Raw genomic sequence first — 57,671 nt, forward strand, 5'->3', positions numbered from 1 at the left:
GTTAACGTACCTGCAGAGTTTGTAGGTGTAGCCGCATAGGTAAAACCTGTAGAGTAAAACAATTCAAAAACACCTGAGGCATTTCTAGTCACTCTTATATTCAGACCAGCATTTAAAGCATTTCCATTATAATTAGGACTTGATGGAAAAGCACCGACTTTAGTTCCTGTACCTGCTCCAGTTTTCTTCCACAATTCTATTGGATCAGGAGAAGTATTCCCTATTTTTAAAAAATATCCATTCCAAGATGTTGAAGTTATGTTTCCTGAAACCGCAACACTTGACATCAATATTACACCAAAATAATTAGTAGTAGAAGGAGAAAAATCTCCTGTCCCTAATGAAAATTTCCATTCATTTACTTCTGTAGAAGGGGTAGTCAATGTGATATTTCCAACCGTAGCACTAGAGGCCAAATAAGAACCATCCGTTGAGGCTCCTCCACTCACATAAGGACTGGCAGTTTCAATAGAAAAATTTGTAGTATTACCAGACCAAACAGGATTTGCAGTGAAATTTCCATCGGTAAAATCATCAGTCTGTCCCCATCCTGCAACAGCAATCAAGAGAAAAAAGAAACTTAGTAAGGTGGTTTTCAAAGAAAATACAGGTGTTTTCATAAGGTAAGGTTTATCAGCAATAAATAATGTCTAAAATTACACATTTTTACGTATCAAATGTGTAAAATATTTTAAATATGATTCAAAATCTTACCGCTATTTCGCAAATCTCCTATGCGTATTGTAGAAGTTTGTGCATGAGTACTTTATCATCTTCAATTTTTCTTGGTAAGGGTTCTTTCTGCTTCTTTTTGTAGAAATGCCACAAGTATAGGGTGGCGCAAGCGCTAATTTCATTGCCGCAAAAGAGGGGTTCAGTGGTGGTTCGGTTCAATTTTAGTGCAGTACCGCAGTGCCAAAAAAAAGCACGCCTGCTGTTGGGTCAAAGCAGGCGTGCCATCGGGCAAAACCACACGTGCTTTGGTAGCAAAGCACGCCTGGTTTTTTTTTACGGCACCTATTTCTTCTTAAAGGTGGCCGTAAGAAGAGAATTGCTGATGCGTTTGCCGGGGCGGTAATTCACCTTTGCAGATTTGATGTCCGCCACGGTGAAGTCATTCGCATTCGCCACTCCATTACTAGAAAGCGAGGGGTAAAAACTCCCCAATTTGTCGAGCCGGATGATTTTTCCGTTCGTGAGTTCCTCATAAATCACATTTTCCAGGGCGATAATCACCCCGCGGATATCTGCCTCGGAGAGGGCAGAAAATTTCTCAATTTTGTTCGTGAGATCATCTACAGTGAGCTCTCCGTCAGTAACAATCGTGGCATACCATTTTTTGGTTCCACCGCCGGCAACTCCGGGTTGCCCTTTTTCGATGAGTTTGTACTTGATAGACATGATTAAAATACTTTGTGTTTTCTGCAGTATTGCATTAGACTAAAATTAAGAAATAATTGAATATAAAACGCAAATGGTAGGGAAATTTTTCGCTTCATTACCGTCATTGCAAGCGAAACGGAGTGTAACGAAGTGCAGCGCGGCAATCCCTCCTTACACAGATCATTGCGAGCGAAACGAAGTGCAACGGAGTGCAGCGCGGCAATCCCTCCTTACACAAGTCATTGCGAGCGAAACGAAGTGCAACGGAGTGCAGCGTGGCAATCCCATGAAGGTGCACAAGTCATTGCGAGCGAAACAGAGTGTAACGAAGTGCAGCGTGGCAATCCCATGAATGCGCGCAGTAAGCCGTACTTTGGGATTGCTTCGTCGTCGTTCCTCCCTCCTCGCAATGACGGTTTCTAAAAGGGATTCATGATATCTTGAATGCTATCATATAAATCAATCCAATCCGGATTGAAGGAATTAATCAACTCAATTTTCTTCTGCCGAGAACCTGCTTTCAATTGCTTCTCTCTACCAATTGCATCTCCGATTTCTTGAAAGGCTTCCCAATAAACGAGCTTATCTAAATTGTATTTTTCACTGAAACTGTTTTTGAATCTTTTTTCACGATGTTGCAGAATTCTTTCGGGTAGATTAGAGGTGACGCCCACATAGAGTGTGGTGTTGTTTTTATTAGTGATGATATAAATGAAGCCGGGTTTCATTGTATAAAGGTAATCATTTTTTTAGGTTTGTTAAAGTCATTGCGAGCGGAACGGAGTGCAACGAAGTGCAGCGCGGCAATCCCATGAAGGTGCACAAGAACCGTACTTTGGGATTGCTTCGTCGTCGTGCCTCCTCCTCGCAATGACCGGGCAAGGAGGGCATGCAAAAAGGAGTTCCGATGAAAATCGAAACTCCTTTTGGTAATGGGTTTGGTAAGGACCACGCAAGGATGAATAGGTTACTTCATCACTTTCTTGGTTGAGACCTTACCGCCCTGATTAATTTTTAAAATATAAACACCATTGGTCATATGCCCTGCCGGAATGACCACTCGGGTATTATTGGGCTGTATTTTCAGCAGCAATCTGCCACTGGAATCCACCATTTCGAGGGCGGTGATTTTTTTGGCGGCGGCTTTCACCACCAGATCGGTGCCTTCTTTGTAGACCACCAATTCTTCTTTTTGGGTGGCATCGGTCACCAAATAAATTTCCGGCAGGTAGACCAGCTCAAATCTGCCCGAGCTTTCGCCTGCAGTGGCAGCAAAGGTGTAATTGCCTTGACTTAAATTGGTAACGGTACTGGTTTGCTTATCTCGTAAATAGATGTTTTGACCCTCGGCAAAGAGGCCTTCTTTAGCACCCAACGCGATGGTATAATTGCCGGCCGCAAAATGCTGACTGCCCAAGGCAATCACATCGGTATTTACAAAACTGCTGCGCCCATTGATGGCGACTTTCTCGCCTTCAACGATACTGTAGACGGCATCTGATCCGCCCATCACGCGGCTGTCATCGGCAGTGAAACCATTGTTCCCCTCTGCAAAATAGACCACGGCGATTTGCGCGGCAATATTTTCTGGCGTAATCATATTCAGCCAGTAGCGGTCGGTCGGGGTCTCGCCTTCTACCGTATTTTTACCAAAGAAACTCGTGGCTCCACTTTGATAGGTTCGCATGGTGTTGTTGAAGGTAATGGCTGCAGCAGCCACTTTGGATTTCACCATAAAGGCCTGCCCTGTTTTCACATAGCGGGTGGGCGTCTTGGTGAGCGCGATATCGCCGGTACCGGCAGTACCAGCTCCGCTAACCAAATTGAGGATGCCATAGGATTGTCCGCCATAGGCATCGCCGTATTGTATGGTTTTGTTATTGGCTTTGTTATCCCAGAAATAGGCGGTAGAAAATAGGTTTCCACTGGCACCACCATTAACGGTATAAAAGGTAAGCATATCAATATTCGACGGATACGGATTGCCGACCAGGTTGTAGCCCCGGTTGGTATCGGTGGGATTGGAATTGACCACATTGTACGTGAAGGCTCCATTGGTTGGTTTCCCCGTAAAGGTGGTGTTCAAAGTCGTCGGTACGAAGGCGGTGGTTGGTTCTTTTACGGCCAGACCACGCCCTTTGATGTAGGCACCAGAAGAAGCACTGAAACGGTTAGAGGTTTCATTGTGATAGAGCACCACTGGGGCAACTGCGCCGGCAGCGGTATAAATGTCTTTCAAAGTTTGACCTTCCAGCGGGGAAATCAGGTAATTATACTCCAGTCTTCCCGTGGAAAGATTCAGGGTTCGTTTCGCGGTCACCGATCCGGTGTTGATATTCACGCCCTCATTCACTTGGATAAGGTTGCCATCGGATTCCACGACAACATCTGCTGCAGGGACGTTATTGATGATTGCATCGGTCACCGTTAATGAACCAAAAATATTTAATTTACCACCAGTTGTGATGGTGATATTTTTGGCAAGACCATGGGATCCAGGGTTAATGATTACTGGCTTCTTGATGATAACACATTTATTTGCATCAGGAACGATATTGTCGGGCTTCCACGAGGGTGCATTGGCCCAATCGGTCGCTAAGGTGGTGTCCCATACTTTTAAATCATTGGCAATAGTTAGTGTTCCTACGGCAGGGCAACCATTGCTAAAAGATGCGGAAGCGGTGATCACAAATTGCCCATTATCTTCAAATTGGGTAGGAGAAGGTTTTACACAGACAGTAGCTGCTTTGTTTGTTCCTAGCGGTGTAGTACAATTGCTTTCGAAAAGAATACCACTTACGGATGAGGACCAATTAAATTGTGAACTCTCATCTTTAATCCCAGAAATTTTGACATTATCGAGTGCAGCGATGGATTCTTTAAATAATGTAGGGCTTCCTTTCCCATAAGCATAAGATGAAAACCGAACTTTCACATTGGTTCTATTGAGTACCGCTGCAGGTAAGTCGATCGATAGCTTTCTCCAAATATTAGGATTTCCCTGATTGGTGGTCATGGTTTGTAGATTGACCCACGTAGGAGTTGCTACTGAACCATCTAAAGTATAATCCACTGAGAAATAATTAATCAGATTGGGATCGGGATCGGTATCCGCTGTAATCAGTGTAAAATAATACAAATCAAATTCTAACTTTAAATTATCAAAATTTTGGGTATTAAGACTGCCGGAGGTCAATCGATTGAGTACAGAAGTTGTTCTCGCAAAATCGGTATTCGACATTACAAAATCCCCACCTGTGTAGCCCGAAGACAGCGCAGGCGCCAAACCTTCATAAGGTGGCATTGGCGGGATATATGGACTTGACCTTGAAATCCAATTCGTATTTGGTATATTAGTGTAACCCGTTTCTGAACTTTGGGTAAAAGTCCCTAAGCCGCCATTGAATTGTTCATTTAACAAAACATCTAAACGCTTTCCATTTTCCGCCGAAATCAATTGCCCGGAAGTCGTAGGTGCACAAAAAGCAGGCGTAGCGGTAAAGTGAACATCGGGGCCTGGATTGGCAATTGCGGTGACTGGGATTCTAAAAACAGACTCGCATCCGCCGTTGTAGGCCACCACGTAATACGTTGTTCTCGTATTTTCAGTAATTACAGGGGTCACAAAATTTTCCCCATCAAATACTGGTGTTCCGCCCGTGGCAGTGGTATACCATCTTACTCCTGTTCCCGGTCCTGTTTCTACGCTGGTGGCGCTTAGGGTAACCGTGCCGGTACCGCAACGTGCAACATCTGATAAACCTACAGTGTTCACCTTGGCAGAACAATTCGCAATGACTTCAAATATATAATCCTCTGTTTCACCGCGGCTTAAATTGGTGCAAGAATCAAAAGAGTTAGTATTCCCGACTCTTATTCGGAATCTATACATTCCAACTGGCGTAGTTGGCGGAATTACAAATCCAAAAGTAAGAGATTCTGTTGTATAGGCCATTAAACGATATACTTCTTCGCCCGCATCTGCAAAATCACCATCACGATTATAATCAACCCAGGCTTTCCAATAACCTGGTGTTGGCGAAAGATCAGCTTTAATAGCTTTTGCAACAATATTTAATACTGAACCTTGTGGTTGTCTAACAATATGTGCTAAACCGGTAAAATTAGAATACCCTGAAGTACCCGCGCCCGAAAGATTTGGACCGCCAGCATCATTTAATGTTCCCACAAATTGGAAACTATTAATAAACAAATCGGTTGGTGTTGTAATGGTTGGCGTACAGGTAACTGTTGCTGTACAAGGTGTTGCAGCCGTTGTAAATGACCAGGCACTTGGTGTCCCTGAGGTCGGGCCACAGGCATTCCGAGGAACAATGCGCCACCAGTAGATGGTATTTGCTGCCAAAGTCCCGGTGCTGTAGGAATTGGTGGTTACATTTGCAGTCAGAGTGACGGGGATTGCACCCGCACCGAAATAGACATCATAAGAAGTAGCTCCCGGCACAGCGTTCCACCTGATGCTGTTCACCGAATTGAACCCTTGATAACAAACGCCGGTGGCACTGTTAGCCGGAATGGGAGTTGTCGCAATTGCTGGCAAACCAGCGCTTACTGATACTACAAGACTTCCAGAGTCTGTACTCCAACAGCCCGCGGTATTTCTAGCGCGGATATAATAGGTTCCTGAAGTGGTCGCGAGGAATGTTGCTGTATTGTTGGTTGTAGATGTTCCTGCCGCGGTGGTTTGCCAATACCAATCTACCCCTGCCGGAGGAGTTCCAGCTCTGGTGAGGGTCACGCCGGGTGGGTTACACTGTGGCGAATTGCTGGTCGGATTACCGGGCGTTGCCGGTGCAGCATTGACAGTGATACTGTGTCCGTTATTTCTTCTGCCATTATTAACGATATTGACGACGCCAGAAGTTGTTCCTGCCGCTACCACCGCGGTGATGCTTGTTGCGCTTACCTCGGTTACACTTGTACAGGCAACGCCATTGATGGTCACCGTAGTCGTACCTGAAGTAGAGAAATTAGTTCCTGTAATGGTAATGGTGCTTCCTACACAAACCGGGTTGGGTGTTATGCCAGTGACGGTAATATAATCAAAAAAGACTCGGCCAGCAGCACCAGCGCCACCTGCATAATTGGACGAGCTAAACCAACCATTATATCTTTCTCCCCCGCCACCACCGGCACCAGGTGCATTGCCAGGATTACCAACGCTATTTGAACTACCAGCACCTCCTGCTCCAAAAATCGTAAAGGCTGTACCGGAATTCCCACCGTTACCGCCTGGATTGCCATTACTGGTACCTACAAGACCGTTAGAAAGAATAGCACCTACAGAACCCGTAGCAATCCCACCACCACTATTGGTAGGGGTGTTTATGGCAGCGCTATTTCCTAGTCCACCAGTTCCTGGTCCGCCCGATAAAACTATTGCTGGTGTTATAGGAGTTACTGAATTTATCGTAGAAATGACACCATCTGCACCGGTACGGCCAGCAGCTTCACCACCCGCACCACCAATGCCTACCGCATAGGTAAAGGTGTTGCCTGGCACAACGCTGATCAGATTATAGGAGGCTGCGCCACCGCCACCGCCACCATTTCCGCCACTACCACTGGAACTGGAACCGCCACCGCCGCCGCCCCAGGCCGCTGCGTTAATGTGCGTAACGTTGGCAGGCACTGTAAAAGTTCCGGTGCCAGTCTTATAAGTGGTTTGCCCCAAAACATGGGAAAATCCTAAAAACAGAAAGAGCAGGCCGAGCACGAAATGCAGGCTGGTTTTGAAGGGAAACAAGGTACGCGCATGGTTTGTAGCGCGTTTTGTAAAGGAGTACATATTTTTCATGGCATGAAGTTTTTTTTAATAAGATCGAAAAGGTTTACCTCTTAAATGAACAAATTGGCGCAAAGGATGCGTGCAGAAACCGTATTTGTTCCTAAAGTAATGGGCGGTCCTTGCCTGTAAAAATGAGCGGAAAAGTTGCTTGTATCAAAGCAACGCTGGCTTTTTTTGAGAAGCTGGCTTTCGCTGAATCGGGTGAAACACAGAGACGACCATACGTTCGGTGTTCCTGTAGGGAGGTGATTATTCATATAAATATTGTGTTTATTTACATTTTTAATCATCATTGTGTTAAGAATCGTTAAAGATATATATTTTCCGATATTTTTAGCTCAAAAAATTCTATTTATTGCATATGATGTTGAAATAATAGCAAATGAAGTGCTTAAACAATTGATTATTAATTCTATAACAAGTGCAGCTGATCGTAGAATATTGGGTAAAAAGTCAAAAATTGGAGTCAAAAAGTTAAAAAAACAGGAAATTTTGGTGAGCTAAAGTCTTAAAAAAGCACAATAAGGAAGTTAATTAGGCAAAAAACGGAGCCTTATCGCTAAAAATCAAGGGCTTAACGCTTCCATTTTGTATTTTAGGAAGGGCAGGTTTTGGTTTATTAATTTATTTTTGTTTTAGAACCAGCTTATGTTTATATTGAACCGGAAATTTTGGGGACTGATGAGGGTGTTATTTTTCGCAGAGATTTGCAGCGATTTTTCAAACCACAAAAAGTACAAAGGTTTTCTGGGAAAATCAAAATAAGGAAAACATAAGAGCAAAAAAGATAAACAGAACAATCCGTGTAAATCTGTGAAACGTCAGTTCGAAGGAGTCAAATCTATGGGAGAAGTCTTTCCGCATAAAATGAAAAATATGAAAAAAGAAACGAATTTTAAAACGCTGTATATTTCATTAATCATCATTACATTTTTGATGATTGTTGCAATGCTCATCTTTCAAAACAGATATCAATGAAGAATTTAGATTGGGCAGTTCTGGTTTTCGTCTTATTGTTTATCGTGGTTTATGGAATTTATAAATCGCGGAAAATAAAAACTTCCGACTCATTTTTAGGTGGAAAAACCAATCCGTGGTGGATGGTTGGTTTGAGCATTATGGCGACACAAGCGAGTGCCATTACGTTTCTTTCAACTCCGGGACAAGCATTTCACGATGGTTTGGGATTTGTGCAATTTTATTTTGGACTGCCAATTGCGATGGTCATCTTATGCGTTTGGGTGCTTCCCAAGTTCTTCAAAATGAACGTTCTCACTGCGTACGAATATTTGGAAAAACGTTTCGGGCTTTCTACCAGAATTCTGACGGCCATCTTATTTTTAATCCAAAGAGGTTTGGCAGCCGGTATTACGATTTTCGCTCCGGCGATTATTTTGTCCACGATTTTAGGATGGAATTTGATGTTGACGAACATCGTCATTGGAACTTTGGTAACGATTTATACTTTGGTTGGCGGAACCGAAGCAGTGAGTCAAACGCAGAAACAACAGATGATTGTGATTTTTATCGGGATGTTCTTGGCATTTTTTCTGATTCTGGAAAATTTACCTTTAGATCTGAATGATGCGTTGCTGTATTCTGGAGCGATGGGAAAAATAAATCCCGTAAGTTTTGAGTTTGATGTGAACAATCGCTACAATATTTGGTCGGCGTTTTTGGGTGGAACTTTTCTGTTTTTGAGTTATTTCGGGACCGATCAAAGTCAGGTTCAACGTTATTTGACAGGGAAAAGTTTGAAGGAAGCGAGATTGGGATTGCTTTTTAATGGACTTTTTAAAATCCCGATGCAGTTTTTCATTCTGTTTATTGGAGTGATGGTTTTTGTGTTCTTTCAGTTTGAAAAAACGCCTTTAAACTTTAATCCGCTTTCAGAAAATTTAAAAACAAATGCGCAATATCAAAAATTTAATACCGAATTTGACCAAGTTCATTTAGACAAAAAAGAAAAAATTGCGGAGTGGAAAGAAGGTCATTCAGAAACCGTGATGGCGGAATTGAAAGTGCTTCAAGCAAAAGAAGTGACGATTCGGGCAGATGTAAAAAAATTAATCAATGAAAAAGCGCCAGAAATTGAATCGAATGATAAAGATTATGTTTTCATTTATTATATTTTAAATTATTTGCCGACAGGAATTGTAGGATTATTGATCGCTGTAATTCTTTCTGCTGCGATGAGTTCCACTTCTTCGGAATTAAATGCTTTGGCGACCACAACGGTCGTAGATATTTACAAGCGAAATTTCGCACCCGATATTTCGGAGAAAAAATATTTGAACGCGTCGCGACTTTTTACGTTAATGTGGGGAATGATCGCCATATTTTTTGCAGTGAATGCGAGTTTGTTTGAAAATTTAATTCAAGCCGTGAATATTATTGGTTCCTTATTTTATGGAACTATTTTAGGCGTTTTTGCAATTGCATTTCTCTTTCCAAAAATTGGTGGAAAAGCAACGATGTGGAGTATTTTAATTGTAGAACCGATTATAATTTTGCTTTATTTCTTGGAAGTAAAAGAAGTGATTAAATTAGAATTTTTGTGGTTGAACCCGATTGGTTGTTTGTTGATGATTGCTTCTGCGAGTTTGTTGCAGCCGATGTTTGGGAAAGAAAAAGCATAAAAAATGGATGCCGTTTTTGGTATCCATTTCTAATTTAAAGTAATCGTATAAAAATTACTTACTCCACTTTGCAATGTTATCATTATTGATTTTCACGTAATCATCACTATTTGCTTTCTTAGAAAGTTCTAAAGATTTCTTTGCTGTGGCGATTGCTTCTTTCTTCAGGCCATTTGCGGCTTCAATTTCAGCTTGCAATTTGAGCATATAATATAAATCTGGTTGCAATTGGTTTGCTTTTCTTATGTATTCAAGGGCTTTTTTCAAATCCATTCCGTTTTCAAAATAGTAGTTTGCCGCTTGATGATAATCGGAACCTTTTGCAGTTTTTGATGCTAAAGTAGTATTGATGGATTCTAAAACCTCTTTTTGGGAGTCGATGAAAATAGGAACTTTCACCAACGTATTTTCCCAAGTAAGGATCAAATTGGCTTTATCATTTTTCAGATCCTGAAACCCGATTTGAAAGGTCTCCTGAAACATTGGATTTTTTTCAGTTTTTACTTTCACTTTTGCCACCACCAAATCCTCTTTCAATTCTTTTGGAGCGCCCCATTGTTCGGTATCTTTGTAAAGAATCAGCTCCCAATCGTTTTGGGAAGGAATCGAATACAGTGCATATTTTCCGGCTGGAACTTTAACGCCACCAAAAAGGGTTTCATTGGCAAAAGTAATATCTGAGGAGCCATTGGCGCCCGTTCTCCAAACTTGATTCATCGGAACTAAATTTCCGAAAACTTTACGGTTTTTCGCGGAAGGTCGGGAATATTCTACGGTCACTTCAGAAAGTCCAATGGTTTGTTTCACGGTTGCGGAAGGACTTGGCTGCGGTGCTTTTACTTGGGCATTTGCGAGTGTTAGGGTCCCAACTAAAATAAGAGATAAAAGAATTTTTTTCATTTTATTGATTTTTGAATTTATTTTTTAGAATGTTGAAATTTACTCCAATTAAAAATGAATTACAAATCCCTCAGAAAATTTCGATCTTTTTATTAAGTGATTAGATGCTTTTTCTAAATTACTGTATGTCGCTTTTTATCTCTCTTGCCAATACAATGCAGCATACGAATATTGAATTCTATGGTGTAATCACAATTTTTTCATTCTAGTAGAACCTCTTTATTTAGTTAGCGAACCATTCAAAATAAACAAAGAGCACCCTTACGATACTCTTTGTTTTTAAATAAATAAACACAAATTAATTTTTAATAAATTTACTGGTGGTGACTTCATTTTTTAAATTGGTGATACGAATCAGATAAACTCCGGTTTTCAATTTAGAGGTATTGATTTGCATTCCTTTTCCTTGTAAAACTTTTTGACCCAAAGAATTGAAAACTTGAACTTCTTTGATATTGATGCTGCTTTTAATATTCAGCACCTCCCTTACTGGATTTGGGTAGATAGAAGCGATTGCATCTTTCCCAACATTTTCAGCGGTTGCTAAAGTGGTATTATTGGAATACAAATTGGCAATCTCTGCATCTGTCAATACATAATTGTAGATTTTCAAATCATCATAAGCATGCGTAGATGATGATAATTGACCGAATCTAAAAGAATTGGTTGCAAGCACAGTGTTTAGTGTATAAGCTTTACTTCCGACTAATGCTCCATTGATATACATTTTCACCAAAACACCATCATAAGTAATTGCTGCATGTCGCCAAGTTGACGCTGGATATATTCCACCAAAATCATGATCATTCGCATGAGCATAAAATACTGGACTTCCTTTTGAACTCAAATAAAGACCAAAAGTTTGAGAATTGACATTTTTACCGTAAGAAAAAATCTCAGGATAATTTGCATTCGTACTTGTTTTATACCAAATAGAGATGGTACGATCGCTTGATCCTGAAGGTAATAAATTAGAAGGAATAGTCGCACTGGAACCAGTGGTGCTCATTGCACTTGCCGCTACAGAATTACGATCATCTACAAATGTTCCTGAATTAAAAGGATTAGATCCTGCCGTATTATTGTAAGTTCCATTGAAATTATATTCCGTAGATACCGGATTGGATGTCGTAAAATCCTGAATTGTCCCAACTGTGGATCCTTCTGAATTGGTAGCTTCTACCCTATAAAAGTATTGCGTATTGGCCAATAAGCCAGAAATTGTTACGTCACCAGAAACATCCGCGTCGCCTGTAGCGGTAAAGCCAGTTATTTGGCTCGTTAAAGCACTACTCGTTAATCCATACTTTATGATCGATGTTGTATTCGCATTATTGGCATTCAAAGTATATACTATTTTAGAACTTAAAGCCGTTGGAACAGCACTAACATTGGTAATCGACGGAGCGGCATAGTTGAGTGCTTGTGTTGCCCAAAAATCATCTAAAGTCAATTTGTAGTTGTTATCATATTGGGCGTACTCCACGCTTATTTTCACATTAGATCCAGCGGGTACCGCACTTGCTGGGATCACCACTTGCGCTTGATTACCGCAAAATTGACTAAATCCACCATTGGCATTATAAACATTGATAAGTGGTCCATCATTCACAGAGATATCTACCCGATGATTTGCTTGCGGATTATTACCAGTTGCAGTCTTTTTCATTTTGTATTTGTGCTTAAAAATGATCTGGTTTCCATTAGAAACATAATTTCTAGTGGTTACTCTTCCGGTAGAACCAGTCGCCACAAAATCCTTTACCAAAGATTTGGTCCCAGAACAGGGCTCTGTATTGTTTACAAGAAAGCCAGTATAAACCCAACCCGTTAGATCTGGAGAAGCAGAATCAAAATCTTCAAAGAAATTAACTTGTGCATTCACAAGCGTTGTAACCGATAATAAGAGTAAAAGTAGTTTTGTTTTCATTTTATTGATTTAAATTCAAACATACTTTAATCTATTCAGAAATTTTACAACCAGTTGGCGAAACCCTATTTTCAGTTCACCAACAATGCGTTTGAGTTAATGTAAAAAAAACAACTGAGAGGAAATAATGAAGAGACTTTTAAGAACTTATTGGTTTTAAAGAGGGTTTCGTTAATTATAAACAGGGTTTCATTAACTCAGATGACAAGAATGAATACTTCTCTTTATATTTGTTCAAAAGTATACAGTTCTGAAAAAGTTGATTTTTATATTATTAATGAATACTGGATTCTTGTTTGCGCAGAATCCGTATTACATTTCCATTGACAATACGTCGGGTTTACCTTCTAATAGTATTTATGATATTTTTCAGGATAGTAAAGGGTTTATGTGGTTTGCTTCCGGTGAGGGATTATGCCAGTACGATGGAAACTTTACCAAAACTTATACGGCTGATTTTCAAACTTCTAAATCAGGATCGTGCATTCAAGAAGATCAATACGGACGAATTTGGTACGAAAACTTTGACGGTTTTCTTTATTATGTTGAAAATGATGAGCTAAAAGCGTTAAAACAATCTAAACCAATAGGATACTACCGATACGGAATTACACGCAAACATCTAATGATATTGGAATCTGATGGAGTCGTTTTCTATGATTTGAAAACACTAAAACCAATCAGAAAAATAAAGATAAAGTTTGAATATTTGCAATATGTTTATGGAACCAGTGATAAGCTATATGTTCTTGATGATCGGCTGTATGAAATTGACGACGATGGAAGCGTAAATAGCTACCCTTATCCGAAGGGTTTTCGAGAAGAACTTCATGCTCCGATTGTTCAAAAGACAGAAACTGGAATTGCAATCATTTCTAAATTAGGCAATAATTATTGCTATTTTGAAAATGGAAAATTCATAAAAAACCAGTTTAAATTCCCGGTCTTTTTCAATCAAAATTTAGCCACCACAAAAAACACACTTTGGCTTTGTACAACAGAAGGACTGATCCAGTACAACTCCAAAACTCACGAATCTAAAAATTATTTTACAGACAAAAATATTTCATTTATTTATTTGGACAAACAGAATAATTATTGGATTTCTACCCTTAATGAAGGGGTTTATTTCATCGAGAACTTCGATACAAAAATTATCGAACTTCCGTCTAAGCCCACCCTTTTATCAAGAACAAAAACCGATCTTTTGGTGGGTGTTGAGCGAGATGCTTTGTTCAAAATAGACCCGAATAATTACAGTTACAAAAGAGACTACAAAGGTAAACTCAATCACGGTGTCACTCAATTATTTCATGATGACCCCTCAGGAATTACCTACTTAACTTCGTCCAGTTTCAAACAAATTAACGGGCAAAAAACAAAAGAATTAAAAGTTGGCGCTGTGAAATCAATCGCAAAAATCGATGAGAAGTATTTTGCATTTGCGGCAAGTAGTATTTCTGGAGTATTTACGATCAATAATCAATTAAATAGCAGTTGGGATGTTGTATTTGATAATTATCCTAGCACAACGAACGACCATTTCTCAAAAACAAATTTAGTTCCCTATCGCAACGGAAAATCAACCCTATTTAATCCGAAGAATCAAACCATATACTACGCAACAAATAACGGTTTAATTGCCTTTTCTAAGAAGAAAGAAGAAGAAATAAAATATAATAATAAAACAATTTACTTAACCAGCATTGCTCAGTACAACGGAATTCTTTATGGTTTTTCAAGCAATTCAAAAATTTATACGGTAAGTCCATCAAATCAAGTTGATTTATCTAAATTCCTTAACAATCGTATTCCCGATCAAATTGAAAAGATAAAAATCCAAGATCAATTTTTATTTGTTTTTACGAGTAACGATATTTATGAAATTAATCTTGACAATAATAAAATAAAAAGAATAATAACTTTAACAAAAGACATCACCATTTCCGATGTCGAAATTCTGAATTCCAAGTACTATTTTGCTTCTTCAAAAGGAATCATCGTAAAAGCGACTACTAAAGATAAAACGAATCCTGCGCCTCAATTATTCATCAACAAAATAACGGTTAATGATGAAAGAGAACTATTAGATGATTACACCGAATTGTCCTACACAGAAAATAATATTAAGATTAATTTCACCGTCCTTTCACATATCCCGAACGAAAAATTCAAGGTATTATATACTATAAACAATTCTAAATGGAACCCATTAGATGCAGAAAATAGAAATTTAATATTGTCTTCATTATCGCCCAATGGCTATAATATTAAGCTCAAAATTGATGATAAGAAAATTACAACAATTAAATTCACTATTAAAAAGCCATTTTGGTTAAGTAGCATATTTCTACTGGTAATGGCTTTGCTAGGTATTTTGGCTCTATATAGCATTTATAAATATAAAATTTCTAATTTGAAAAAGAAAAATAAAATAGAGTTTGATAAAATCAATTTAGAAAAAAATGTAAATCAATCAAAATTAAGAGCAATAAAATCTCAGATGAATCCACATTTCTTTTATAATGCTCTGAATACCTTGCAATCTTATATACTTTCCAACGAAAAAAAACAAGCGGTAGAATATCTATCAAAATTTTCCAATCTTACCCGAACGATCTTAGAAATGACAGAGAAAGATTTAATTGCAATGAGCGATGAGATTATAACTTTAAAATTATATTTAGATCTTGAAAAAGCGCGTTTTGAAGAGGATTTTGATTACAAAATTACAAGCAATTGCACGTCGGAGAATGAGCACATTAAGATTCCAACCATGTTATTACAACCTTACCTGGAAAATGCGATTAAACATGGATTACTACATAAGAAAGGAAAAAAAGAATTGATCATCAATTTTGAAAAAACAAAAGACATCTTGAAAATAATTATAGATGATAATGGGATCGGTAGGAAAAAAAGTGCTGAACTAAATGCTATAAAAAATAAAAACCACATCTCGTTCGCAACAGAGGCAACTAAAAACAGAATAGACCTGCTGAATCAATATACCCATCGAGTGATCTCGGTTGAGATTATAGACAAGACAAATCTATTAGAACAATCAGCGGGCACAACTGTTATATTTAAAATTCCCGTATCGTATTAAAATGGATTTACCTTAAAGAATATTATTAAAAACACCTGGAAATGAAAGCTATTATAATTGATGATGAAAAAAGAGCAAGAGTGACCTTAAAATTACTTTTGAATGAATACTGTCCTGATATAGAAATAGTAGCTGAATGCGAAAATCTGCCCACAGGAGTAAAAGCGATAAGAAAACACAATCCAGATTTGGTATTGTTGGATATAGAAATGCCGGGACATAGCGGATTAGAATTATTAGATTTCTTCGACGAAGATGATGTTCGCTTTTCGATAATTTTTACAACTGCATATAACGAATATGCGATTCAAGCTTTTAAATTTTCTGCAATTGATTACTTATTGAAACCTATTAATCCAGATCAATTAGTAGCAGCGATCAAAAGATTACAAAAGCAACATCAGAAAAACGTAAATTTGAAAATCTTAAAAGAAAATATCAATCAAAAAACAATCGGAAAAATAGCAGTTCCTTCAGGAAATTCCCTAATATTTTTAGAAACCTCCAAAATACTTTATATCAAGGGAGAAGGATCTTATTCTGAAGTACATTGTGTTACAGGCGCTAAAAACTTAGTGAGCCGCAATCTAAAAAATTTCGAAGATATTCTCTGTCCGAATAATGGCTTTTTAAGAGTTCATAAATCCTATATTGTAAATTTAGAAAACGTGGTTGCACTTAATAAGTCAGATGGTGGTAGTTTAGAATTAAATTCTGGTGATCAAATCCCTGTATCATCAGACAAAATACAATATATTCTAGACGAGATTCAGATCATTAAAAGATAAAAATAGTGAGTATTCATCATTAAAAATAGTATAATAGATTTTGAACTAAACTGCATTTTCATAAACTACTCTATTGGAAGTCCATCGTCTATTATCGATTTGTCTTTCTTATCTTAGACTCTGCTCTCTTGGTCTAAAATTCTTAGTATCTTGGTCATTTCCGTTGCATTTACAGCATAAAAAAACCTCAAACAATTAGATGTTTGAGGTTTAAAAAAAGACTGGCGGCGACCTACTCTCCCGCGTTAGCAGTACCATCGGCGCTAGAGGGCTTAACTTCTGTGTTCGGAATGGGAACAGGTGAGCCCCTCTGCTAAAACCACCCTAAAGGCTGTTTTATTAGATAGGAGATTTAAAGATGATAGATTTGAGATTTTATGGTCTCGTGTCTTATGTCTATAAATCTAATGTCTATTTATAAAAAATCGATAAAAACGTTCACAAAGAGACAACCGTAGTTGCACTGTCGAGTGCCTTAATTAGGCAATAAATCTACGGGTAATTAGTACTACTCGGCTATGACATTGCTGCCTTTACACCTATAGCCTATCAACGTTGTCATCTCCAACGACCCTTAAAAGATGTCTCATCTTGAGGCAGGTTTCGCACTTATATGCTTTCAGTGCTTATCCTTTCCAAACGTAGCTACTCAGCGGTGCTCCTGGCGGAACAACTGATACACCAGAGGTTTGTTCAAATCGGTCCTCTCGTACTAGATTCAAGCCCTCTCAAACATCTAACGCCCGCAATAGATAGAGACCGAACTGTCTCACGACGTTCTGAACCCAGCTCGCGTGCCACTTTAATGGGCGAACAGCCCAACCCTTGGGACCTTCTCCAGCCCCAGGATGTGACGAGCCGACATCGAGGTGCCGAACCTCCCCGTCGATATGAGCTCTTGGGGGAGACTAGCCTGTTATCCCCGGAGTACCTTTTATCCTATGAGCGATGGCCCTTCCATACGGAACCACCGGATCACTATGTCCTGCTTTCGCACCTGATCGACTTGTAGGTCTCACAGTCAAGCACCCTTATGCCATTACACTCTACGCACGGTTACCAAGCGTGCTGAGGGTACCTTTGAAAGCCTCCGTTACTCTTTTGGAGGCGACCACCCCAGTCAAACTACCCACCACGCAATGTCTCTCGTTCAAGACGAGATTAGGCTCCAAATAAACAAAGGGTGGTATTTCAACGTTGGCTCCACCGACACTAGCGTGCCAGCTTCAAAGCCTCCCACCTATCCTACACATTGTTTATTCAAAGTCAATACGAAGTTATAGTAAAGGTTCACAGGGTCTTTTCGTCCCATTGCGGGTACTCGGCATCTTCACCGAGACTACAATTTCACAGAGCTCATGGTTGAGACAGTGCCCAGATCGTTACACCATTCGTGCAGGTCGGAACTTACCCGACAAGGAATTTCGCTACCTTAGGACCGTTATAGTTACGGCCGCCGTTTACTGGGGCTTCAGTTAATTGCTTCGGTTACCCTAACAACCTTCCTTAACCTTCCAGCACCGGGCAGGTGTCAGACCCTATACATTATCTTTCGATTTAGCAGAGTCCTGTGTTTTTGATAAACAGTCGCCTGGGCCTCTTTACTGAGGCCAATATTGCTATTGGCGTCCCTTCTTCCGAAGTTACGAGACTATTTTGCCTAGTTCCTTAACCATGATTCACTCTAGCACCTTAGGATTCTCTCCTCGAATACCTGTGTCGGTTTTGGTACGAGTTGCTTCACTTCGGCTTTTCTTGGAAGCACTTTCCCTACAACAACTTCGCCCGAAGGCTAGGTCTTGACTATTCCGTCAGTCTCCAGTAAGTACGGCACTCCGTCCCCTTTTTAGTGTGAGCAAGTATGGGAATATTAACCCATTGTCCATCCACTTCCCCTTTCGGGTTCGCGTTAGGTCCCGACTAACCCTCAGCTGATTAGCATGGCTGAGGAAACCTTATTCTTTCGGTGAGGGGGTTTCTCGCCCCCTTTATCGTTACTTATGCCTACATTTTCTTTTCTGTCCGCTCCACGGAACCTCACGATTCCGCTTCTGTGCAAACAGAATGCTCCCCTACCAGATATAATTCAAAAATTATAAATCCATAGCTTCGGTACTATACTTATGCCCGATTATTATCCATGCCGAACCGCTCGACTAGTGAGCTGTTACGCACTCTTTAAATGAATGGCTGCTTCCAAGCCAACATCCTAGCTGTCAATGCAGTTCAACCGCGTTATTTCAACTTAGTATAGATTTGGGGACCTTAGCTGTTGGTCCGGGTTCTTTCCCTCTCGGACATGGACCTTAGCACCCATGCCCTCACTGCTGCGAAACATTTATTAGCATTCGGAGTTTGTCAGGAATTGGTAGGATTTGACTCCCCCGCATCCAATCAGTAGCTCTACCTCTAATAAACTTGTCGCAACGCTGCACCTAAATGCATTTCGGGGAGTACGAGCTATCTCCCAGTTTGATTGGCCTTTCACCCCTACCCACAAGTCATCCGAAGACTTTTCAACGTCAACCGGTTCGGTCCTCCACTTTGTGTTACCAAAGCTTCAACCTGCCCATGGGTAGATCACAAGGTTTCGCGTCTAATACTACTAACTAAGCGCCCTATTCAGACTCGCTTTCGCTCCGCCTCCGTACCTGAAGTACTTAAGCTCGCTAGTAAAATTAACTCGTAGGCTCATTATGCAAAAGGCACGCCGTCACCCAACTTGTGGGCTCCGACCGCTTGTAGGCGCACGGTTTCAGGTTCTCTTTCACCCTTCTATTCGAAGTGCTTTTCACCTTTCCTTCACAGTACTTGTTCACTATCGGTCTTTCAGGAGTATTTAGCCTTGGAGGATGGTCCCCCCATATTCAAACAGGATTTCACGTGTCCCGCCCTACTCATTTATCATCTATGTATGCCTTTTAAATACCGGGCTATCACCGTCTATGGCTGTTCTTTCCAGAACATTCTTCTAAACATATAAAGACTTTTGGGCTAATCCGCGTTCGCTCGCCACTACTTACGGAATCTCTTCGATTTCTTTTCCTCCGGGTACTTAGATGTTTCAGTTCTCCGGGTTTGCTTCTCAATGTAAACATCAAGATGACTGGTCTTCAACCAGCCGGGTTGCCCCATTCGGACATCTGCGGATCAATTCGTGTGTGCCGATCCCCGCAGCTTTTCGCAGCTTACCACGTCCTTCTTCGCCTCTGAAAGCCTAGGCATCCGCCATACGCCCTTAACGATTTCTTTCCTAATAATATATTAGTTCAGTTTTTTGTCTAACATTGCTGTTAAACTAGTTTTATTTAAACTCGGCACTCGAAAGTGCGCGGTTTTCTCTTTGTGATGTTTTTATCGTTTATGTCAATGATCTTATCTCTTATTATTCCTTTAATGAACAGAAATTGTTTTTGGCTCTTTCCGTAACTTTTAAATTAAAGTCGCAATACTGTGAATATATAGGTCCCGAGCCTATCAAACTTACTAATCGCTTAGTCAGCCTCGCCTCATTTAGGCATCATTCTCTCTTTTGTAATGTAAATATCTTCTATGCTTGCTTCCTTTCAGAAGCTTTTCGCTACATTGCTGTAACTATTTGTTTAATCCTCTCGGACTATCCTGTACATTGTACCTTATATTTAAATAATGGGTACAAGTGTGGAGAATAAGGGAGTCGAACCCTTGACCTCCTGCGTGCAAGGCAGGCGCTCTAGCCAACTGAGCTAATTCCCCGCTAGTGTAGACTTAGAGATTGTTAGATTTGAGACATGAGACTTATTAATAGTCTATTATCTCTTATCTATCTGTCTCCCGTCTTATTAATTAGTAGTCTCGGGCAGGCTCGAACTGCCGACCTCTACATTATCAGTGTAGCGCTCTAACCAGCTGAGCTACGAGACTCTGTTAGATTAGAGATTTTTAGATAATAGGATTGGAGACTTTCATCTCTTAATCTCATATCTCATAATCTCATGTCTCTCTGTTCCCTTGATACTAATCCTAGTGGGTATATGTTTAAATAAGCAACCGTGAAAATAAGAAAAAATTAAAGCTAACTCTGAGCAAGTGCTCTGGTACATAAAGTACCGTGTTGTTTGTTTATACTCTCCTAACGAAGAGTCTCAAAAATGAGATGTTCCAGCCGCACCTTCCGGTACGGCTACCTTGTTACGACTTAGCCCTAGTTACCAGTTTTACCCTAGGCAGCTCCTGTTACGGTCACCGACTTCAGGTACCCCCAGCTTCCATGGCTTGACGGGCGGTGTGTACAAGGCCCGGGAACGTATTCACCGCGCCATGGCTGATGCGCGATTACTAGCGATTCCAGCTTCATAGAGTCGAGTTGCAGACTCCAATCCGAACTGAGACCGGCTTTCGAGATTTGCATCACATCGCTGTGTAGCTGCCCTCTGTACCGGCCATTGTATTACGTGTGTGGCCCAAGACGTAAGGGCCGTGATGATTTGACGTCATCCCCACCTTCCTCTCTACTTGCGTAGGCAGTCTCACTAGAGTCCTCAACTGAATGTTAGCAACTAGTGACAGGGGTTGCGCTCGTTGCAGGACTTAACCTAACACCTCACGGCACGAGCTGACGACAACCATGCAGCACCTTGAAAAATGTCCGAAGAAGGATCTATTTCTAAACCTGTCATTTCCCATTTAAGTCTTGGTAAGGTTCCTCGCGTATCATCGAATTAAACCACATAATCCACCGCTTGTGCGGGCCCCCGTCAATTCCTTTGAGTTTCATTCTTGCGAACGTACTCCCCAGGTGGCTAACTTATCACTTTCGCTTGGTCTCTGAAGCGTAAAGCCCCAAAAACGAGTTAGCATCGTTTACGGCGTGGACTACCAGGGTATCTAATCCTGTTCGCTCCCCACGCTTTCGTCCCTCAGCGTCAGTTAAATCATGGTAACCTGCCTTCGCAATTGGTGTTCTAAGTAATATCTATGCATTTCACCGCTACACTACTTATTCCAGCTACCTCTAATTTACTCAAGACCGACAGTATCAATGGCAGTTTCATAGTTAAGCTACGAGATTTCACCACTGACTTATCGGCCCGCCTGCGGACCCTTTAAACCCAATAAATCCGGATAACGCTTGCACCCTCCGTATTACCGCGGCTGCTGGCACGGAGTTAGCCGGTGCTTATTCGTATAGTACCTTCAGCTCTCTACACGTAGAGAGGTTTATCCCTATACAAAAGAAGTTTACAATCCGTAGGACCGTCATCCTTCACGCGGGATGGCTGGATCAGGCTCTCACCCATTGTCCAATATTCCTCACTGCTGCCTCCCGTAGGAGTCTGGTCCGTGTCTCAGTACCAGTGTGGGGGATCTCCCTCTCAGGACCCCTAAAGATCATCGACTTGGTGAGCCGTTACCTCACCAACTATCTAATCTTGCGCGTGCCCATCTCTATCCACCGGAGTTTTCAATATCAAATGATGCCATCTAATATATTATGGAGTATTAATCTTCCTTTCGAAAGGCTATTCCCCTGATAAAGGTAGGTTGCACACGTGTTACGCACCCGTACGCCGCTCTCTCCTGAATAAATCCAGAATACCGCTCGGCTTGCATGTGTTAGGCCTCCCGCTAGCGTTCATCCTGAGCCAGGATCAAACTCTCCATTGTATGTTTGTCTGACTCACTCAAAGTTATTGACGCTCTAATTTTTCCTTACTTTTTTGGTTGTTATTTGTATGTCAATGATCTCTATTCTTCTCGCAGTACTCCGGAAACTCTTTCTGTCGTTTGTCCCGAATTGCGAGTGCAAAAATATAAACTTTTTTCTTAATGACCAAATGTTTGTTGATGAAATTTAAAAGTTTTTTTAGTAACCAATAAACCCTAACCATAAACATTATCCTAAAAGCCCTACTTCGCTGCCCAATCTCTCGATTTGGGATTGCAAAGATAAGAAGTTTATTCTAATCCGCAAGCTTTATGTAAATAAAATAATAAAATTAATCCTTTACAATATTACTTACTGATCTCCTGCGCTACTCCCTTTTAGAGTGATGCAAATGTAATTCTACTTATCTTTTCTCACAAATTATTTTACTAATTATTGCTAAATAAATACAAACTAAAAATTAAACTACTGAAACACAGNTTTTCATCTTCCGAAAGGCTCATTAAAACAAAAATGTCCCACTCTAGCGAATGGGACACTGTGTATGCTATTAAATTTTATTGATTTAATTGATTGTTCAAGTTAACTGCATCTTGGTAAGCTGGATTCAACATCACTGATTTGCTGACATAATCTTTCGCTTTGGCAGGGTTTTTATCTTTTGACAAATATGCTACTGCAAAATAGGCATAGGACAAAACTTCTTTATTAGTCTCTACTTCTTCTGGTTTCAGCGTATCAATATATTTCTCATAAGCGATTATGGCCAATTCATTGTTCCCAGCTTGTTGGTATGCATATCCTTGACTGTAATAAGCAGGTGCCCATGTTGGCAACAATCCGCTCATTTTTTGCCAAGAAAGAATGGCTCCATTCCAGTTTTTAACTTCTTGATAGGCATTCGCCAATTTAAAAAGGGTATTTGTATCTTGTGGGTTTTTTGCAACCAACGCTTTTAAGGCTTCAATTTCTGGACTTGTTGCGCCGGCGTCAACCGATGCTTGGTTAACACCGCCACCGCCTTTTATTTTAATCAACTCGTCATCCCATTTCATGGTTTCATCTTTAGCTGCTTTTGCAATCGCAATTTTTTGCTGCGATTCGGTAAGCAAGGCTGCTTTTTTAACCGGATCCTTTTCATCTTTTGCTAAGCCTGCTGCGATAAGTCCTTTCAATCCTTGGTCGGATGCGAGTACTCTAGACTTTTCTGCTTTTGCCAAGAAAGAGTCCATACTATTTTTTGCGCCAGTATAATCACCATCAGCGTAAAGTAGATATGCTCTAAGTTTATATTTGATTGGATCATCAACTTTGTCGAACACTTTATCTAAATACATTTTAGAGTTTGCGTAATCTTCATTGGTAAAGAATAGTTTAGAAATTTCTAACTGCGTGTAGGGATCTTCATCTGCATATTTAGCATAGTTAATCAAATCTTGTGTTGCAAGAGCATTCTGCTGATATCTGATATCATAACCAGCCTTCGCTTTATAGGCAGGCGCGTAGGTTGGGTCGGATAGAATTGCTTTATCAATATTTTCTTTCGCAAATTGCCATTTTTGAGCTTGCATCCAAAGGGTACCGATTCTGGTAAAAACAGAAGCTTTATTTTTTGCACTTGGAAGTGCTTTTTCGTAGGCGGTCATCGCTGCGCCAGCTACTTGCGGACTGTTTGTTAACTTTAAACGATAAGCATCACCCAGGGTGTAATAATAATGAGCAGGTGTACCATTCTTTGCAGATTTTTCTACGGCTTTATTTAGAAACTCAATTGCCAAGTCAGCATTTGCGGCTCCACCGAATAAGGTTAGTGCTTCTGCTGCTCTATAAAGAACTTCGGCATCTTTCTCTCTCGAATCTTTAACAATCTCTTTAATTTCTGCAATTGCAGATTTATCATCTTTTCCCAATTTAACAGATGCTAAACCAATTTTGTTAAGGTAGCTTTTTTTGTCTGCTTCCAAACCTTTATTGAAATTTTCCTGTGCTTTATCAAAACTTGGTTCAAATTGCGTTAAATACGAGTTTCCTAAATAAAAATAATTTTCTGCTGTTGCAGATTTTGCAATCATTTCTGTAAACACTTGTCTTGCGTGCGCGTATTTATGACTATCGGCACTATTAATTCCTTCTTGCAAAGTTTGACCAAAAGCAAAATTAGACAAAAAACCTACTGAAACCCCGAAGGCAATCTTCTTGGTTAAATTCATTATATCTTTCATTTTAAATTGTTTAAATTTTTTATAATCACTGTCAATTCTATAACACCCAATTTTTATACCAAAAATAACTGGTGATTCTAACCTGCGTATAATTTAATAAAAATTAACGCATTTGAACTTCTCTTTTGAAAATGTAGTACGGTTGTAAACCTTCTTTTGATACTACGATCTGCCCTAACTGTGTACAGGAGAACCGAATAAACCCATTTCCTAAACCAAAATACCTTTCATTGGTAAGAAAGTACAATACTCGTGAAAATGGATACGACATATTCGCTAAATTATCTAAACGAGGTTCGTACGATTTGTTGTCTTTAATGACTTTTAAAATCTTAACCGAATTTCGTAATGTTTCAGATTCTGGATCATAGGGTCTGCTTATGGTATTTAAGCTGATTGCCCCAATTTTTGCTGGAAACTTGTCCAGCTGTTCGATTAAATTTTTATTTCCATTAATGATGGAAAATTGTAATTTATCCGGAGTTGTACTTAATTTTTGTGCTACGAAATTTAGGTTGCTCGAATTGGTTCCATCAAAAATAATATTTTTTTGGTCATTCCCAAGTTCCTGCTTAATTTCTTCCATGGTGATGGTTTCTCGTGTAGAATTTTTCGGCACAATAAATACCACTGCATCTGCAGCAAATCTTGCGGGCAACCAATCTAGGTTTGTTTCTCTTTCGTAGGCTTTCTTTTCGTCTTCGCTTAATTCCCTGGACATTACTATTACCCGTGTTTTTCCTTCTAAGAGATTTAGAAAGGCGAAATCCTCTTTCTTAATTTCTAAATTGATCTTGGTATTTGGATAATGCGCCATATAGCGTTCCGTCAGGGCTTGGGAAACACTGGCGAAGGATTCATCAACTTGCATTGATATTTCACCTTGTTGTGGGCTATCAACTACACGACCCGCTTTCTTTTTGCATGATAACAATAGTACAAAAAGACTTAGCATTAAAATTAGATTACTTTTCATTTCGCTGTTCTCTGATTCTATAGATTGAACGTACGATTCTGAAGGCGCCATACAGAATGAACAAGCCACCTAAAGCATACGCAACATTAGGTTCTAAAAAAATGACGAAAAATTTGTAAATAATTACGACTATCCCTAACAAGAGATAGAACAACCCAGCAACGATGGAAAGCCAATTAAATATCATATTCCACAAAACTACAAAAAAAATAAAAAAGAGAAGCTTTCACTTCTCTTTTCTCTACATTTAATTAAAAATATTATTCAAACTGCATGGTTAGCGGTAATCTGTAGCGATAACGTACAGGTTTACCATCAATTTTTGCAGGAGACCATTTATTTTTAACGGATTTTACTGTTCTGATTGCTTCAGCGTTGAATGTTTTATTAGAACCATCTGCTTTAACATCAGTAATTGAACCGTCTCGCTCCACGACGAAAGTAATCGTTGTTTTCACAGTACCTTCGTCTCCATCCATTACTCCAGTATCAAAGTTATTTCCAACACTCGCTCTAAATTTGTTGATTCCTCCAGGGAATTCAGCTAACTGCTCCACTTCTGTATAAACCTGAGTTTCTGAAACTTGTGGTTTTACTTCTACCGTTTGCACTTTACCAGTTGAAGGTGGTGGCGGTGGTGGTTGATAAGCTGGAGCTTTCACTCCTTCCTGAGCCACAACTCCAGTTGTTGTCTTCAACTGTTCTGAAATTGGCGGCGGTGGTGTTTCAATTTTCGGAGCCTTCACTGGTTCCGGAACCACGTTTTGAATGACCTCAATTTTCGGTTCTTCTTTTGGTGGTGGCGGTGGTGGAGGTGGTTCATCTTTTGGTTGTTCAATAATCTGTTCTTGCTCCGGAAGAATGTCAATTAAATTGGCATTTACTTCCGTTGTTTCTTTTGCCTGCATTTGTTTAATTTTCATTATCACAAATGGGGTAATTGCAGCAATACAGAATAAAAGGGTACCAAGGATGAAAGCTTTGGTAAGCATTGATCTATAATTGGTTCTTAGATCGTAGGCTCCATACGCTTTATTTCTATTTTCAAATACAATCTCATCCAAAGTTGGAGTCGTGTTGTAAGTGTTTTCTTCTGCCATTATTCTTTCTTTTAAATATTAAAAGTATTATTCTAGTTGGTTGCCGGTTCAGGAGTCGCGGCTGCTTCACCTACCTTTTTCTTATAAATCGCTTCTTCCCAAGATTTGACATCGGTAATACCGTAAATCTCATTTTTGGTAATCGCCATTTCATCTAGAATATCTACGAAATTTTTATATACTGCATCATCGGATGGCTTAATAATCACAGTGAATTTCGCTGGATCTTTTGCTCTCGCTTTTGCTTGCTCGATTACTTTTGTAATCCCTTCTCTATCAAAAGTAGTTTCTTGTAGATTTGCTTCTGTAAGCTCTTCTTTTGATAATTGATGATAGAAAATTCTATTGTTTTTCCCTATAATTAAAGAAATAGAGTTTGTTAAATCAATTTCAGTATCTGGTGGTTTTGGTTGGTCTACTTTCGGTTTTGCCGGAAGTCCTAAATCCATCACATTCGGTTTGTTAAAAGTCGTCACTAACATAAAGAATGTAATCAATAGGAAAGCCAAATCCACCATTGGGGTTAAATCTACGTGGGGTACCGATTTTTTCGATCGAACCTTTCCGCCTTTCCCGCTGTTGTCTTTTACTTGTACGTCTGCCATTTCTTTATATTATTTTACAGTTTCTTGACTTGTTATTAACCAGAACTTCAAGAAGTCTATATCTCTCAATCCCTCAAATAAAGCTTTAACTTTAGGGTATTCTGTTTGCACGTCTCCTTTGATTGCTAATTTGTAATCAGGATTTACGGCTAAACTTTGTTGTACCCAATCTGTTAATTGTTTATTTGTACTATCCATTGGGATTCCCGTTTTGCTTTTGTAAGCTTTACGTTCATCATCCGGCAGGTCCAAGAATCCTTTTAATTGATTCATCGGAACTCCAATTGACTGCACATTAGAAAAAGCAACTTTTTCTGCGTCAGTAAATTTCATACCATACTTCTCACCCATTTTATCCAAGAGCGCAATTCGCTCGGTTCCGTTTTCCACGGGTGTAAAATAGAATCTTCCGTCTGTGGTCGTTAGAATAGTCATAAGACTGGCGTCCGGAAGAAGCTTTTCAGATATAGAAGATGGCGTGGTTATCGTCTCGATGTCAGGTTTTGCAAACTGAGCCGTGAGGATAAAAAACGTAAGGAGTAGAAAGGAAACGTCGGTCATCGCCGTCATATCTACTCGTATATTATGTCTTTTTGGTTTGACTCTCGCCATTGTAAATTATTTTTTATTAAACTTCTGCATTTTGAGATCTTGCGTAATTTTCAAGAGCTCCAATCGTAAGCGAATTCTTAGTGGAATTCTGCGAACGACTGCTGGATTGACATTGCGATTTCGTCGATTTTGAACGTTAATCCGTCAATTTTAGAAGTAAAATAGTTGTAGAAAATAATCGCAACTGCAGAAGTACCAATACCTAAAGCTGTATTAATCAAAGCCTCGGAAATACCGATTGATAATGCAGCTGAATCTGGTGTTCCACCTCCTGAACCTAATGCGTGGAATGCTTTAATCATCCCGATTACTGTTCCTAGTAGTGCTACTAAGGTTGCAACGGTACCCAGGGTTGAAAGAATCATCATATTTTTCTCTAACATTGGCATCTCAAGAGTTGTAGCCTCTTCAATTGACTTGTTCAATGCTACCATTTTTTGCTCTTTATTCATGGTTGAGTCATGAGATAATGCTTTGTAAGTGGTTAATCCCTCTTTCACAACATTTCCTACAGAACCTTGTTGTCTGTCACACTCTTCGATAGCCTCATCTACTTTGTTTTGGTTAAGCAATCTTCTAACTGATAATACAAAGTTATCAACGTTACCTGCACCTGCAGCTTTTTTAAGAACTAAAGCACGCTCGATTGAGAAAACGATTACGATTATCATGAATGAAATAAGAATTGGAACGATTGGTCCACCCATGTAGATAATTCCCATAAATCCTTCTGGTGTAACTTCTTTAAGTTCGATATCAGATAATGCTACTGATGCACCTGTTAACCTAGGATCCGGTTTGAAGTTACCTGGACTTCCTAAAACAAAATAATAGATTAAATACCCTATCGCTAAAAGAATAGGCAGTATTAAGGCAGGGTTTAAACCTCCTAATTTTTTAGCAACTACTTGCTCCTCGTTGTTTGAAACATTCATTTCCATACTAAACTAAATTATAATTGTTATTTTAAATTTTCGATTTGTAAAATAAAGTTAAAATATTTAATAATGCAAATACTAGAGCAGTATTAGAATTATTTTTTTTACTGTTATAAAGACCACCCATTGATATATCTTTAAAAATAGAATCAATTACTGATTATTATGGCCAAATTCAAATATACCGTTAAAAAATCAGCAAAATTTCGCCTCACTTTTTTTCGATTGTATTATAAATATTTTTTTGCTATTTAACTTTAGAGAACAATATTAATTATTTTTTTCGGGACAATGATTACTTTTTTGGGATTATTTCCCTGCAATTGTTCGATTGTTCGATTATCCGCTAATACAATTTCCTGAATTTCCGGAACTGATAACAATGCTGGCAAACTTAGTTTAAACCTCATCTTACCATTAAAGCTCACGGGATAATCTATTTCATCTTCTACCAAATATTTTTCTTCGAATTTTGGGAATGGTGCGTATTCGATTGATTCATCATAACCCAATTTATTCCACAACTCTTCTGCAATATGTGGCGCATATGGCGAGATGATAATCGCTAACGACTCTAAAATCGATCGCTTGTTTGTCTTCAGTTTTTGCAATTCATTTACTGCAATCATAAACTGGGAAACCGAGGTATTAAAGGAGAAATGATCAATATCAAACACCACTTTTTTAATTAAAGTATGCAGAATTTTATACTCTGCTTTTGTTGGTTTTTCCTCTGATACTTCGAAATGATCTCCATTATAATAAAGATTATAGAACTTTTTCAAGAATCCATAAACTCCGCTCAAACCTTGCGTATTCCACGGTTTAGATTGTTCTAAAGGACCAAGAAACATTTCGTACAAACGCAAACAGTCAGCTCCGAACTCATCACAAATATCATCTGGATTGACCACATTGTATTTTGATTTGGACATTTTTTCGACTTCGCGTTCGGTAATGTATTTCCCGTCTTCTAATATAAATTCAGCGTCAGCAAATTCGGAACGCCAATTTTTGAATTTTTCTATATTGAGTTCATCTGTTCCGCCTTTTAACAAAGAAACGTCGACGTGGATTTTTTGAACATGATGATCCTTCGATAAACTTTTAGAAACATATTGATTTGTTCCCTCAATTCTCAAAACAAACGCACTCATCCCCAAAATCATCCCTTGGTTAATCAATTTCTTGAAAGGTTCTTCTTCATTAATGTAACCTCGATCTTTCAAAAACTTATTCCAAAAACGGGAATACAATAAATGTCCAGTAGCGTGTTCGCTTCCTCCAATATACAAATCAACTTGCCCCCAATAATCAGAAAGGTTTTTATCGGTAAAAACCTCTTGGTTGTTTGGATCCATATATCTTAAAAAATACCAAGAACTTCCCGCCCAACCCGGCATTGTAGAAAGTTCGAGTGGGAAAACAGTTTCATTATTAATTAAGTCGGTAGAAACAATTTTTTCATTTTTTTCATCCCAAGCAAAAATTTTCGCATTTCCTAAAGGTGGATCTCCATCTTCTGTCGGTAAATATTTTTCAACTTTCGGCAATTCCAAAGGCAACGCAGAAATCGGCAAAGAATACGGCATTCCATTTTTGTAATAAATAGGAACAGGTTCTCCCCAATATCTTTGGCGGGAGAAAATAGCATCTCTTTGTCGATAATTCGTGGTTCCGTGACCGATATTTTTCTTTTCGATTTCAGAAATAATTAAAGTTTTTGCGTCGTCATAATTTAAACCATCCAAAAATTCGGAATTCACACACACCGAATCTTTCGAATCAAAAGACTCTTTCTGAATATCGATTTCGTTTTTAATGACATTGATAATCGGTAAATTAAATTTCTTCGCAAACCGATGATCTCTTTCATCATGGGCCGGAACAGCCATTACGGCTCCCGTTCCATAACCCATCAAAACATAATCAGAAATATAAATCGGCATTTTTTCAAGGGTGAAAGGGTTTTGTGCATAACTTCCTGTAAAAGCGCCGCTCACATTTTTCACATCTGCCATTCGATCTCTTTCCGTTTTTTTGGAGGTTTCTTCAATATAATTTTCTATTTCTTCTTGTTGAGATTCAATCGTTAAATTTTTAACCAAAGGGTTTTCTGGTGCAAGAACCATGAAAGTTGCGCCGAAAATTGTGTCGGGACGAGTGGTGAAAACTGAAATATTTTGTGAACTATTTTCTTGGATTTTGAATCTAACAATCGCTCCCTGAGATTTCCCAATCCAGTATTCCTGAGCATCTTTCAGCGGTTGTGGCCAATCTAAATTAGGCAAACCTTGCAGTAATCTTTCGGAATAAGCAGTAATTCTCATGCTCCATTGCATCATTTTCTTCTGGAAAACAGGGAAACCACCACGCTCAGACTTTCCATCTTTCACCTCATCGTTTGCTAACACAGTTCCTAAACCGGGACACCAATTTACTGTTGTTTCTGCTCGATATGCCAAGCGGTAGTTTAACAAAATATCCTGTTGATCTAATTCTGAAGCATTTTGCCACTCTTCTGCGGTAAAGTTTAATTGATCATTTTGGACCGCAGATAAATTTTGCGTTCCATGGTTTTCAAAATGATGAATTAATTCTGAAATTGTTTCGGCTTTATCTGTAGATTTATTATACCAAGAATCAAAAAGTTGAATAAAAATCCATTGGGTCCATTTATAGTACGATGGATCCGAAGTTCTAACTTCTCGGCTCCAATCAAAAGAAAAACCAATTCTACGCATTTGTTCCTCGTAACGCGTAATATTATCTTCGGTGGTGATCGCTGGATGTTGCCCGGTTTGTATCGCATATTGTTCCGCAGGAAGTCCAAAAGAATCGTATCCAATTGGGTGAAGAACATTATAACCTTGATGTCTTTTGTATCTCGCATAAATATCAGAAGCGATATAACCTAAAGGATGGCCAACGTGAAGTCCTGCTCCAGAAGGATACGGAAACATATCTAAAGCATAAAATTTCGGTTTTTCGCTATTGTTTTCGGTTTTGTAGGTTTGATTTTCTTCCCAGAATTTCTGCCACTTTTTGTCGATGGATTGATGGTCGTAAAACATTTCTTGATTTTAAATAAGTCACAAATTTAAGGTTTTGAAATGAATTTTTGAATGAAACTAATTATTGTAATTTTACCGAACTAAAGTTTAAAAACACAATGCCCGAAATTTCCATCATCACTCCTTGTTATAACTCTGAAAAATTTTTAGAACAAACCATCGAATCTGTTCTCCATCAAACTTTTACGGATTGGGAATGGATTATTACCGATGATTTTTCGAAAGATAATTCTGTTGAAATCATTAAAAAAATACAAGATCCGCGAATAATTCTCATTGAATCTAAAAAAAATGGTGGTGCTGGAAATGCAAGAAATTTATCGCTGGAAAAAGCCAGTGGAAGATTTATCACTTTTTTGGACGCCGACGATTTTTGGGAACCCAATTTTCTGGAGGAAATGATTTCCTTTATGAAAAAAGAAAACGCAGAATTGGCTTATTCCAATTATTCGAGATGTGATGACGATTTGAAGCCGAAAATTGAAGATTTCAAAGCGGATAAAGAAGTTACTTTTCACAATTTATTGAAGACTTGCCGTTTGTCTTTATTAAGTTCGATGTACGATTCTAAAAGGGTTGGAAAAGAATTTTTCCCTTCCGGAAGTAAAAGAGAAGATCACGTGATGTGGTTGAATTTATTAAAGAAAATTCCCGTCGGAAAACCTTTGAATAAAACCATGGCGAAATACAGAATGCACGAAAGCAGCGTTTCTCGAAAAAAAACCAATATTATGAAAGATCAATATTTGGTTTATAAAGATTATATGAAATTTTCTACGCTGAAATCTTGGTACTACACCGTAAATTGGGCGTTTAATGGATTTAAAAAATATTCAAAAATATTTAATTAATGGAATATTCTAAAGAATTTAAAGAAGCGCTCTCGAACTTTACGGCAAAAGAAAAAGACAAATTGATAATTCGTTTGTTGAAGAAGGACCGCATTCTGTCGCACCGTCTTTATTTCGAACTCATCGATGAAGAAACGCAGGATGACAAGCGAAATCAAATGGAAACTTTGATTAAAAATGAAGTGGAAATCGCCGCAAAAAAACACGGACGAACGAAATATTTTTTACCGAACATTCGACGAACCAGTGCGAAAATAACGGAACACGTAAAAATTACGACGGATAAATTTGGAGAAGTTTCGCTGAATCTTTTACTCATCGAACAAACCATACAATTTACACCCAAATTCGGCGATTTTTACAAATTGCAGATTTATCTTTTGAATAAACTTTTTCGTTCATTCATTTTGACCAAAAAATTAGATTCCGATTATTTTTTAGAATTGAGAGAAGACTTTGAAAAAGTGCTGCATCAAATAAAAGAAAATAAAAATTTGGAAAGATTGGCGATTCAAAATAAAATGAATTTCGATTGGTTCGACCCAGAACATATTCCAGACGACATCGATTTAATTTTAAAGAAAATAAAAGCGCAAGGATTTTTGCGCTAATTATTTATTTATTGGGAAACAATTTTCTGCATCACTCTTTCCACCATTGCATCACAATAAATGAGGTTGAATTCGAAAATTTCTTCTTTGTTATACGTTTTTTCAATCTCTTTTCTCAAGAAAGATTTCGCTCGGCTCAAACGAGTTTTTACGTTGCTTTCTGTAATATCTAAAATCTCGGCGGTTTCCAAAACATTTAATCCATTGATTTCTCGCAGCAAAAATACCGTTCTGTAATCTTCGGGAATGTGTAGCAAACTCTTCTCGATGACTGTATTTAGTTCTGTGTTCATGACTTTATTGGAGGTTTCTGTACTGCCTAATTTTGCAAAAAGCGACGGATTTTTTTCTAATGATTCTACATTTTTAAAGGCCCATTTCTGTGATTTTCGATAACATTCGTGAACCATGATTTTCGAAAGCCACGTTTTCAAAGAAGATCTATTTTGAAATTGATTCAAATGCGTATATGCCTTAATATAAGTTTCTTGCATTAAATCTTGCGTATCTTCATGACTGAAGTGATACATTTTCCCAATTCGATATAAGGATTGATTGTTTCGTCTAATAATCAATTCGAAAAGTGCCGTTTCCTGGTGTAAAATTTTCTGAATTAATTCCTCGTCGGAATATTGTGCTTGTGTTTTCATTCAACAGTTTTATTATCAAAAATTAATGCTAATCTTGCCATTGAAAATGCAGAAACCGCCATTACCAAATCTCTCACAGCGACATCGGCATAATTCCATCCTATTAATAAAGATAAAGCTATTAACATTAACCAAGCCGAAACGACTAATCCACCAATTTTTGGCATTAAGAAAACTAAAATTCCCGCTGCGGTTTCGATTACACCGACAATCATCATAAAAGTTGCGCCAGAAAACGGCAACATATCGAGCAAAGTAGGATTGATATATTGTGTCCAATCACACAAAATATTTAGAAATTTATCCAAACCTGCCACAATCGGAACGATGGTGAAGGTAAGTTTTAATAAGTTAAAGATTGGTGCAACACTGGTTTTTACTGCAGTTGATTCCATTTTGTAATATTTTTTAAGGTTTAAAAATTGAGTTCTATTGTAATAGAGTCCAAGTAAAACCAAAAGGTTACAAATGAAATTATTTTCTTTTCCACAAATCAAATTCTGCGTTATCTGAACAAGACATTGATGCGATTACATTTTCAAAATTAAACCCTTGATATTTTGACACGATTTCGTAAACTTCATCATAACCTTTCGCACCATGTGGAATTAAACAACCTTCCTCTTTTCCAAGAAGAGTTAACCAAACATCAGGTAAAAACGGTCCTTCATCGGTATTAATGAATTTAATCTGTTCAATATTTTTCCAATAAATTTGTTCCGTTTTTCTTTCAGGATGTTCTACTTTAACCAATTCATCAGTAATGGTGACCAAAAAATTATCTTCTAGGGTTTTTACTATGTCTTTACCTATCTTGAAAAAATTTTTGAAAAATCCCATCATTATAAGGTGTTCATTATGTAAGTAGATTAAATCGTGTATTTACGAATGTAAAAAATTAAGCGGAAATAATTTTACTCAGGATAATTTTCGAGGCAACCGGCTGTCCTTCAATAAATTTCAAGGCGTTTTCTCCCATTTTTTGTAAAGAAACATCATCCTTTAATAATGCTAAAAGATATGGCGCGGCAAAAAACTCATCTTCAAATGATTTACCACCATTTCTGGCGATGAGCTCGTCGGCTTCTGGGTTTTTTGTATACTGGTCTCCGAAAAAAACGGGAATTCCGAAGGTGGCCGCTTCTAATATATTATGTAGCCCTTTTGAATGAAAACCTCCACCTACAATCGCTAAATCGCCGTAAGAATAGAGTTTTGAGAGCAAACCAATACAGTCGATAATGAGTATTTTAACGTTCAAATAACGCAACGATTGTTTGTCTGAAATCTGAGAATATAAAATTGCAGCTGGAAAAAGCTCTTTTAAATGAGCCACTCTCTTTAAATCGTGTGGCGCAATAATTAGTTTTACATCTTTGTTTTTCGCCGCAATCATTTCTGCTAGACGTTCTTCTGCTTCCCAGGAACTTCCAAATACGATTGTTTTGTGATCCAATTTAAACGCTGCTATAAATTCCACCGAATTATCTCTAAGACGAAGTTGTCTAACGCGGTCATATCTTGTATCACCCGCAGTTAAAGAGTTTTTTAAACCAATTCCTTTGGCCAATGCGGTAGAATGTTTCGTTTGGTGAAAAAAGAAATCTACATTTTTTTTCAATTGCTTCACAAACCACTTACCATATGCTTTGAAGAAAACTTGAGTTTCATAAAAAAGGGCAGAAACTACATAAACTTTCGCTCCTTGCGCTTTCAATTCTTTGAGAAGGTGATACCAATAATCGTATTTTACGGTAAAGAAAATTTCTGTTTTAAAATGAGAGATAAACTCTTTTACCCATTTTTCAGTATCAAAGGGAAGATAACAAACTACATCTGCTATTGTGTTTTTTTTGATGACATGATCATAACCAGATGGTGAAAAAAAAGTAATTAAAACCTTGTGTGTAGGATATTTTTCTTTCAGTTTTTCCAAGACAGGCAATCCTTGCTCATATTCTCCCAAACTGGCAGCGTGCATCCAAATCACTCGATCTTCAGGAGAAAATTTTTTTTCCACAAAACCACAACTTTGTCTCCTTCCAGCCAAACCTTTTTTTAATTTATAATTAAAAACGGCACCAATTCTCATGGCGGCTATTAACAAGCGGATGAAGAGATTATAAAACAACATTAAGGAAGTGCATTTTGGGATCCATTTTTCTTTGAAATCTGGTAGGAATAAATCATCATTGCGAGCACCACTAAAAAAAGCAAAATGATTAAATAGTTGGTCAACGGACTCACCGTATCATATTTTTCTAAACCAACTGCAATGCTTTCATACGTGATAACGGTTAAGATCATCATCATGATAAGATGATACACACTCACGATTTTCTCTGCTTTTAGAGAATCTTCTTTTAGGTTTTGAGGCATCTTTAGCAGCGGAGAATTAATATTCTTGGATAAGTAAAAAATCAACAGGTAAATAAAGGTGGCAACTCCTGCAAAAAACCAAATCATAATGCGGGGTACAAAGAAATTGGGTTTCCCATCCCAGTCAAAATGAATCGGCACCGATAAAGGCAAATTACGATAATTGATGAAAATATAATCCCAGATAAAAATCAACAGAACAAAAGAAATAATCTTCAGGTAAAAGGGTAATTTTTTCATAATTATTCAAAATATTTCTTGCGGTCTAAAATAAACAATCTATTTGATCTATCAAATGCTGCGTAAAAACCGCAATTTATGGGTATGTTTATTCAATTCTTTATTAAAAATTCCGGTGGAGTCTACTTCATCAATCCGTACTTTTCCGTAGGCATGTATGATTTCTTGCGTGTTAAGCATCATTCCGACATGGCTGATCAATCCCTCTTCATTTTCGAAAAATGCTAAATCACCAGGTTTACTTTCTTCTACAAAACTTAATACATCACCAATTTCCGATTGTTGCTGCGCTTCTCTGGGCAACGAAATCCCGTGAGTTTTATAAACCAATTGTACAAAGCCACTGCAGTCAATTCCGAAAAAACTTCGACCGCTCCACAGATAAGGGACATTTAGAAATTGTTTGGCCGTTTCAGCAATCGTTTCTTGTGATAAAAATGATGGATTTGCGTTATCAGAGTTCACTTCACTTCCCATCGATAACAAGATTGCACCTTGTGAGGTGTTATACATTTGCATCGGATTGAATACCAATTGCGTTTTCCTTTGCGTTAAAAAGTCATCAGAAATGCTCGAAATTTGTTGCGCATCGATCCAGCCTTCATAGCCATCAAAATGCATTTTCACTTTCATAAACTTTCCTGTTGTTTGCAGAATATCAATCGTTTCTCCGTAGAGAAGCTGCGAAACCATTTCTGACTGATGAGATTGTTCTGCGCGAATGGCAGCCACTGAAACTGTACAAATTCCTTTGTTCATCGTTATTCCTAAAGTTTATTTTTTTCTGATTAAATGAAGTCCGTCGCGCAAAGGTAAAATAAGATTTTCGAAATCCTGATCTTTTGCGACCAGCTCATTCAGTTCTTTGATGATTTGTGTAGATTTTTGCTTCGGTTTTTCTTCTAAAACTTTTCCGTACCACAATACATTATCAAAAATCACCATTGCTCCACTTTTTATATGGGGTTTTATTAACTTAAAATAGTCCACATAATTTTCTTTATCCGCATCGATGAAAACGAAATCAAAAACCTCATCGGTCTTTTTCAAAAAGGATTTTGCATCGATTAGTTGAAAATCTATTTGATTAGAAAACTTACTTTCCTGAAAATATTTTTCAGGTAAATAAGCCAGTTCTTCATTCACATCTAGGGTTGTAATCTTTCCGTTTTTAGCTAAACCTTCTGCTAAACATAAGGTTGCATACCCTGTAAAAGTTCCGATTTCCAGAATGTTTTTAGGCTGACTCATCTTGGCCAGAATCGATAAAAGCCTTCCTTGTAAATACCCCGAAATCATATGAGGTTGGGTAGTTTTCTGAAAAGTTTCTTTGCGTAACCTCTTCAAAATATCGGGTTCCACAGAGGTGTGATTTTCTAAATAGCGATCCATTTGTGGACATTGTTCCTCAAAAAAACTCATTGATCATTAATTTTAAGTCAAATTTAAGCATTTAAAATAAAAAACCTTGTCGAGGTTTCTTATTCCTGACAAGGTTTGATTATATTCGATTGAAATCGGTCGCTTATTTTTTCGTGGGAGCGATTTCCATTAATTTCAAAAATTCATCTAACTTCGGCATGATGATGATTTCCGTTCTTCTGTTTTCTGCTCGTCCAGAAACTGAAGCATTGGTCGTTTTAGGATTATACTCACTTCGGCCACCTGCCGTAATTCTTGCAGGATCAACACCAAATTTTGTTTGTAGTACTTTCGCCATTGAGGTTGCTCTCAAAGCGGATAAATCCCAGTTGTCTTTTGGTAAGTTATTAGAGTTCAACGGAACATTATCTGTGTTTCCTTCAATTAAGACAGAATAGGTGTCATAATCGTTAATTACTTTTGCTACTTTACCCAGAACCTCTTGCGCAGCTGGTAAAATATTATAGTCCCCTGTTTTATACAACATATTGTCGGACAATGAAATCATCACCACTCCTTTCAATACTTTCACCTGAACATCGCCATCGGCCACATTATCCAAAGAACGCTTCAATCTGTTTGACAAAGCTAAATTTAAACTGTCGTTTTTAGAATTGGTAGAAATCAATTGCTTGATGTATTTGTTGGAAGAATTAATCTCGCCAATCAACTTATCAATATTGGCCGAACCTTTTCCAGTATTCGCCAAACACGCATCCAAGGAGGATTTCAAAGCATCATTTTGCCCTTTCAAAAGGTTATTTTCACTGGCCAAACCAGCATTAACTCCTTTTAAATCCTGAATTTCACGTTGTCGCTCACCGATATTGGTGACACATTGGTTGTAATTGGTATTCAAAGCATCAAACTGCTTCTTACTCACACAAGAAGTCATGATTAGGGCCATTCCCAAAATAGCTCCTATTTTTCCTATATTCATAATAATGTATTTATTCGCTCAAAAATAGAGAATTCATTTTGAATAGAAGAATTATCTTTGCTAAATATTCCTTAAAAAATACTTAAAAATTGCTTAATTCAGAGTCTTTTCAGCTTGCAGTGCACGCACATTTCGCCCCTTATAAAAATACAAGTTTTCTTCTTGCAATAAGTGGCGGCGTAGACTCGATGGTTTTGCTCCATTTATTTAAATCTTTGGGTTTGCAGTGTCAGGTTGCTCATCTCAATTATCAACTTCGGGAAAATGATTCTGAAGAAGATCAAAAATTAGTTGAGCGCGTTTGCGAACATTACAACATCGTTTATCATCTCTATCGGGTATCCGAAAAAGACAATAAGCCCCGAAATTCTATTCAGGATTGGGCAAGAAATTTAAGATATAGGTTTTTTAGAAAAATTCAACGACAGGAAAAATTAGATTTTATTGTCACGGCGCATCATCTGAATGATCAATTGGAAACCTTCATCATCAACCTTTCAAAAGCAGCTGGGATAAATGGTTTAAGTGGGATTCCAGCCAATGAAAACCAAATTTTGCGACCACTTCTTGGGTTTTCAAAAGAAGACATTTATGCTTACGCAAAGGAAAATAAGGTTGAGTTCAGAGAAGATCAATCCAATCAAAAGAATGATTATTTAAGGAATAAAATCCGAAATGAAATTGTTCCGAAATTAAAGGAAACCAATGAGAATTTCCTGGAGAATTTTGGTAAAAGTATTTCGTTTTTAAATAAAGCCAAAGATTTCATTGCAGAGAAAACTTTAATAATTGAAAAAGAAATTAGTCATCATCAAGAGGATTATTTACTTATTAATAGGCCTGTTTTTTTAAATCAAAGTGAATTAATCCAGTTTGAAATCTTACGAAAATATGGATTTGACGAAGTTAAAGAAATAGCGAAAATCAAAAAAGCGAAAATCGGAAAGAAATTTATTTCACGTGACTATGAATTGATGATTGACCGAGAAAACTTTGTGATTCAGAAACTCGTACTTAAAGTAGAAAATGATCTACGCGAGGAGATTTCGTTGGAAATGAATTCAGAAAATGAAATCATTATACCAGAAAATTTTCGGAAAGAAATAAAAGAACTAGGAAGTATCTCTTGGCAAATCGATGCTGATAAGATTAAATTCCCTTTAAAATTAAGACAAAAAAAAAGAGGCGATCTATTTCAACCGATCGGAATGATAGGCAAAAAGAAAATCAGTAAATTTTTTAAGGATGAAAAAATCCCTATTTTAGCGCAGCAAAAAATCTGGCTTTTGTGCGATGGAAATCATTCGATTTTAGGAATTCTTCCATTTCGCCAAGATGGTCGATTCGCTGCAACAAAAACAAGTTCGAAAATCATAAAAGTAAAATTATAGCGTTCATTAAGGTTAATGTCCTGCAAAAAGTAAAATTAGATATGAAATTTAAAAATTGGTTTATCCTTATTTTAGTATTCCTTTTTCAAGGAATAACTGCACAAATCAAAGATCCGGTAAAATTCAAATACAATATCAACGCGCTTCCTAACAACGAGTACGAAGCAATTTTAACGGCCACAATAGATAAAAACTGGCATATTTATTCTAAGGATCTTCCCGAAGATTCCGGCATCCCCACCGAGATGAAACTGAGCTCGAAAGAAGGAATCACGCTCATCGGGAAAGTAGTAGAAGTCGGTAAAAAGCACGACGAATTTTCAGAAGCTTTCGGTGCACAAATCGTATATTATTCCAATTCTGTATTATTTAAGCAGAAATTTAAACTTAAAAATAACTCAAAGCCAGCAACTATCACGGCCGAAATCACCTACCAAACCTGTGATGACCGCGTTTGTTTAGCACCGAACACTTTAGAGTTTGAGCAAAAGGTTACCCCATCAATGGTTGGACCCGACTCAACCACTTCGTCTGAAGAGGCAGCTCTGCTAACCGATTCCCACGGAAAGCCAGACAGCATCGCAACTGGTGACTTGCAAGAAACAACGATAGCAACACCCACCGCAGCAGCTCAAGAAGGGTTGAAAGTGGCTTCGATTGATTTTGAAAATCCACAAACAGATTGCGGTATCGCTAAACAAAATAATACCGAAAATTTCTGGACCTATTTATTATTAGGATTTTTTGGTGGCTTGATCGCTTTATTGACTCCATGCGTTTTCCCGATGATACCGTTGACGGTTTCTTTCTTTACCAAAGGGTCAAAAGACAAAGCGAAAGGGAAAAGAGATGCATTTATTTATGGTTTTTTCATCCTTTTAATTTTCGTTTTATTAAGTGTTCCTTTCCATATTATCGATGGAATTGCAGGAAATATTTTTAATGAGATATCAACCTCGGTCTGGTTAAACGTGGCCTTTTTCTTAATTTTCTTATTCTTCGCAGGAAGTTTCTTCGGGTATTATGATATTACGCTGCCAAGTGCGATTGCCAATAAATCGTCGAAAGCTGAAGACGCTGGTGGTATCATCGGTATATTCTTTATGGCTTTAACTTTGGTTATCGTTTCATTCTCCTGTACCGGACCGATCTTAGGAAGTTTGTTGGGAAGCGCCGTTACCGGCTCAGCTAACGTACCGATGTTATTAACTTTTGCTTTGGCAGGGTTTGGATTAAGTTGGGCGATTGTTTTCGGACTATTAGCATTGTTCCCACAAGCGCTCCAAAGTTTGCCAAAATCGGGCGGTTGGATGAATACGGTAAAAGTGGTTTTAGGATTTATCGAATTAGGACTGGCTTTAAAATTCTTATCAAAAGCAGATCTGGTATCCAAAACATTCTTCCTGAAAAGAGAATTATTTATTGTGATCTGGATTTTAATTTCTATCGGCTTGGTTCTTTATTTATTTGGGAAAATCAGATTTCCACATGATGATAAAAATGCAAAGATTTCATTGCCTCGAAAAATATTTGGAGTCTTAGGAATTGGGTTTATAATTTATTTAATCCAAGGATTATTCCCCGCAGAAAGACCAACATTACAACATTTGAGTGGAATTTTACCTCCAATTAATGTGAGTTATTTGCACAAAGAAGGCGATGGAATTTTAGGAATGCATCCTTCCCATGATTATTTTGAAGCCTTGGACATTGCCAAGAAAGAAAACAAACCATTGTTGGTTGACTTCACCGGTTATGGGTGTGAGAACTGCCGTAAAATGGAAGAATTCGTCTGGAGCGAACCCGATATTTTACCAATTCTACAAAATGAAGTGGTGCTCGCCTCCCTTTATATTGATGACAAAGAAGCTTTGCCAGAAAGTGAGCAAACATCCATCGATATGGGGAACGGACAAAAGAAAAAAATTAAAACGATTGGTGATAAATGGAGCTTGTTTCAACAAATTAACTTTAATAACAATTCGCAACCACACTATGTTTTAATTTCTCCGGATGGGAAAGTGATCAACACGCCTATTTCTGGTTATATGCCAAAAGAGGATTTCAAAGCGTTCCTAGAATGTGGAATTGCGTATTTTAAATCGCAGAAAAAATAGACTTTGACTTAGGATATAAAAATAACCGGCAGTGATTGTCGGTTATTTTTTGTTGAAATATAAGCAGCTTAAAAATACGGTTCAGCTTTGAAAAAAAACCTTTCAGTTGTATTATTTTTGAGAAATTAAGGAACCACTTTATCTTCGCCTTATAAATAAACAACATGAAAACAAAACTATTAATTCTGGTCATATTGGTAACCAAAGTGCTCTTCGTCAATGCACAAATGGATGATAAATTTTATTTCCCAAGCAAAGTGCTACAGCCTATCGCGTGGAAAAATGTGGAGGAATTAAAATTCCCCGTTGAAAACGACACCATTACCGCTCTGCTATTAAAACCCACTCAAAAAGCAAAAGCGACCATCTTCTATTTTCACGGAGCAGGCGGAAATATGACAACGTACCTACCCTTGCTAACCTCTCTATTGAAAGATCAATTTCAAATTGTAATGATTGATTTTCGCGGATATGGAAAATCGACTGGAAAACCTTTGCATAAAAATATTGCCGAAGATGGTGAGAAAATTTTTATACATCTTTCAAATCGGGCAGATCTAAAAGCCACTAAAAAAATTATTTATGGTGCTTCCATCGGAACGCAGATTGCCGCTCATCTGGCAAAAAATCATCAGGACGAGATTAGTGGATTGGTATTAGAAGGAGCGATGATTTCTTTTGGTCATATCGCCGCTGTTTATGCGCCGGAATATAAAACGTATTTGGAGAACAGTTTTGTTTCTCCTTATTCAGCCATCGAAGATATAAAACTCATCACTAAAATCCCGAAACTTATTATTCACAGCAAAGATGATAAAGATGTTCCTTACGCTCAGGGAGTTTCGCTGTTTGAGATGGCGCCACAACCAAAAGAATTTATAGAATTCAGCGGTGAACATTTATACGGATTGCAATATGAAGGTGCAAAAATTATTGCGAGTCTTAATAAAATGATCGGGAAATAAATACCTCGAAATCTAAGTTCAATTTAGAAATAGCCGGTCGTGAGGGTCGGTTATTTTCAATGGCAATATTGAATTAATTCTTCGTTTCATTCCAATAATAAGAATCGGGGTAAATTCGTTGGCCGAAAATGGCGGTTCCAACTCTTATGATGGTCGCTCCTTCTTCGATGGCGGTTTCCAAATCACCACTCATTCCCATCGATAATTCTTTCATTTCAACATTCGGAAGATTTAAAGCGATAACGTCTTGTTGAATTTTTTTGAGGTGTTGAAAACACTTTCGAACTTTTTTGGTTTCTGCACTGAATAAACCAATCGTCATCAAACCTTTTATTTGGAGGGTTTCCAGTTGTGAAACCTGTTGAATTAAATCAATCGCATTTTCTGGTGCCACACCGAACTTGCTCTTTTCTTCAGAAGTATTGACTTGTATCAGCACGTCTAAGGTTTTATTTTCAAACAACAACCTTTGGTGAAGTTTCTGCGCCAGCTCCAACCGGTCGAGTGATTGTAGACAGGAAATATTATATTTCAACAGGTCTTTGATTTTGTTGGATTGTAGATGTCCAATAAAATGGCTTTCATGCGCAAGTGATTGTAAAGACTCATATTTATCTTTTACTTCTTGCACTTTATTTTCTGCAATTAAATTTTGTCCCGCGTGAATCGCTATTTTAATATTTTCTGCGTTGACTGTTTTCGTTGCCAATAACAGCCGAACCTCTTTGGGATTTCTATGGCTTTTGAGGCAGGCATTTTCTATTCTTTGCAGAATGATTTTTAGGTTTTCTACGATTGAATCAGTCATTATTTTAGTGATTTTTCAATCCGATCCAATTCATCCAGTTGATCCATCTTCTCGAATTGGTCAATAAGCATTGATTTCATTTTTGTAAATGCGTAATCTTTGGCTTCAGCAAAAGAGATATTGTATAGTCTGTCAAATTTCTGCATTTCTGCTGGAAACGGATGCAAGATTTTATCATAGTAGGAATCTAACACTTCAGCTGTTGGCATTTCAAAATTGATACGCAATTGAAAACGACGCAGCAAGGCGTGATCGATAATTTCCGCATGGTTTGTAGCGGCAATTAGCAAAGCGTTGGTTGGAAAATAATCGATGAGCTGAATAATGGTATTCACCAATCGACGCATTTCGCCCACATCTTTATCATCGCTGCCTCTTTCTTTGCCTATTTGATCAAACTCATCCAGGAAGAGCACTGCTTTTTCACGTGCGGCTTTATCAAAGACCTGCTTGATGTTTTGTGAAGTTTCGCCAATTCTGGAACAAACGACATTGCTCAAATTTAGAATTAAAATCGGTTTTCCGAGCGCATTTGCGATGGCTTTCGCAGTGGTAGTTTTCCCACAACCAGAATGACCTTGCAAGAGCAATTTATTATTAACCGGCAAACCATATGGGGTAAGTTGATCTACGTATTTGTATTCTTTGATGAGTTGCTGAATATGCTGCAGATTGTATTTATTGAGAAATACATCTTCTAAAGAAACCACTTCTCTGTCGGTAATAATAAGATCGAAAACATTCATGAGTCAAAATTTCTACGTACAAATTTACGGAAGTAAAGTGAGATTGGATTGCGGTGTGAAATGATAAATATTATGCGCACGGATTTCACCGATTTACACAGATGAATTTTCCGTTTCATTTTATACTGGTAGAATTGGATTAAGAATAATTGTAAAAATAGTAAAATCTAGTATTTTTTTTAAAAGAATCTGTGGAAATACATTGAATCTACTCTATAAAAAAAATTAAGGATAAAAAATCGCCTTATCCAGTTCAATCGGATTATTATATTGTTTAATCATATTCCTCAATCGATCATTCACCTCTCGGCTGTTCGCTGGGTTTACGATTGTGCCATCGTTGAGATAGAATTCATTGTTTTTTGAACTTCCAATTCCGTTTTTTATAAAATTGATCGGTGATTCATAAAATTTAATTTTTGTGTTTTTAAATTTTTCCCAAGTAACAGGAATGCTCATTTGGTAAGCCATTTCAATATATTGGTTTTCTGTTGACTCTTTTATATTTTCAGATCTTACTAATGAAAATTTGTAGTTGTCTTTATCGTCAGTGATTTCCACAATAAGTCCAGGCAAACCATGGAATTTGTAAGGTCCTTCTTGAAAAGGAATTTCTTTAGAAAACCATGCTATCCAGTTTCGACCCCCCCAAGTAGTTGTGGCTTTCTGAAGCGTTAAATCTTTTACCTGCTTTTTTTCAGAGGTTAACAAAAAGTTTTGGGAATCTGTGGTTTGGAGATTTAGAACTGTATTTTCGAGTAAATCATATTCTTCAAAACTTGAACTTCCTTTCTTATGTTTAATAATTGTTGAAGTATTTAGTTTCATATCTTTAGGAAACGGAAAATTATTCACGATCAACGAATCTGCAATAAAGAAATCCCGGGTATAATAAAGAACCTCATCACCAGAAATATCTAAATGATAATTTTCTTTGGTGGTAATTTGAGAAGTTGAATCTTTTTTATATTCAACATCATAAATGAATCGGTGCGTTTGCGCTGACGCGTAAAAACATATGAGGAGTATAAAAAATGTAAAATTAGTTTTCATCTGCTTTTTCGTTTATAAAATCTTGTTCTTCTTTGCTTAAATTCACCATTCCTTTTTCATCACTCACCCTCATATCTTTCCAAAATACTCCTTTAATGATAACAGGGTTTTGAAGTCCTTTTTCATCAGTTCCTTTAAGGTTTTTAAAAATAATTTCTCTGGAATTACGGAAATCAAAAACCTTATCTCCTTGTGTGAATTTCGATCCTTCAAATTTTAAACTGATTTTAGACGGCACATATTTTTCACCACTTTTATAGAAATCGAATACGTAAATTCCGTTTGGTAATTGTTGTTGAAATTTCTCACCGTCCAAATCCTTGTATTCCGTTGGTTGATGATTTTTCTGATCGAAAACCAACTCGTAATGAGTAATTGCACGATCTTTTTTATTAAAAATAATATTTCCGGTATAAATTAAATCGGCTTCCATTTTTATTTTATATGAAATTTCTTGTTCGGTTTGATTCTCATAGATTATTCTTGCAGAAGTGATGGATTTCTTTCTATTACTAAGGCTAATAATTCTATACAATTCATAATCGAAAAAGAAATTTCCAACAAATTCATGATTCCCTTTTTGATTTTTCATTTTAATATCGAAATCACCTTTCTCAGTTTTCAAATATCGAAGATCATCTATTTGCATTTGAACAAAATTGTCAAACCTATTATTGAATGCTTCTTTGGCGTTATAATTTCCATCTCTTGTCCAGAATTTCCCGTCTGCAACCATTAATAATTTCATTTGATTATTTTCAAATGATTTCTGGGAATAAGTAATATCGTAGATCGCAGGTTTATTGTAATAAATCTTATTATAATTTTTATAAACTTCATTGAAAATCTTCTTCACATCGACACTCACAATTTTCACTTCGTCGATATCTTTATAAAGCGGTTTTAAATGAATGATTGATTGAAAATCTGATATAGATAAGGATTGATAACCAGAAATTGAAACATCAAAGCTTTTTGCATTTTCTGGAAGCGAGATAAAACCATCATCATTGCTGTAATAAATTTGATGATCAAAAATAATTCTGGCATTCGGAATCGCCTTACTATTTTCTAAATCTACTATTTTTATCTGTTTCATTTTTTGAGAAAAAACCACAGACGAACAGAAAAGGAAAATGAGTAAAAAGTATTTCATCGTTTTAAATGTTTATCAGCAAAAATATACTTTTACACTGCAACGAAATTGTAAAAATGTAAATTAAAAAATGTTAAATTATAAACCATACATTATTCTTTTCCAAATCGGTATTTTGAGAAAACTCTTTGGGTGAAAAATGAGTAAGTTCTTTAAAATCACGGTTAAAGTGTGATTGATCAAAGAATAGGTTTTCGTACGAAACTTCCGTGAGTGCAGTATTTCTGTTCTTCATCATTGTTAATGATTTCCTAAAACGGGCAATCTTCCGAAATTCAGAGGGCGATTTTCCTAATTTTAATTTGAAATATTGATTCAGATATTGTCTGGAAATATCATTTTTAAAAGCAATTTCTTCGATACTTATAGTGGTTTCTATGTCTTTTAAAATATTTTCGAATAAATCTTCTTTATCGGATTGAAAATAGATGTAAAAGTTGATCTTCAATATATTCAATCTTAATATCTTGGTCGAAGATTTCAAATACTTTAAAAAATAAATTTTTAAAATCTGGAAAAGGATTAAAATTCAACATCGATTTTTTATTATAAAAATCCTCTATGTTTTTAAAGAAGAAATTAATTCCATTAGGTTTAAAATAAATGGTCAATTCCTCGACTGGTTCTAAATAAACAACATTTAGTGGTTCTCGATACTGGAAGGTAAGACTGGAAATCTGATTTTTATGTGGTGACTTTTTTATTTCAACCAAACGATCTGTAATATTGAGTTCAACATTGTTCAATAAAGATAAAATGCAATAATTGTTGGGGAAGGTATAATACTGAAATGGGTATTTCTTATCCGTTTGCATAAAATACAGTCCTTCGATATACTTTGCGAGAATTGAAGATTTTGGATGATAGAAATCTGCGGCCATAAATGGATTATAAATTTCACCAAAAGTAGAGATATTGTTTAATAAAGAGTTATAATAAAACTATAAAGTTGAGAAGAATTTCGTTAATTAATATTTAATACCAACTTTATTACAAAATAACCCGCACTAATTGCCGGTTATTTTCGAAAGGATATAAGAATGTTATTCTAGCCTCGATGGAAGTGGAAATCCTTTTGTTACTCGTTGTGAAACGAGTAACAAAAGATTGCAACGGACAGCCGGACCGAAATTGATAAGCAGCAAAAATCTAGCTGCTCCTAAAAAAACATTACTTGCTAATTGGAAGGCTGCTAAATCCAATTGATGTTTTCACCGAAATATCAGAGGTTGGCGACTGCTTCAAAACGTACACCATTCTTTGTTGTACCGAACCCGACTTCATCATGTTGTCTAAAGTGCTCGACGTGCTGACATCCAACGAAAGAGAACTTCCGACATTATCTGGAATATCCTCTCTGGAGGCTACCAGAATCTCATTGCTGCCATTATTAGAAAGGTATACTTTAACCGATTTAAAAAGACCGACACTGGTATTCGAGTTTACCGATAGCGTGGCATTTGAAACGCGAATATCTTTCACATTGGCACCGGAACCCGTCAATTGATTTATGCTTTGCGCCGCAGAAACACTAGACAAAGTGGTATTTGCCGGAGAACCAGAAGTGACCAAAACCGTGGCATTGTACGGAAAAGTATTTTGTAAAATTGACGATACGGTTGAACAACTTCCCAAAGTAGCGGTGGCAAAAATTGCAGATAAAAACATATTTTTCATAATAGAAATATTTTAATTGTAAACGGTTATTCAGAAATCAGACCATTTCACTTGTTTAACAAAAGATTAACTTTATTAAAATTATAATGGAAGGAATATTGCATGAAATCTGCTTATTAACAGCTAAAAATATAATATTATGATTTCAGAAAAAATGAAAAATTCGGACTTTCACAAATTTTTTGTAGATGAATTAAGAGATTTATACTGGGCAGAAAATGCTTTGTTAAAAGAGTTACCGAAAATGCAAAAAGCTTCCACCAGTAAGGAATTAGCCGATGGCTTTGCAAAGCATACAAAAGAAACAAAAAAGCACATCTCTCGTTTAGAAAAAGTTTTCGAAAGTTTGGGAGAAAAAGCGACTGGGAAAAAATGTGAGGCCATGGCTGGAATTCTAAAAGAAGGAAAATCTATTATTGAAGATACGGCCAAAGATACTATGACCAGAGATGCGGGCTTGGTTCTAGCGGCGCAAAAAGTAGAACATTACGAGATTGCAACCTACGGAACATTGAAGGTTTTTGCCAGTCATATGGGACACAAGGAAGCGGAGCGACTGCTTGCAGAAACATTAGACAATGAAAAAGCTACTAATGCAAGGTTGACCGGATTGGCAGAAAGATTTATTAATAAAGAAGCGGTTACCGAGTAAGTATTAGCCGACTTAAGAATAAACGAAATCCATCTTACCTGATGGATTTTTTTGAAAATAACAAGAATAAAAATCAAAAGTATACAGAATTTAAGGCGTTCATTTTTAAAGAAGGAATACCTTTTGATAAGACCTTTACAAATATTTTAATGCGATGAAAAACACAATGAAATCATTGATGACCTCATTTCCAGTTGCGGCACTGCTGCTGGGATTAACTCTTTTTTCCTGCGATGCGCAGAAAACTACAACCGTAAATAATGCAGACCTCGACCATACTGCACAAATTGCATTGGATTGGGATGGCATTTATCGTGGAACGCTCCCGTGCGCAGATTGTGAGGGGATTAAATCTACCGTTTACCTAATGCGAAACAATACCTTTAAAACCATCAATCAATATTTAGGCAAGGAAGAGGCCAGCTTTGAAACCAGCGGAACATTCACCTGGAATAAAGAAGGAAATACTGTTACCTTAACCTCCGCAAACGATAAAACCAGCTACTTTGTGGGCGAAAACACCTTAACACTACTGGGGCAAGACGGAAAGAAGAACACGGGATCATTAGCTCCTCATTATATGCTAACCAAAGATAATTATCGAATTTTGAACAGAAAATGGAAGTTGGTAGAACTGCTTGGTCAACCTGTAAATACGCAGGAAACCATGAGAAAAGCGGCATTTATACAGTTCGTGGATCAAGACAATCGCTATTCTGCTTCAGCGGGCTGCAATATGATTTCCGGAAATTTTAGGACAGAATCATACAACCGTTTAAAACTTTCAATGGGTATGAGTACGCAAATGGCTTGTGAAAATATGAAATTAGAAAACGAGCTTCTCGAGGTTTTAAACACGGCCGATCAATTCCAAATTGATGGACAACATTTGATTCTAATTAAAGGAAAAAGGGCGCCGTTGGCAAAATTTGTCGCGCCTGTAAACGAATAAAAATATCTGCAAAAAATAGAAAACCGTCTCGGCACTGAGACGGTTTTTTCATGATCCAATCTTAATTTATCCTCATAAATACTATTTCAGTTCAATAGAAAATTTCCCCGTACTTGCTCCAGATGCCATCAAATTTTTTCCAACGATTAACCAAATTTCGCCGTTCCTGTCAATTTCAAAATTTAAATCGACTCCGAATGGTCCATCGAATTCACCATTGGGTAATTTTATTTGGTTGAAACGGATATTCATTTCAGGATTTTCCGGGATAATTTTTCCAGTGATTTTCTTTCCTTTAAAGTTTTTTATTTGCAAAATATATTGCTGATCTGAGCTTGTAAATTCATCGGAAATTTTTAATGGCAGCCTATTTCCATCGATGGTTTTGGTGATTTTACCTCCTTGCACGACACGAAAAGTAGGATCGGTTTCTGTTGAATTATCATCATCATTTAGAATCACTTTTCCGTTTGCAAAAGAATCAGAATCGCTTTCTACAAAAGTTCCATCGGAAACAATAACAGAATCATTTTCTGTGGTAATTTCAGCAGTGGCTATCTCTTTGGTGCAAGAAATTAGAAAAATAGGAATGAGAAGCAATAGTTTTTTCATGACAGGTTATTTTATGGTTTCGTAAAAAAGGGATTTCGAAAGAAAAGTTTTCCCCTGCTTATTTTTGATTTGGGTTATAATTTCAGGTTTCAACTTCAGATCTTTCTTTTCATCGGCATAATTCAGCAATTGCTTTTCGCTAAAATTAATGGCTCCACGATGAAAATTCAAGGCAAAATCTTGTCTTTGTCGATTGTTCAAGGTGATTATTCCACCCCAGTTGATGTAACTGCAAACCAAAATTGTTCCGTAAAAATACCAGATCATGTGGTTAAAAAGAAAGGCATTGGTTTTTTGTTGGTGAATTTTCAGAAAAGTAATCATCAAACCAATTAATGACAAGATAAGAAATGCATACACTCCCAAAGTTTTGTAGGTTAATCCCAAAACAACGTTGTATTCTACATTTTTTGCCATCGCAGAAATGACCAAAACCGCATTGAGGAAAATCCAGATTTTGGCTAAGACTTTCAGGGATTTTGCTTTTTCATCAAAATTAAAATTGCCTTTGAAATAAAATAGAATCACGCAAATTGCCATTAATATTGATAAAATTAACGCATTTACTCTGTCATGTGTTTCTGCCGAAAGCTCATTGATGGTTTTTGGGATTTCTACAAATTGTTCATAATTAAAAGTGAAAATGAAAATAACCAATAAAATATTTAAAGCCAAAAGTGAAACAATTCCACTGGTCCTTTCCGCATCGATTTCTAAAAAAGTAAAGGTTGGATTTTTGGTTTTATCTTCATTAATAAAATCATTTTTGAGGAAATGATTTTGTTTGTAAAAGATTCTCAGCACTGTAAAATTCCAGATATTAAAAGCGATAAAAAAGCCGAGTAAAGAAAGCCAAAAGAATTCCCAAAAATTAAAATCGAACTCGATGTTTGCGAACAAATGGGCGAAATGATCGCTTCCTAAAGTGTAAATTGTGAAGAAAATGATGATGAAAAATGCAGGAATTACAACGATAGAAATAATCTTCTGTACACTTCCGGAAGTATTTTTTTTCGGTAACCAATCTTCAAAATTGAAAAATCTACAAATAAAAGTGAAGAAATTAATTGCAAAAACCGGTAGGGTAAAAATGGATTTCAAATTTTTATTATTTGATTTAAATGCCAGCAAAAGAACCGAAGTAAAAACGGCAAGAAACGATGAAAAATCTCCGTACCACGCAAAAGCGACACTCGATAAAATGGAAGTAACAAAAATAATCAAAAAAGTTTGGGTTCTGTTTCTTTCGGGGGTTTTGAAAAGTAAAAGCAAGGAATAAGCAATTCCCAGAATTCCGAGATTAAGTCCAAGGTTTTCGCCGTAAAAAAGCGTGATAAAAAGTAAGGTTGTGAGGAGGATGAAGTGGTGAGTTTTCATGATTTTAATTTTTGATGATTGTTTATTTTTATATTAATTCTGTATTATTCACTTCTACAAAGTCCTTTGAATTACAAAGTAAATTGACAAAAAAAAGAGTTTTTATTTTCCCAATAATTTTTCTAATGCCGATAAATGTTCCTCAAAAGCGGTTCTTCCGGAATTGGTAACTCGGTAAGAAGTTTTGGTTTTTTTGCCTATAAATTCTTTCTTGATTTCTATATATTTCGATTTTTCTAAAGCAGAACTGTGACTTGCCAAATTTCCATCGGTCACTTCCAGAAGGTTTTTCATTTCATTGAAATCGATCCAATCATTTACCATCAACACAGACATTATTCCGAGTCGAACCCTGCTTTCGAATTCTTTGTTGAGATGGGTAATCATTTTTAATAATATACTTTATTTATTTGTCATACTTATTATACATCGCAATTCCATACACCATATGCAAAACGCCGAAACCAATTGCCCAGAAAACCAATCCCCATCCGAGAAAAAAGAGGGAAATCAATCCGAGCAAAATTTGCAAATATCCCAAATATTGAACATCGGTTAAAGTATATTTCGCTGCATTTACTAAGGCTAAACCATAAAAAATTAAAGTTGCAGGTGCAATGAAAACCAATAAATGATGATATTGCAACGACAAACAAAATATTCCGCCCGTAAATAAAGGAATGGCGAAATTGAAAAGTAATTTCTTCGTGGTTTTATCCCAAATTTTGAGATTGTTTTGTTTGCTCTTTTTCGCAGTAAAAAAATATCCACTTAAAATCGCGAGAAAAAGAATGACCACTCCGATCAGCATTAATTCTTTCACCAAACTTTCGGGGAAAACATTTCTGTTTCCTTCGAAATAATTAATTCCTTCTCGCTGAAAAACAAAATACACATAAATCGAACCGATCAAAGCAACCAATCCGGCAAAAACTCCCGACAAACCGCTCAATGAAATAAACCGAGAACTTTGCTCCATCATTTTTCTAATGTGCGATAAATCTTCCTGATAATTATTTTGTTCCATATAAAGTACTTTGAATCGCAAAGTTAAATTATATTTTAACAAGTCCAAATATTTTTTTAGTTATTTTAAAGAAAGTTGTTATCAAAATCAATTATCTTTGTCTTCAAATTAAAAAAATGTTTACAAATCTTCGACATAGAATGGAAAGACAATGGTTTGGTGTGCTCACAAGAATGGGCGCGAAACTGGGAATTCCTGTGTCGAAATTGCGGGTATTTTTCATCTACTCTACTTTTGCAACTGCGGGAGTTTTTTTCCTGATTTACTTGGGATTGGCTTTTACACTTTGGATCAAAGATATGTTCATTACTCGACGACCAAGCGTTTTTGACTTATGATCTGGTTCCAAGAATTACAAACGCGCAAAAAACTTTCTCGCATTTTTTCTTCTTATGAAAAAACTTTTCCAGCAGATGAGCGAAGAGATGAAGCGCAATTTTTAGCACTTTTAGAAAATCCAAACAGTTTAATTTTCATCATTAAAAACGAGGAAAATTCAATTGGTTATGTTATTCTTTGGGAATTAAACGATTTCTATTTTCTGGAACATTTCGAAGTTTTTGAAGAGTTTCGAAATTTAAAATTGGGTTCTCAAGTTTTACAGGAATTGCAAGAAAAATTTGGCAATATGATTTTAGAATCTGAACCTTCAGATTGGAATGAAATGGCAGAAAGACGAATTAATTTCTATGTACGAAACGGCTATTCCATTGTTTCTAAAGAGTATGTACAACCAAGTTATGGCGAAGGAAAAAAAGAATTGAAACTTTTTTTGCTGGGTAATTTTAAAGTGGAAAATTTGATGGCAGTTGAATTTGAATTGCGTTCCAAAGTTTACGATTCTATTTAAACTTTGTCAAAGTACAATCGCACTTTTAAAAACTTTGACAATGTAAACACTAATTCACTTCATACTCCAATTTGATCGTGATACTCGCTTCTTTGTCTTTGGATGAAGTGTTGAAAGTTCCGCCGTACGAATATTCTTCGGTAGAATTGGGTGCGGTAATTTGCGTAATTCCCATCGTGGCTTTTTTCAAATGACCGAGTTTTGCACCGGCATTTTCTGCAATTTTTTCGGCACGTTGTTTCGCATCTTTGGTGGCATCTGCAATCATTTGATGTTTTACATCGGCGAGTTTGGTGTAGAAATAATTTGGTGGTGAAGAAGTAAATTCGATTCCTAAATTAATAATTTCTGTGATATTTCGAGAAAGATTTTCGATTTTTGCGACTTCTTTGCTGTCGATAGAAACGCTTTGAGAAAGTTGATAACCCGCAAAAGTTTGGATACTTCTTCCGTTTGCATCACTTCCGTAATTGAATTGTTTCTGAATATCAACTGCAGAAAAAACCATCTCGTTTTTCGGAATTCCTTTCGAGGTTAAATAATTTTCGATCACTTTTTTATCATTTGCCAGTTCGTCATACGCCGATTTTAATTCAAAACTATTTCGGGAAAAATTTCCGCTCCAGGCGATAAGGTCGGAGGTGAATTTATTGCTTCCCAATCCCGTTACAGAAATGGTATTTTCGGCTTTATTTCTGTTTTTAATGGCGCTTCCCAAAAAAGCAAGTCCGATGATGAAACCTGCTGCAGCAATTGCAATGGCGATAATATTTTTGTTCATAATAGGTGAATTTTGACTAATTCTATAACGACTTAAAGTTAGGAATTATTTTCAATGATTACAGATTTTCTTTTCTTATTAAAACTAGTCTTTTTTTAACACAAAGAACACCAAGGTTTTGCACAAAGTTCGCTACAATTTTTCTTTGTGTTTCCTCGTGAATTCTTTGTGGCTTTGTGTTAAAAATTTTTATCGATTAAGATATTTCGGGAAAGTTTCTTCTAATGCAAAAAGAACTTTCGAGAGATTTCTGGCTTTAATTCCTTTTGAAATTTCGGGTTGTACTCCGATTGAAAATTGCAAAAATTCTGAAATTTTTTCTTCTGGAATATTCATTTTTGTAAAATATTCATCGGGAACTTTGGAGCGAATCCATTTGATTTTGTCTTGTAAGTCTTCGTATTTATACCAACTTTTTTGCTTTCTTGCTTTTCCACTTAAGACATTATAAATTGCTTGAATATCTGCTGTTGGTGGAATTCCTATTAAAGGTAATAAAACATTTTTTCCAAGTTCAGAAGGTTTTTCCCGTGGTTTTTCTGGCGGAAGTGGAACTCCGATTTCTCTTTGAAGTTGGGCAACTTTATCAACTTTTGTTAATTTTCGGGAATCTTTATTCAAATCACCTGATAAATTGAGGTTGGTTACTTTTACTTCTTCGATTTCTTCGGCTTTTCGGAATAATGAAATTGAAATTGGATTATTGAAATCTGAAGAATTTATCTTTTTCGAATTTCTTTCAAAACCATTTCGAACAAATCGCAGTTCATCATTGGAATTGGCTTCGATGGTAAATTCACCTTTGATATTGCTATAGGATTTTTTTTCAGATTGAACATTAAACACCAAAACTGCGGACAATGGATTTTGTTCTTCATCGGTAATAATTCCAGATAAATTCTGAGAAAATAAGGGAACAGTAAAACAAAAGAAAAATACCGCAAAAACCCGAACCATTACGAACCGATTTTATGGGTTTTGATATACTCTTTATAAGCCAATCGCATGGCCATGCTGATGGCGGACACATCAAAGTTCTTGCGGTAAATTTTCGCTAGCGAATAGTTTTGGTCCGCATAAATCAAGAAGCGGTCGATATCTTCTTCGTTCCAACCTTGTGATGTATAGAAACTCAAATCCATGGTGTTTTTTATGCGTTTATAAAACGCCTGCGTTTCAGCAAAATTAGCCGTTGTAGGTTTTGGATTCTTGGCTTTCTTAATCAATCCAAAGGCGGCGGAAGCAAGCCCGAGAATATTCACTTGCCCTGCGCTGTAATTTGGCGCTGCAAAAGCCGACGGTATAGAAAGTTTTGGAGCAGCTTCGGTTGGAGGAGTCATCATATATGATTTCATACTTGAATTTAATGCAACCACTTTTTTTGAAGGTTCTAATGCTTTAATATCTTTTCTTAAATCACCGGTTGCTTGAAAGCGAAGTTCAATTTCTGCGATATCAAAAGGTGACTTGGTTAGAACAATTTTTAAAGGTTCCGAAAAATTCAATTTTGAAATTTTAAGAGAATTACGTTCGTAACCACTTTTAACAAAACGAAGTTCATCTGTTGGCTTGGCCCCAATCACAAAATTTCCGTAGGGATCTGAAATTACTTTAACATCTGTTCGTGTGTTTAGAATAGTCACGTTTTGTAAAGCTGTTTCAAATTCAGTACTTACTTTTCCACTGACATATTGCTGGGAAAACCCGAACACCCAAGCCGTAAGAAATAAGAGAATTGGTAGTTTTGTTTTCATGCAGGATATTTTAGTAAAAATAAGCTGATATTCGATGGGTTTAAAGTTTATTTTTTTTGAACTGGAAAGTTTAACCAGCTTTAACGCGTTTTATGATTTTTTTAGAATTTTTCGCTTCGGTTTTTGTTAAAATATGCAGTTAAAAGAGTTTTGATTAAACCCAAAGACACAAGGGTTTATACTTATGCGCTTCTAAAAATAAGGCTGCAAAAGCTTTGAAAGTCGGCGAATCTTCGATTACAGATAGCGACGAGCGCAAAGATTTGAATTTGAATGTATGTTTAATTACGCGTTGTAGAAATTATAGTTACTGCAGTTTTGCCTTCGAAAAAATATCGAAAAAAAACGCGGTTGAAATAAACCTTATCAGGTTTGAGCGCAGATGACAAGTGTAAGATGAAACAGATTTAGTTCTACGAAAGCATCAATGCCTGAGAATTGAAGATGGATCTGTAAAGATACGCGCTTTTGCGTAAGGGATTGCAGTGGAAATCCTTTTTTGGGGAAGTGGTGCTCGCTTCGCTCGCACCACTTCCCCAAAAAAGATTGAAGCGGAAAGCCCGACCTGAATGAGGGAATGGAGTCTCGACGGAAGACGAGACGGAAGAACCGAGTGAAGGATACGCCCAAACTTCGACACCGCTCATTTTCAAAATGAGTTTTAGTTAGGAATAATTTTTGCTTATCTTTGTCGTCTTACAAAACATGGGGTTGACTGGTTTCGACAGCAAGATCGATGGGTAAGTAAGCATGCAGAGAACCGTAGCGCGATCTCTTTAATCCCTTGCTGCAAACTTTTAACTGGCAACCAAGAGTTCGCTCTTGCAGCTTAATCTGAATAAAGTAGGATTCAAGCGTTCTCCCGAAGATAGTAAGGAGGCAAGATGTCTCGCAAATGCTCCGTTCTGCGGCGTTTGATTCTGAGGCA

The 57,671-nt window shown here is 37.1% G+C and carries 48 protein-coding genes, 2 tRNA genes, 3 rRNA genes and 1 other RNA gene (2 of these 54 cut by a window edge); 14 read left to right on the forward strand and 40 right to left on the reverse strand.

Going from position 1 to position 57,671, the window contains the following annotated elements:
• From QWY78_RS06430 to QWY78_RS06445, 4 genes are all read right to left on the reverse strand, one after another.
• Positions 1 to 620, reverse strand: the 5' end (the start) of a protein-coding gene (locus QWY78_RS06430) for a DUF8693 domain-containing protein (RefSeq protein WP_290217710.1). 3,805 nt of this gene lie to the left of the window's left edge; only the first 620 of its 4,425 coding nucleotides appear in the window; the start codon lies at positions 618 to 620; the stop codon falls past the left edge of the window.
• Positions 621 to 1,017: 397 nt separating this feature from the next.
• A complete protein-coding gene (locus QWY78_RS06435) occupies positions 1,018 to 1,401 on the reverse strand; it encodes an HU family DNA-binding protein (protein WP_290217712.1) in 384 nt (127 codons plus the stop codon).
• Between the two features lie 401 nt (positions 1,402 to 1,802).
• Positions 1,803 to 2,111, reverse strand: a complete 309-nt coding sequence (locus QWY78_RS06440) for a GIY-YIG nuclease family protein (protein WP_290217713.1) — start codon at positions 2,109 to 2,111, stop codon at positions 1,803 to 1,805.
• A 239-nt stretch (positions 2,112 to 2,350) separates the two neighbouring features.
• Complete coding sequence (locus QWY78_RS06445) at positions 2,351 to 7,201, reverse strand: DUF8693 domain-containing protein (protein ID WP_290217715.1); 4,851 nt, start codon at positions 7,199 to 7,201, stop codon at positions 2,351 to 2,353.
• Between the two features lie 285 nt (positions 7,202 to 7,486).
• On the opposite strand from QWY78_RS06445, the gene QWY78_RS06450 reads away from it, so the two are divergent.
• The gene (locus QWY78_RS06450; RefSeq protein WP_290217717.1) at positions 7,487 to 7,696 is read left to right on the forward strand and encodes a hypothetical protein; all 210 of its coding nucleotides are present in this window, start codon (positions 7,487 to 7,489) and stop codon (positions 7,694 to 7,696) included.
• A gap of 470 nt (positions 7,697 to 8,166) precedes the next feature.
• Positions 8,167 to 9,831 (forward strand): sodium:solute symporter family protein, encoded by a 1,665-nt coding sequence (locus QWY78_RS06455; protein ID WP_290217719.1) that lies wholly within the window; start codon positions 8,167 to 8,169, stop codon positions 9,829 to 9,831.
• A gap of 54 nt (positions 9,832 to 9,885) precedes the next feature.
• Here QWY78_RS06455 and QWY78_RS06460 read toward each other — a convergent pair whose 3' ends face one another.
• Positions 9,886 to 10,731, reverse strand: coding sequence for a DUF2911 domain-containing protein (locus tag QWY78_RS06460; RefSeq protein WP_290217721.1), 846 nt, complete (start codon positions 10,729 to 10,731; stop codon positions 9,886 to 9,888).
• A 298-nt stretch (positions 10,732 to 11,029) separates the two neighbouring features.
• Positions 11,030 to 12,661 carry a LamG-like jellyroll fold domain-containing protein gene (locus QWY78_RS06465; RefSeq protein WP_290217723.1) on the reverse strand — a complete coding sequence of 544 codons (1,632 nt, stop codon included), beginning with the start codon at positions 12,659 to 12,661 and terminating at the stop codon, positions 11,030 to 11,032.
• Positions 12,662 to 12,938: 277 nt separating this feature from the next.
• On the opposite strand from QWY78_RS06465, the gene QWY78_RS06470 reads away from it, so the two are divergent.
• Together QWY78_RS06470 and QWY78_RS06475 are read left to right on the forward strand one after the other, a co-directional pair.
• Positions 12,939 to 15,770, forward strand: coding sequence for a sensor histidine kinase (locus QWY78_RS06470; protein WP_290217725.1), 2,832 nt, complete (start codon positions 12,939 to 12,941; stop codon positions 15,768 to 15,770).
• A 41-nt stretch (positions 15,771 to 15,811) separates the two neighbouring features.
• Entirely contained in the window at positions 15,812 to 16,558 is a 747-nt protein-coding gene (locus QWY78_RS06475) for a LytR/AlgR family response regulator transcription factor (protein ID WP_290217727.1), read from the forward strand.
• Between the two features lie 219 nt (positions 16,559 to 16,777).
• On the opposite strand, the gene rrf is transcribed toward QWY78_RS06475, so the two are convergent.
• From rrf to leuS, 12 genes are all read right to left on the reverse strand, one after another.
• Positions 16,778 to 16,885: ribosomal RNA gene (gene rrf / locus QWY78_RS06480) — 5S ribosomal RNA — on the reverse strand.
• Between the two features lie 155 nt (positions 16,886 to 17,040).
• Positions 17,041 to 19,810 (reverse strand): 23S ribosomal RNA (locus QWY78_RS06485).
• Between the two features lie 409 nt (positions 19,811 to 20,219).
• Positions 20,220 to 20,293 (reverse strand) — tRNA-Ala (locus QWY78_RS06490).
• 94 nt (positions 20,294 to 20,387) lie between these two features.
• A tRNA-Ile gene (locus QWY78_RS06495) sits at positions 20,388 to 20,461 on the reverse strand.
• Between the two features lie 225 nt (positions 20,462 to 20,686).
• Positions 20,687 to 22,204 (reverse strand): 16S ribosomal RNA (locus QWY78_RS06500).
• Together the 16S, 23S and 5S rRNA genes with 2 tRNA genes alongside form the textbook arrangement of a ribosomal RNA operon.
• Positions 22,205 to 22,762: 558 nt before the next feature.
• Positions 22,763 to 24,427, reverse strand: coding sequence for a tetratricopeptide repeat protein (locus tag QWY78_RS06505; protein WP_290217728.1), 1,665 nt, complete (start codon positions 24,425 to 24,427; stop codon positions 22,763 to 22,765).
• Between the two features lie 103 nt (positions 24,428 to 24,530).
• A complete protein-coding gene (locus tag QWY78_RS06510) occupies positions 24,531 to 25,403 on the reverse strand; it encodes a PstS family phosphate ABC transporter substrate-binding protein (RefSeq protein WP_290217730.1) in 873 nt (290 codons plus the stop codon).
• A gap of 260 nt (positions 25,404 to 25,663) precedes the next feature.
• Entirely contained in the window at positions 25,664 to 26,503 is an 840-nt protein-coding gene (locus tag QWY78_RS06515) for an energy transducer TonB (protein ID WP_290217732.1), read from the reverse strand.
• 32 nt (positions 26,504 to 26,535) lie between these two features.
• The gene (locus QWY78_RS06520) at positions 26,536 to 27,108 is read right to left on the reverse strand and encodes an ExbD/TolR family protein (RefSeq protein WP_290217734.1); all 573 of its coding nucleotides are present in this window, start codon (positions 27,106 to 27,108) and stop codon (positions 26,536 to 26,538) included.
• 9 nt (positions 27,109 to 27,117) lie between these two features.
• Entirely contained in the window at positions 27,118 to 27,720 is a 603-nt protein-coding gene (locus QWY78_RS06525) for an ExbD/TolR family protein (RefSeq protein ID WP_290217736.1), read from the reverse strand.
• A 77-nt stretch (positions 27,721 to 27,797) separates the two neighbouring features.
• Positions 27,798 to 28,661 carry a MotA/TolQ/ExbB proton channel family protein gene (locus QWY78_RS06530; protein ID WP_290217738.1) on the reverse strand — a complete coding sequence of 288 codons (864 nt, stop codon included), beginning with the start codon at positions 28,659 to 28,661 and terminating at the stop codon, positions 27,798 to 27,800.
• Between the two features lie 254 nt (positions 28,662 to 28,915).
• Positions 28,916 to 31,732, reverse strand: a complete 2,817-nt coding sequence (leuS, locus tag QWY78_RS06535; RefSeq protein WP_290217740.1) for a leucine--tRNA ligase — start codon at positions 31,730 to 31,732, stop codon at positions 28,916 to 28,918.
• A gap of 98 nt (positions 31,733 to 31,830) precedes the next feature.
• On the opposite strand from leuS, the gene QWY78_RS06540 reads away from it, so the two are divergent.
• Together QWY78_RS06540 and QWY78_RS06545 are read left to right on the forward strand one after the other, a co-directional pair.
• Positions 31,831 to 32,583 carry a glycosyltransferase family 2 protein gene (locus tag QWY78_RS06540; protein WP_290217742.1) on the forward strand — a complete coding sequence of 251 codons (753 nt, stop codon included), beginning with the start codon at positions 31,831 to 31,833 and terminating at the stop codon, positions 32,581 to 32,583.
• Positions 32,583 to 33,194 (forward strand): deoxyuridine 5'-triphosphate nucleotidohydrolase, encoded by a 612-nt coding sequence (locus tag QWY78_RS06545; protein WP_290217744.1) that lies wholly within the window; start codon positions 32,583 to 32,585, stop codon positions 33,192 to 33,194. The genes QWY78_RS06540 and QWY78_RS06545 overlap by 1 nt, the downstream gene beginning before the upstream one ends.
• A gap of 8 nt (positions 33,195 to 33,202) precedes the next feature.
• Here QWY78_RS06545 and QWY78_RS06550 read toward each other — a convergent pair whose 3' ends face one another.
• The 8 genes from QWY78_RS06550 to QWY78_RS06585 all read right to left on the reverse strand — a co-directional run bounded on the left by QWY78_RS06550 (position 33,203) and on the right by QWY78_RS06585 (position 38,825).
• Positions 33,203 to 33,844, reverse strand: a complete 642-nt coding sequence (locus tag QWY78_RS06550) for a sigma-70 family RNA polymerase sigma factor (protein WP_290217746.1) — start codon at positions 33,842 to 33,844, stop codon at positions 33,203 to 33,205.
• Positions 33,841 to 34,239 carry a hypothetical protein gene (locus QWY78_RS06555; RefSeq protein ID WP_290217748.1) on the reverse strand — a complete coding sequence of 133 codons (399 nt, stop codon included), beginning with the start codon at positions 34,237 to 34,239 and terminating at the stop codon, positions 33,841 to 33,843. The genes QWY78_RS06550 and QWY78_RS06555 overlap by 4 nt, the downstream gene beginning before the upstream one ends.
• A gap of 79 nt (positions 34,240 to 34,318) precedes the next feature.
• Complete coding sequence (locus QWY78_RS06560; RefSeq protein ID WP_290217750.1) at positions 34,319 to 34,687, reverse strand: hypothetical protein; 369 nt, start codon at positions 34,685 to 34,687, stop codon at positions 34,319 to 34,321.
• A 55-nt stretch (positions 34,688 to 34,742) separates the two neighbouring features.
• On the reverse strand, positions 34,743 to 35,978 hold the full coding sequence (locus tag QWY78_RS06565) for a 3-deoxy-D-manno-octulosonic acid transferase (RefSeq protein WP_290217752.1): 1,236 nt from the start codon (positions 35,976 to 35,978) through the stop codon (positions 34,743 to 34,745).
• Positions 35,978 to 36,463: a DUF1648 domain-containing protein gene (locus tag QWY78_RS06570; RefSeq protein WP_290217754.1), complete on the reverse strand. Its 486-nt coding sequence runs from the start codon at positions 36,461 to 36,463 to the stop codon at positions 35,978 to 35,980. The genes QWY78_RS06565 and QWY78_RS06570 overlap by 1 nt, the downstream gene beginning before the upstream one ends.
• Positions 36,464 to 36,514: 51 nt before the next feature.
• Positions 36,515 to 37,222 carry a C40 family peptidase gene (locus QWY78_RS06575; RefSeq protein ID WP_290217756.1) on the reverse strand — a complete coding sequence of 236 codons (708 nt, stop codon included), beginning with the start codon at positions 37,220 to 37,222 and terminating at the stop codon, positions 36,515 to 36,517.
• Between the two features lie 15 nt (positions 37,223 to 37,237).
• Positions 37,238 to 37,885, reverse strand: a complete 648-nt coding sequence (locus QWY78_RS06580) for an O-methyltransferase (RefSeq protein WP_290217758.1) — start codon at positions 37,883 to 37,885, stop codon at positions 37,238 to 37,240.
• A 103-nt stretch (positions 37,886 to 37,988) separates the two neighbouring features.
• Positions 37,989 to 38,825, reverse strand: coding sequence for an OmpA/MotB family protein (locus QWY78_RS06585; protein WP_290217760.1), 837 nt, complete (start codon positions 38,823 to 38,825; stop codon positions 37,989 to 37,991).
• A gap of 89 nt (positions 38,826 to 38,914) precedes the next feature.
• On the opposite strand from QWY78_RS06585, the gene tilS reads away from it, so the two are divergent.
• From tilS to QWY78_RS06600, 3 genes are all read left to right on the forward strand, one after another.
• Positions 38,915 to 40,216 carry a tRNA lysidine(34) synthetase TilS gene (tilS, locus tag QWY78_RS06590; RefSeq protein ID WP_290217762.1) on the forward strand — a complete coding sequence of 434 codons (1,302 nt, stop codon included), beginning with the start codon at positions 38,915 to 38,917 and terminating at the stop codon, positions 40,214 to 40,216.
• Positions 40,217 to 40,257: 41 nt separating this feature from the next.
• Positions 40,258 to 42,333 (forward strand): protein-disulfide reductase DsbD family protein, encoded by a 2,076-nt coding sequence (locus QWY78_RS06595; RefSeq protein ID WP_290217764.1) that lies wholly within the window; start codon positions 40,258 to 40,260, stop codon positions 42,331 to 42,333.
• A gap of 164 nt (positions 42,334 to 42,497) precedes the next feature.
• Positions 42,498 to 43,298, forward strand: a complete 801-nt coding sequence (locus tag QWY78_RS06600; RefSeq protein ID WP_290217766.1) for an alpha/beta hydrolase — start codon at positions 42,498 to 42,500, stop codon at positions 43,296 to 43,298.
• Positions 43,299 to 43,371: 73 nt separating this feature from the next.
• Here the strand turns inward: QWY78_RS06600 and QWY78_RS06605 are convergent, their stop codons facing one another.
• From QWY78_RS06605 to QWY78_RS06635, 7 genes are all read right to left on the reverse strand, one after another.
• Positions 43,372 to 44,106: a YggS family pyridoxal phosphate-dependent enzyme gene (locus QWY78_RS06605; RefSeq protein WP_290217768.1), complete on the reverse strand. Its 735-nt coding sequence runs from the start codon at positions 44,104 to 44,106 to the stop codon at positions 43,372 to 43,374.
• Positions 44,106 to 44,852, reverse strand: a complete 747-nt coding sequence (locus QWY78_RS06610; protein WP_290217770.1) for an AAA family ATPase — start codon at positions 44,850 to 44,852, stop codon at positions 44,106 to 44,108. Before QWY78_RS06610 ends, QWY78_RS06605 begins: the two co-directional genes overlap by 1 nt.
• A gap of 225 nt (positions 44,853 to 45,077) precedes the next feature.
• Positions 45,078 to 45,905: a GLPGLI family protein gene (locus QWY78_RS06615; RefSeq protein ID WP_290217773.1), complete on the reverse strand. Its 828-nt coding sequence runs from the start codon at positions 45,903 to 45,905 to the stop codon at positions 45,078 to 45,080.
• Positions 45,895 to 47,004, reverse strand: coding sequence for a hypothetical protein (locus QWY78_RS06620; protein WP_290217775.1), 1,110 nt, complete (start codon positions 47,002 to 47,004; stop codon positions 45,895 to 45,897). The genes QWY78_RS06615 and QWY78_RS06620 overlap by 11 nt, the downstream gene beginning before the upstream one ends.
• A gap of 130 nt (positions 47,005 to 47,134) precedes the next feature.
• Positions 47,135 to 47,509, reverse strand: a complete 375-nt coding sequence (locus tag QWY78_RS06625; protein WP_290217777.1) for a helix-turn-helix domain-containing protein — start codon at positions 47,507 to 47,509, stop codon at positions 47,135 to 47,137.
• Positions 47,472 to 47,942, reverse strand: coding sequence for a hypothetical protein (locus QWY78_RS06630; RefSeq protein ID WP_290217778.1), 471 nt, complete (start codon positions 47,940 to 47,942; stop codon positions 47,472 to 47,474). Before QWY78_RS06630 ends, QWY78_RS06625 begins: the two co-directional genes overlap by 38 nt.
• 289 nt (positions 47,943 to 48,231) lie before the next feature.
• The gene (locus QWY78_RS06635; RefSeq protein ID WP_290217779.1) at positions 48,232 to 48,738 is read right to left on the reverse strand and encodes a hypothetical protein; all 507 of its coding nucleotides are present in this window, start codon (positions 48,736 to 48,738) and stop codon (positions 48,232 to 48,234) included.
• 139 nt (positions 48,739 to 48,877) lie between these two features.
• Between QWY78_RS06635 and QWY78_RS06640 the strand changes: the two genes are divergently transcribed.
• The gene (locus tag QWY78_RS06640) at positions 48,878 to 49,390 is read left to right on the forward strand and encodes a YciE/YciF ferroxidase family protein (RefSeq protein ID WP_290217781.1); all 513 of its coding nucleotides are present in this window, start codon (positions 48,878 to 48,880) and stop codon (positions 49,388 to 49,390) included.
• Positions 49,391 to 49,544: 154 nt separating this feature from the next.
• Positions 49,545 to 50,342 carry a copper resistance protein NlpE N-terminal domain-containing protein gene (locus QWY78_RS06645; RefSeq protein ID WP_290217783.1) on the forward strand — a complete coding sequence of 266 codons (798 nt, stop codon included), beginning with the start codon at positions 49,545 to 49,547 and terminating at the stop codon, positions 50,340 to 50,342.
• Positions 50,343 to 50,423: 81 nt separating this feature from the next.
• Here the strand turns inward: QWY78_RS06645 and QWY78_RS06650 are convergent, their stop codons facing one another.
• The 4 genes from QWY78_RS06650 to QWY78_RS06665 all read right to left on the reverse strand — a co-directional run bounded on the left by QWY78_RS06650 (position 50,424) and on the right by QWY78_RS06665 (position 53,358).
• Positions 50,424 to 50,954 (reverse strand): hypothetical protein, encoded by a 531-nt coding sequence (locus QWY78_RS06650; protein WP_290217785.1) that lies wholly within the window; start codon positions 50,952 to 50,954, stop codon positions 50,424 to 50,426.
• 6 nt (positions 50,955 to 50,960) lie between these two features.
• Positions 50,961 to 52,331: a DUF4153 domain-containing protein gene (locus QWY78_RS06655; protein ID WP_290217786.1), complete on the reverse strand. Its 1,371-nt coding sequence runs from the start codon at positions 52,329 to 52,331 to the stop codon at positions 50,961 to 50,963.
• A gap of 102 nt (positions 52,332 to 52,433) precedes the next feature.
• Positions 52,434 to 52,718 (reverse strand): winged helix-turn-helix domain-containing protein, encoded by a 285-nt coding sequence (locus QWY78_RS06660; RefSeq protein ID WP_290217788.1) that lies wholly within the window; start codon positions 52,716 to 52,718, stop codon positions 52,434 to 52,436.
• Positions 52,719 to 52,737: 19 nt separating this feature from the next.
• A complete protein-coding gene (locus QWY78_RS06665) occupies positions 52,738 to 53,358 on the reverse strand; it encodes a hypothetical protein (protein WP_290217790.1) in 621 nt (206 codons plus the stop codon).
• 116 nt (positions 53,359 to 53,474) lie between these two features.
• Here QWY78_RS06665 and QWY78_RS06670 point away from each other — a divergent pair, with 116 nt between their 5' ends.
• Both QWY78_RS06670 and QWY78_RS06675 read left to right on the forward strand, forming a co-directional pair.
• Positions 53,475 to 53,696 carry a PspC family transcriptional regulator gene (locus QWY78_RS06670; protein WP_290217792.1) on the forward strand — a complete coding sequence of 74 codons (222 nt, stop codon included), beginning with the start codon at positions 53,475 to 53,477 and terminating at the stop codon, positions 53,694 to 53,696.
• Complete coding sequence (locus QWY78_RS06675) at positions 53,693 to 54,208, forward strand: GNAT family N-acetyltransferase (protein WP_290217794.1); 516 nt, start codon at positions 53,693 to 53,695, stop codon at positions 54,206 to 54,208. Before QWY78_RS06670 ends, QWY78_RS06675 begins: the two co-directional genes overlap by 4 nt.
• Before the next feature lie 49 nt (positions 54,209 to 54,257).
• Here QWY78_RS06675 and QWY78_RS06680 read toward each other — a convergent pair whose 3' ends face one another.
• From QWY78_RS06680 to QWY78_RS06690, 3 genes are all read right to left on the reverse strand, one after another.
• Positions 54,258 to 54,989, reverse strand: a complete 732-nt coding sequence (locus QWY78_RS06680; protein WP_290217796.1) for an SIMPL domain-containing protein — start codon at positions 54,987 to 54,989, stop codon at positions 54,258 to 54,260.
• 189 nt (positions 54,990 to 55,178) lie between these two features.
• A complete protein-coding gene (locus tag QWY78_RS06685; RefSeq protein WP_290217798.1) occupies positions 55,179 to 55,946 on the reverse strand; it encodes a carboxypeptidase-like regulatory domain-containing protein in 768 nt (255 codons plus the stop codon).
• Entirely contained in the window at positions 55,946 to 56,743 is a 798-nt protein-coding gene (locus tag QWY78_RS06690; protein ID WP_290217800.1) for a hypothetical protein, read from the reverse strand. Before QWY78_RS06690 ends, QWY78_RS06685 begins: the two co-directional genes overlap by 1 nt.
• A gap of 707 nt (positions 56,744 to 57,450) precedes the next feature.
• Here QWY78_RS06690 and ssrA point away from each other — a divergent pair.
• Positions 57,451 to 57,671, forward strand: a transfer-messenger RNA (tmRNA) gene (gene ssrA / locus QWY78_RS06695); it runs 178 nt beyond the window's last position.

Source organism: Kaistella yonginensis, from assembly GCF_030409525.1.
GTDB classification, from domain to species: domain Bacteria; phylum Bacteroidota; class Bacteroidia; order Flavobacteriales; family Weeksellaceae; genus Kaistella; species Kaistella yonginensis.

Bases quoted from the DNA above. Each gene is read 5' to 3' on its own strand.
- QWY78_RS06435 (WP_290217712.1), bottom strand. From the start codon at position 1,401: ATGTCTATCAAGTACAAACTCATCGAAAAAGGGCAACCCGGAGTTGCC.
- QWY78_RS06440 (WP_290217713.1), bottom strand. From the start codon at position 2,111: ATGAAACCCGGCTTCATTTATATCATCACTAATAAAAACAACACCACA.
- QWY78_RS06445 (WP_290217715.1), bottom strand. From the start codon at position 7,201: ATGAAAAATATGTACTCCTTTACAAAACGCGCTACAAACCATGCGCGT.
- QWY78_RS06455 (WP_290217719.1), top strand. From the start codon at position 8,167: ATGAAGAATTTAGATTGGGCAGTTCTGGTTTTCGTCTTATTGTTTATC.
- QWY78_RS06460 (WP_290217721.1), bottom strand. From the start codon at position 10,731: ATGAAAAAAATTCTTTTATCTCTTATTTTAGTTGGGACCCTAACACTC.
- QWY78_RS06465 (WP_290217723.1), bottom strand. From the start codon at position 12,661: ATGAAAACAAAACTACTTTTACTCTTATTATCGGTTACAACGCTTGTG.
- QWY78_RS06470 (WP_290217725.1), top strand. From the start codon at position 12,939: ATGAATACTGGATTCTTGTTTGCGCAGAATCCGTATTACATTTCCATT.
- QWY78_RS06475 (WP_290217727.1), top strand. From the start codon at position 15,812: ATGAAAGCTATTATAATTGATGATGAAAAAAGAGCAAGAGTGACCTTA.
- QWY78_RS06505 (WP_290217728.1), bottom strand. From the start codon at position 24,427: ATGAAAGATATAATGAATTTAACCAAGAAGATTGCCTTCGGGGTTTCA.
- QWY78_RS06510 (WP_290217730.1), bottom strand. From the start codon at position 25,403: ATGAAAAGTAATCTAATTTTAATGCTAAGTCTTTTTGTACTATTGTTA.
- QWY78_RS06515 (WP_290217732.1), bottom strand. From the start codon at position 26,503: ATGGCAGAAGAAAACACTTACAACACGACTCCAACTTTGGATGAGATT.
- QWY78_RS06520 (WP_290217734.1), bottom strand. From the start codon at position 27,108: ATGGCAGACGTACAAGTAAAAGACAACAGCGGGAAAGGCGGAAAGGTT.
- QWY78_RS06525 (WP_290217736.1), bottom strand. From the start codon at position 27,720: ATGGCGAGAGTCAAACCAAAAAGACATAATATACGAGTAGATATGACG.
- QWY78_RS06530 (WP_290217738.1), bottom strand. From the start codon at position 28,661: ATGGAAATGAATGTTTCAAACAACGAGGAGCAAGTAGTTGCTAAAAAA.
- leuS (WP_290217740.1), bottom strand. From the start codon at position 31,732: ATGTTTTACGACCATCAATCCATCGACAAAAAGTGGCAGAAATTCTGG.
- QWY78_RS06540 (WP_290217742.1), top strand. From the start codon at position 31,831: ATGCCCGAAATTTCCATCATCACTCCTTGTTATAACTCTGAAAAATTT.
- QWY78_RS06545 (WP_290217744.1), top strand. From the start codon at position 32,583: ATGGAATATTCTAAAGAATTTAAAGAAGCGCTCTCGAACTTTACGGCA.
- QWY78_RS06550 (WP_290217746.1), bottom strand. From the start codon at position 33,844: ATGAAAACACAAGCACAATATTCCGACGAGGAATTAATTCAGAAAATT.
- QWY78_RS06555 (WP_290217748.1), bottom strand. From the start codon at position 34,239: ATGGAATCAACTGCAGTAAAAACCAGTGTTGCACCAATCTTTAACTTA.
- QWY78_RS06560 (WP_290217750.1), bottom strand. From the start codon at position 34,687: ATGATGGGATTTTTCAAAAATTTTTTCAAGATAGGTAAAGACATAGTA.
- QWY78_RS06565 (WP_290217752.1), bottom strand. From the start codon at position 35,978: ATGTTGTTTTATAATCTCTTCATCCGCTTGTTAATAGCCGCCATGAGA.
- QWY78_RS06570 (WP_290217754.1), bottom strand. From the start codon at position 36,463: ATGAAAAAATTACCCTTTTACCTGAAGATTATTTCTTTTGTTCTGTTG.
- QWY78_RS06575 (WP_290217756.1), bottom strand. From the start codon at position 37,222: ATGAACAAAGGAATTTGTACAGTTTCAGTGGCTGCCATTCGCGCAGAA.
- QWY78_RS06580 (WP_290217758.1), bottom strand. From the start codon at position 37,885: ATGAGTTTTTTTGAGGAACAATGTCCACAAATGGATCGCTATTTAGAA.
- QWY78_RS06585 (WP_290217760.1), bottom strand. From the start codon at position 38,825: ATGAATATAGGAAAAATAGGAGCTATTTTGGGAATGGCCCTAATCATG.
- QWY78_RS06595 (WP_290217764.1), top strand. From the start codon at position 40,258: ATGAAATTTAAAAATTGGTTTATCCTTATTTTAGTATTCCTTTTTCAA.
- QWY78_RS06600 (WP_290217766.1), top strand. From the start codon at position 42,498: ATGAAAACAAAACTATTAATTCTGGTCATATTGGTAACCAAAGTGCTC.
- QWY78_RS06605 (WP_290217768.1), bottom strand. From the start codon at position 44,106: ATGACTGATTCAATCGTAGAAAACCTAAAAATCATTCTGCAAAGAATA.
- QWY78_RS06610 (WP_290217770.1), bottom strand. From the start codon at position 44,852: ATGAATGTTTTCGATCTTATTATTACCGACAGAGAAGTGGTTTCTTTA.
- QWY78_RS06615 (WP_290217773.1), bottom strand. From the start codon at position 45,905: ATGAAAACTAATTTTACATTTTTTATACTCCTCATATGTTTTTACGCG.
- QWY78_RS06620 (WP_290217775.1), bottom strand. From the start codon at position 47,004: ATGAAACAGATAAAAATAGTAGATTTAGAAAATAGTAAGGCGATTCCG.
- QWY78_RS06630 (WP_290217778.1), bottom strand. From the start codon at position 47,942: ATGGCCGCAGATTTCTATCATCCAAAATCTTCAATTCTCGCAAAGTAT.
- QWY78_RS06635 (WP_290217779.1), bottom strand. From the start codon at position 48,738: ATGAAAAATATGTTTTTATCTGCAATTTTTGCCACCGCTACTTTGGGA.
- QWY78_RS06640 (WP_290217781.1), top strand. From the start codon at position 48,878: ATGATTTCAGAAAAAATGAAAAATTCGGACTTTCACAAATTTTTTGTA.
- QWY78_RS06645 (WP_290217783.1), top strand. From the start codon at position 49,545: ATGAAAAACACAATGAAATCATTGATGACCTCATTTCCAGTTGCGGCA.
- QWY78_RS06650 (WP_290217785.1), bottom strand. From the start codon at position 50,954: ATGAAAAAACTATTGCTTCTCATTCCTATTTTTCTAATTTCTTGCACC.
- QWY78_RS06655 (WP_290217786.1), bottom strand. From the start codon at position 52,331: ATGAAAACTCACCACTTCATCCTCCTCACAACCTTACTTTTTATCACG.
- QWY78_RS06660 (WP_290217788.1), bottom strand. From the start codon at position 52,718: ATGATTACCCATCTCAACAAAGAATTCGAAAGCAGGGTTCGACTCGGA.
- QWY78_RS06665 (WP_290217790.1), bottom strand. From the start codon at position 53,358: ATGGAACAAAATAATTATCAGGAAGATTTATCGCACATTAGAAAAATG.
- QWY78_RS06670 (WP_290217792.1), top strand. From the start codon at position 53,475: ATGTTTACAAATCTTCGACATAGAATGGAAAGACAATGGTTTGGTGTG.
- QWY78_RS06675 (WP_290217794.1), top strand. From the start codon at position 53,693: ATGATCTGGTTCCAAGAATTACAAACGCGCAAAAAACTTTCTCGCATT.
- QWY78_RS06680 (WP_290217796.1), bottom strand. From the start codon at position 54,989: ATGAACAAAAATATTATCGCCATTGCAATTGCTGCAGCAGGTTTCATC.
- QWY78_RS06685 (WP_290217798.1), bottom strand. From the start codon at position 55,946: ATGGTTCGGGTTTTTGCGGTATTTTTCTTTTGTTTTACTGTTCCCTTA.
- QWY78_RS06690 (WP_290217800.1), bottom strand. From the start codon at position 56,743: ATGAAAACAAAACTACCAATTCTCTTATTTCTTACGGCTTGGGTGTTC.